Origin of the sequence: Pontibacter sp. 13R65, from assembly GCF_047525655.1 — a bacterium.
Classification (GTDB): domain Bacteria; phylum Bacteroidota; class Bacteroidia; order Cytophagales; family Hymenobacteraceae; genus Pontibacter.
Genome location: NZ_JBLIQL010000025.1, coordinates 1 through 57,257, shown reverse-complemented (window position 1 = coordinate 57,257; position 57,257 = coordinate 1). Strand labels below are relative to the sequence as shown.

The window sequence follows — 57,257 nt, the reverse complement described above, 5'->3', positions numbered from 1 at the left end:
GCGCAATAGCAATTCGGTCGTATTAGTGGCAGGCGGGAGGCATCTTAAAACAGACGCTTATTCCACAGCTGGCATTCTAGTAGGGCTGCTGCTGATTTACCTTACAAAACAAATGTGGCTCGATAGTGTAGTCGCAATCCTTTTTGGCGGTTTTATCTGTTATACGGGTCTCAAAATTACACGCTCCTCTGTGGCAGGCATTATGGATGAAGCCGACTACGAGCTTTTAAAGCGAATAGTAGAAGTGCTCAATGCTAACCGCCGCAATAATTGGATAGACATTCACAACCTACGGGTTATTAAATACGGTGCTAAATTGCATATAGACTGCCATTTAACGGTTCCGTGGTACCTGACAGTATTAGAGGCGCATGATGAGGTCGACGCGTTGTCTAAACTTGTACGCGAAAACATTGATCCTGGTATCGAGTTATTCATACATACCGACCCCTGTGTGGAACTGTCGTGCACAGTCTGCGAGAAACATAATTGCACCTCGCGTCGCGTGGATTTCAGGCAGCGTGTGGAATGGGAGTTTGATAAAGTTATTGCCGACAAAAAACACGGTCTGCAATAAATAGTTAAGTTATTTACGGTACTGTTTTTATGAAAATGTTCCCTCTGTTTGCCTTCGTCTTTAGCCTCCTTACAAGCTGTACAGAGGCTGGCACCGAAACACATGTACAAGAAGTCTCTGTGCAATCAGTTCAGGATATGCCAGTGGACACAGCAAACTTAAAAATAGCCACGTTTGCCGGTGGTTGCTTCTGGTGCACAGAAGGTTATTTTGAGCAACTTAAGGGCATAAAGCATGTTGTTTCTGGTTATACTGGAGGAACTACACCCAACCCCACCTATGAGCAGGTAAGCAAAGGCAATTCTGGTTATGCCGAGGCCGTACAGATATTCTATGACCCAAAGGTGCTTACATATCAGGAGTTGTTGGAAGTCTTTTTTGCCACCCACGATCCTACCTCACTAAACCGCCAAGGACCCGATGTTGGAGAGCAGTACAGATCGGCTGTTTTTTACCACAATTCTGAGCAAAAGCAGCAGACAGAGCGTTATATAAACCAGCTTAACTTAAAAGGAACCTACTCTCGTAAGATTGTAACGCAGGTGGAGCCCTTTACGACCTTTTATCTAGCAGAAGATTACCACCAGGATTTTTACAAGCGCAATCCAGATAATCCCTATATCAGGTCGGTGATGCAGCCTAAAATGAAAAAACTGGAGAAAAATTTCCAGGAGAAGCTAAAGTAGAAGAGAGGGGCTTTTCAATAGGTGTAAATATCCATTTAGCAAAAGTATGCGTAGTTAGTGGCAACAATTAAACTAACTAAAACTATGGATTTTATTGTAAACCTACTTGTAAGCGCCGGTGTGATTCTGCTACTGGCCTATTTATTGCCCAGCGTGCACGTTAAAAGTTTTCTAACGGCACTGTGGGTGGCTTTCCTGATTGGCTTGTTCAATGCTACACTTGGCTGGATTATAGGTGGCATCCTGAACCTGGTTACCTTCTTTTTGCTTAATGCCCTGGTAAGCCTGCTGGTAACCGCCCTCATGATTAAACTGGTAGATAAGCTGGTTAAAAATTTTAAAGTGGATGGTTTTTTACCAGCCTTAATCATTGCCTTAGTAACGGCCATTGCTCTTGCTTTAGTAGGCTACATGAGAGGCAGCGGCGATGTAAATGAGAGAGCTTTTCTGCAGCAGCCACAACAGACAGAACTTCTCGTGGCACAGCGATAACAAAAATTCAACTTCTTCTAAACCAGATAGCCTGAACGAAGCACGTACAGGCTTTTTGGTTTTCTGTGGCAGCATGCTGTTTATTTTTAATTTAATGAGTCTAAAAATGCATTTTAATTAGCAGAATTTCTCAGCTTAACAAATAAGAAATAGAGCAACTAGAAGTAAAAGAAAACCTGGTGCTTGATGCTTTCTCACATGCACTTTTACTAAGACGCTAAAAGCGCAATACCACCACTACGTCTGATTGAGGTAACAGAAGAGACATACATCATTTTAATGCTTACCTTTGTGGTTCATCTTTTATAACTTATGTCATTCGCATCACTTGGCCTTTCAGCGCCACTTATACAAGCCATAGAAGCTCACCAGTACACGCAGCCATCGCCGATACAGGAAAGTGCCATACCTGCTGTGCTGGCAGGGAAAGACTTGCTGGGCGTTGCCCAAACAGGTTCAGGAAAAACAGCAGCCTTTGTGTTGCCCATGCTGCAGCTACTACAATCTAAAAAAGCTGCCAAAGGCCGGGCTGTGAAAATGCTGGTGCTGGTGCCAACCCGCGAACTGGCCATGCAGATACAGGATGTATTGCGCGGCTTTGGTTCCAGACTCCCGAGGCAAGTGCGGTCATTGGCGGTTTATGGTGGAGTGTCGATTAATCCGCAGATGATGCGCCTGAATGGCACCGATGTGCTGGTGGCAACACCTGGCAGGCTCCTCGATCTTATTGAACATAATGCAGTGCAGCTATCGGATGTGGAGATGCTGGTGCTCGATGAGGCCGACAAGATGCTTAACCTGGGCTTTCAGGAAGAAATGAACAGGATATTTGGGTTGCTACCGAGACTGCGTCAAACGCTTTTATTTTCAGCCACCGTGAGTGGGGAAGTAGAGGCCTTGGTAGCCAACCAGCTGAAGGAGCCGGTTACAGTGCGCATAGAGGAAGAAACCTCTGTACCTGAATTAATTAACCAAGTGGCTTATGCCGTAGAGGCAGCCCGAAAAGGCCCATTTTTGCGTTACCTGCTAAAACAAGAAGACATGCAGCAGGTGCTTGTGTTTGCTTCTTCTATCAGAACAGCTGATAATGTGGTAGGCAAATTAATTAAGCACGGTATTCAGGCAGCGGCATTACACGGTGATAAGAGCCAGGGAGCCAGAAACGATGCCCTGATTAAATTTAAAGCAGGAAAATTAAGGGTGTTGGTTGCAACGGACCTTGCTTCGAGAGGCATAGACATTAAATTTCTGCCCCACGTTATAAATTACGAACTGCCACGTTCACCAAAAGATTATGTGCATCGAATAGGCAGAACCGGGCGAGCGGCTGCACCAGGTAAGGCTATAACTTTTGTTGCCCCGGAAGATGCCCACCATTTCAAAATAATTCAGAAAAAGATGGGAAAGCAGGTAGAAATAATAGCGACCGACACTATCGATCTGCACGGGTTATAATAATAGGTTGCTGGAAGAGAAATGGCAGGAGTTTATATAGCTGATTTTACATCAGTATAAATCCTTAAAGAGTTGTAAAGCTGTATTTTAATTGTATTAGTACCTGATTACATTGCTAAGTCCAGCTATTGCGCGGTAGTGTTCGTATTTTAAGTCAACAGGAAACAAAGTCACTCTAACTGCGAAGGGTTTGTTTAATATGTGGCAATAGTTATGTATTTTTTTAGTGGTTTTAGTGGTTTCTGCTTCTCAGTACAAGCCATCATAGTATAAGCCCTACCCGATTGGGTGTTGAAGGTAGTGGACTTAACTGTTTTGGTTTATAAGGGAATCTAAAATTTGCTCTGCAAGGGCAAGGTTTAGATTCCCTTTTTTATTCTCCTCTTTACCGAAAATAAGCCGCGTAACCGAGCTGATCGCTAACGCAGCTCAAACAGCTGACCAACTAATTTCACCTCATTGTGTTAAGTCTCCCTCAAATCAAGAACAGGCGTTTGTCCTCCGGAAGGGCATTTTCATTAGAATAATTGCAGGTAAGGGTACTACAGGGCCTGTTGCAGGGCAGTGGGCTAAGGCGCAGATAGGGACGGAGTATGGGTAAAGGAGCAAAAAAAGATGATGCGAATTTAAATGCATCCTTTAGTAGGTTCTTAAGCAGTAGAAAAACGCAATAGAAATAAAAAAAATTGTACTTTATTTAGATATATGCTGGAATTTTTTCTTTCACCAAATCAAGTGCTTCATCCAAGTTTTCTTTGATGGTCATCACCTTCTCAAGACCTAAAATTTCGAGCACGTTTTTAACTTTTGGTTGTAGCCCGTGCAGTAGAAGCAAGATTCCTTTTTGCATGCACACATGGTAAATCGAAAGCAGAACACCAATACCTGCTGAAGATACATAAGACAATTCCTGGCAATCAATCAAAATAGCATGCACTCCTGATATATCCAGACGCTGGAACCCGTAGTCGGCTTTTAAACAAGTTCTAGCGTCGAGTTCTCCTTCAATATTGATAAGAAGAACATTACCCATTTCTGTATATGTTATATCAAATGTTTTCATGGCTCTAAAGGTTTAGGTTATGTCTTGTACAATTCATTTGGTCAGTTTCTTTTGTTTCACTACAATCCAATGTACTAGGTGGGGCAGTGGTCGCAGAGTAATCTGTATCAACCATTTAAGCTAAAGGCTCTAAACAAATATAGCTAAAATTATGAATTATAGGAACGATTTTGTACTGTATTTAATGACTTAAATACTGATTTTCCATACAAATAATGATTTATTAATATAATTTTAATAATAAAATATATAACCTTAATTTAAAGCCTTTATATAGCCTTAAAATAGAAATGATGTAAATATATAAGGCAAAAGCAGGAGGGAGGGCCAGCTTGAGTTAAGGATGGAAATAAGGAGTAAGGGCCAAAAAGATAGGATAATTAGGAATTAAATAATCTTCATTAATGGCCTGTAGGTCAGGTTTTAAGGGGGTAACCTTGTTCTTCTGAATCAAAAATAAATTAAAAAAAATAATTTTTGTAAACATTAGCGCTCCCTAATACGTTTTCATAGGAAATTGTATAATTAAAATCTAAATAAAATTATGGAAGCAAAAGATTTGAAGAATAAAGCAGACAACTTTAATCCTGAGCATAAAGAAGGACCTGTAGCATCTGCTATTGAAAAGTATACATCTAAGTTACCATCTGATTTGTTCTTATGGGCAGCGCTGGGATCCATGGCGGTTTCTGCTACTCTTAAAATCATGAAGAAAGATGAAGAAGCTTTGTTTGTAGGGCAATGGCCAGCACCTTTTCTGCTGTTAGGGCTTTACAACAAGATTGTAAAAGAAGCAGGATTCGAGAACGACAAGTAATTCTGTTTCGTAAAATAAAACAAAAGAGGGAGCGGCAACGCTCCCTCTTTTGTTTTATCGTTTATAGTGTTTTAATCAAGAACCCTTTACAAAAAATTCGAATAAAGTACTCCGGAAGGCCGCTTTCATTAGCAGAATTTCCTTCTCTAGCCTTAAACAATCCTTCTCTGCCTCTGTACCATCAGTCAACTAAATAGCTGTAGTGACATTAATATCAACTAAACAAAATAAAAAGTTTCTGGTTGGGTAAAGCTAAGCAGATGTGCAAAGGCAACATCAGGTATTTAGAAGACGACGAGCAAAAATTGTTATTGTTATTCGCTGTATTTCCGATTGCTGTCAACTTAGTTGTTTTCAGTTCATTTTTAGATACCGATACAACATAAATAGGAGCGTCAAACTCAAATCATTGTCACTGTTCAATACAAAAATGGAGACTACTCTATTTAACATAAAGTATATTATATGTGACACTTATTTGATTCGATTTAATCGTAAATTATAAGTCTTATAATTTATATTATGTTAAATAGAGTTTGTGATAACCTGTGTATCTACCTATTTATTTGGTTGCTGTACTCCTAATTGATTTCAACTATAAAACAGATGTTCTTTAGTTGGTGCTTCTGCTCTTCCGATCTATTCGCCTGCTTCGCAGTAATATAAAAGCCTCCTGACCATTTTTGATGATGTACTGCTCTCTTACTATATTCCTGACTATTCATTTAGCCTTTCTTCCCTATATCTTTCTTAGTCACTAGAAACTCCGTTTATAGCTTCTTCCTGCTTTAAAGGATGTAATCTTGTTTTCCAAAAAAAAAGAGACTGCCCCTTTCGAAGCAGTCTCTTTTTTTATAGTTAATTTTAACTAAAACTAGTTACCAAGCATTTTGCTCATGCGCTCAGCATCTGCTTTGCGGTTCAGTCGGGTGTAAACGCGGAACAGGTTCTGCATAGTGCTTACATCGTCTGGCTGTGCTTTATGGGCAGACTCAAAATAAGGCAGAGATGCTTCGAAATGCTTCTTTGCTTGAGCCTCCAACGATTTTCCTTGTTTTTGGTAAGCAGCATAATCCAGTTTAGCAGCTTTGTTTACAAACTCGCTGGCTTTGTTATACTCCATAACTCCCAGGTTATAGTAAGCATCAAAGTTATTCGGATCTAGTTCTACTGCCTTTTTGTAATTTTTAGCGGCACCTTCCAGGTCCTTCTTGCGCTCCTGCACGTTGCCAAGCACAGCGTAAAGGCTGGCATTGTTAGGATCTGCGGCAATAGCTTTCTCCAGCTTTTCAGTAGCTTCGTCGCCTTTACCGGCAGCCAGGAAGTACTTTAATTCTTCCTGCATCAGGTACACGCTGTTAGGATTTGCAGCAAGACCTTCAGCAAGCGCTTTCAGAATATCTTCTTCTTTAGCCTCCGTTGCCTGCATCAGCTGAATTTTTGCCTTGTACACAGCCTCTGTTTTATGACCTATTGCTAAAAGCTGGTCGTAATATTTAATGGCTGATTTGTAATCTTCTTTACCAGTAGCGGCGTAGGCAGAATACATTAAAGAAGTAGTATCTGTAGGGTTGATTTTAGAAGCCATTTCGTACTTGGTAATTGCTTCATCCCACTTCTGCTCGTTATGGAAAGCCACCGCCTGATTTAGCACCTGGCCATACAGCAGGTCCAAACGCTCAGGCACTTGTTTGGTGTACTCTCCGTTGTTGCCTTCTAATTGCTTTACCTTGTTAAAGGCTTCCAGCACCAGGTTTGTCGTTTCGTCGCTTACTTGTTTGCTATAGATCGGGCTAGACATCATATCCTGGTAAATAACTCCACGATAGAACCAGGCTTTCGGGCTTTCGCTGGTTTTCTTATGCACAATCGCTTTGTCTATGTCAGCCTGTGCTTTGTCCAGAAGTCCGTTTTTATGATTCAGTACAGCACTGTTTACGGCTGAATTTTGAGCTGTAGCAACCTGTAAACTTGCGGCTGCTAACACTGTCAAAAGTACCTTTTTCATACTTAATAGATTAGTTTGTGTTTGATTGAGGAAATGCTTCTTAATTAAATAAAATTCCCTGTAATTATAAATTATACTTCTTCTGTAGGTTCTATGGCATCAGAGTTATCTGTCGAATTTTCCTCCGGGTCATTTACCGGATCAATCATGTCTTCAGGCTGAAGCGAATCTTCTGGCTTAAGTTCTGATTCCAGGAGCACGATTTCCTCCTCATTTTCCATCTCTACTTTTGCTACCGAAGAAATTCTGTCGCCCTCATTAAGCTTGATAAGGCGAACACCCTGCGTGGCACGGCCAATTACTCGGATATCGGCGACGCGCAACCTTATAGTGATACCTGAACGGTTGATAATCATTAAGTCGTCACCGTCTACTACTCCCTTAATGGCTACCAACTTCCCGGTTTTTTCGGTTACGTTCAGCGTTTTTACACCTTTTCCACCACGGTTCGTAATGCGGTATTCATCTAGTTTCGAGCGTTTTCCGAATCCGCTTTCAGAAACAACCAGTAATTCAGTCAATTCATTCTCTACACAAACCATACCAACCACTTTGTCGTCTGGTCCGGCCAGTGTTACGCCACGCACACCAGCAGCGTTACGTCCCATTAGCCTTACCTGGCTTTCGTTAAAGCGAATGGCTCTACCGGAACCAAGTGCTATTACTACCTCACTGTTACCAGTGGTCAGTTGCACATCCAGCAGCCTGTCGCCATCATTGATAGTGATAGCGTTGATACCATTTGTCCTTGGGCGGGAATAAGCTTCGAGAATTGTCTTTTTGATAGTGCCCTGTTCGGTACAGAAAATCAGGTTGTGGTTAAGAACAAAATCCTGATTTTTAAGATCATGTACATTGATTACGGCACGTACTTTATCTTCTTTCTCTATGTTTATGATATTCTGGATAGCGCGGCCTTTGGTTGTTTTGCCTCCTTCCGGAATTTCATACACTTTCAGCCAGAATACCTTACCAAATTCTGTGAAGAACAGCATATGGTGGTGTGTGCTGGCAATAAACAAGTGTTCGGTAAAATCACTTTCCTTGGAAGCAGCCACTCCCCTGGAACCAATACCACCCCGGCTCTGGCTACGGTACTCATTCAGTGAAGTTCTTTTGATATAGCCTTCGTGGGAGATTGTGATGACCATGTTCTCTTCGGGAATCATGTCCTCGTAAGAAAGATCTCCCATAGAAGCTTCTATGGTGGTACGGCGTGCGTCTCCATAGCGGTCCCTGATGTCAATCAGTTCATCTTTGATGATCTGCATCCGCAGGCCTTCATCGTTCAGGATGGCTGTCAGATAATCAATCAGTTTCATGATTTCTTCATACTCCTGCACAATTTTGTCGCGCTCCAGGCCAGTCAGGCGTTGCAGACGCATGTCCAGAATAGCCCTTGCCTGCAGTTCTGACAAGTTAAAACGCTCCATTAACCCATTACGAGCTATTTCAGGGTCGCGCGAAGAACGAATCAGGGTGATTACTTCATCTAGATTATCTAAGGCAATTAACAAGCCTTCCAGAATGTGGGCACGTTTCTTTGCCTCATCCAGTTCGTACTGAGTTCTGCGGATAACAACCTCGTGGCGGTGCTCTACAAAATATTTGATCAGGTCTTTCAGGTTCAGCGTCATGGGGCGACCTCCTACGAGGGCCACATTGTTTACACCGAAAGAAGACTGCAGTTGCGTGTATTTGTAGAGGTTGTTAAGTACAACATTGGGTATAGCATCTCGCTTCAGATCATATACTACACGCAAACCGTCACGGTCCGACTCATCCCGAAGGTCTGAAATGCCTTCGATTTTCTTTTCATTAATGAGCGCAGCCGTTTTCTCGATCATGGAAGCCTTGTTTACCATGTACGGAATCTCCGTCACAATTATCTGCTCCTTGCCTGTAGCTGTTGTTTCGAAAATTGCTTTTCCGCGCATCAACACTCTACCACGACCGGTTTCGAAAGCTGCTTTTACACCATCGTAACCATAAATAATTCCACCAGTTGGGAAATCAGGCGCCGTGATGAAGTTCATGAGCTCCGCGATGGTAATATCGCGATTGTCGATGTAGGCCATAATCCCGTTCACCACCTCTGTAAGGTTGTGTGGGGCCATGTTAGTGGCCATACCAACAGCAATACCAGATGTTCCGTTAACCAGCAGGTTAGGAAACTTAGCCGGCATCACCGATGGCTCCTTCAGGGAATCGTCGAAGTTTGGTACAAAATCGACTGTGTTCTTATCCAGGTCGTTCAGGAGCTCATCTGCAATTCGCTTCAGGCGTGCTTCTGTATAACGCATGGCCGCAGGAGAGTCACCATCTATAGAGCCGTAGTTTCCCTGCCCGTCAACGAGCGGGTACCGCAGCGACCATTCCTGGGCCATCCGCACCATGGTTTCGTACACGGAAGAGTCGCCGTGCGGGTGGTATTTACCCAACACCTCTCCTACTATCCTGGCAGATTTTTTATAGGATTTGTTATAAGATACCCCCAGTTCAGACATGCCGTACAACACACGGCGGTGCACCGGCTTTAGTCCGTCTCTGACATCGGGTAAGGCTCTGGAAATGATAACAGACATTGAATAGTCGATGTATGCTCCACGCATCTCATCTTCAATGTTTATCGGTATAATTCGTTCGCCTTCGATCATGCTCAACGTCTAAAATATTAAAGTAAATGGATTAAATTTAGCAAATGCAATTTATGCAAAAAAGCCTATATTACGTACACGCTTATTTTTTATTCTTCGCTTTATTGTTAGGCGCATCGGCTTTTTTCTTCTCCCCTTTCATTTTAGGAAGCTTCTCCCCCATCTTAGGGTTCTGTTTTTTATAAAAAGGCTGGCCTCTGAATTGATGCTCTCCGTGCGGGTGAACCATACGTACCTGGCAGGAAGAAATTGGACACATAGGCTTGCACGAAATAGTGAAAATGGCTGCTAAAAATGCGCAGCAAAAAAATAACAAGCGGGGTGAAATCATCTAGTAAAAAGTTGAATAAAAACGTCAGGAATTTTACCAGCCGCTTTCTTGCATAACGCTACAAAAGTAAACATTTTGACGCAAATTACCCACTTTTTGCGGCCTTAGTTTTATGGTTTTGGTTCTGTTTAGAGTGGGTGAAAGCCGTTTATGGTAAAGCCGCCATCTACTGCCAGGCACTGCCCCGTAATATAAGCCGCAGCAGGCATGCACAGAAAGGCTACAGCTGCCGCTACATCTTCCGGCTTCCCGATTTTCTGCAGTGGTGTTCTGCTGATCACTGCATCATAAAAAGTAGGATTTTGCAGTACTGTCTGGGCCAGCGGAGTGCTGATGTACCAGGGAGCCACGGCATTTACCCGTATACCTGCCGGAGCCCATTCTGCCGCAAGATTGCGGGTTAGCTGTACCATAGCAGCTTTGGTCATGCCATACACTGCGCCTGTACGCACATGCGTAAGGCCGGCTACGGAAGTAACTTGTATTATACTGCCCTGTTCTGCCGCCTGCAGGAATGGATAAAAACGTCTGCTTAGCTCAAAAGCAGAACGCAGGTTTGTGTTCAGAATGTAATCATACTCTTCGGTGCTGTAGTCGGTGGTGGGCTTGCGTATGTTCGTGCCCACATTGTTAACCAATATGTCCAATTCTCCCCAAAGCTCCTGTACGTGCTGCACGAGTAAATCTCTGCCTGACTCTGTGCTGACATCAGCTGCCTGAATAAAAAGATTTTCAGGATGGGTTTGTTGCAGAGCAACCAGATCTGCTTCTTTTCGCGCTACTGCAAGTACTTGTGCACCCAAATCCAAAAATTCCTGCACTATGGCCGCTCCAATTCCTTTGGTTCCGCCGGTTACTATGGCTTTTTTGCCGAGTAATGTCCACCTGGTCTGTTTCATTGTTTGATCAATAGATTTAGTTTATTCAGGTACTTAGGAAACTGCTCATTATCTAACGAATTATTCTAATGAAAATGGCCTTCAAGAGGCTTTTTAACAAATAAAAGATTAAGATCAGTAGATACAAGGTTTTAAGAATCAGTTTTAAACAACAAATTAATCAGTAATCAATTTTGCCTCTGAACATGCAGAAATTAAGAATTAAAAGAAATTCTCCTAATGAAATTTCCCTTCCGGAGACTTTTTAAAGGATTGAAGGCTTAGGGCTACTTCTCCCCCATGACCCGGCTGGCAAACGAGCTCAGGTAAGCTTTATCGACCTTAGGTCGGTAATTTTGTTCTTTGAACTGAAGCTTTTTATTCTCGTCGAACCACAGCAAGTATTTAAACACATACTCTCCTCCGCCCGTGCGCCAGCCGTCGAACTGCCCGAAACGAAGATCGTTAATCGCAACGCCTTCCGTTGTTTTTTCAAGGGTATAATATCCTTTTGTTATGTCTAGCAGGCGGTCCAGCTTTGGGTTTCCCAGGTAAGGCTGGAGTAATGCTTCCTGCCGCGGCTCAAAGGCAAACTGCACCTCCTTGTCCGGGTCTAGCAACGAGTAAAAGCCTGTATAGAAACCGTCTTCTCCGGCGGCCGTTACCGTCCAGAGCAACGTGTTGAGCGGGGTTGGCTTGCTGATGTAAGAGTCGTATTGGATGCCTTGCTTCGCCATGGACTGCTCAAATACCTGGTTCGCGTATCCTTTGGCTATAAAAGAAAAAAGGATATAAGCTGAGCTTATTGCCAAGCCTAAGTAATTTAGTTTTTGCCTGGTAGGGCTGGAACGGCTGTAGAAGGCCGCCGCCGCCACTAAAACCAGGAACGGCACGGTGTAAAACGGGTCCACAACAAAGATATTGTAAAAGGCAACGCCATAGTTGCTGAACGGCCAGAACAACTGGGTGCCCCAGGTGGTAAAGCTGTCGAGAATGGCATGTGTGGTGAAGCCCAGGAAAAAAAGAAGGGTCCAGTCGCGGAAGGTGGCCGACTGGTGTTTGTAGAGCCGGCGCAGCAGCCAGCCGAACACGGGCGACAATAAGAAAGCAAAAAGAAAGGAATGGGTAAAGGAGCGATGGAAGCTTAGCTGTTCTACCGTGTCGAGCCACGGGTTGGCCAAAACATCCAAGTCTGGAATAGTGCCGGCCACAGCGCCCCAAAACAAGGCCTTGTTTCCTATTTTGTGGCCACAAACAGCTTCGCCTACTGAAGCTCCTAAAACAATCTGCGTAAGTGAATCCATAAGGTAAGAAAAAGCCTTTACAGACTCGGACGTTGTGCAAGGTCTGTAAAGGCTGCTTGTGCCATGGTTAGGCCCGTTTCTGCAACATCAGCAAAGGCCTAACCATAAGGTTGATTTAATGAATCAGTTTCATGCGCTTAAATTCTTTCGTTCTGTCGAAAAGGTAGCGGTAAGTATGATACGTTTTATACACGCGTCCGCCGCATTGCACGGCCACGTTCATCATCTTTGGGTTGAAGTCTCCTATCCAGTTCATTTCCATTACCTGGTACGGGATAGAAGGATTATTTTGTACGACTTTAGAAGCTGCTACAACCATGGCTGTTTCAACGCCTTTCCGCTGATGCTCCGGAGAAACGCCGAACACTACACCAAACATGGCTTTACAGGCCCCGCGCCAGCGGTGGAAGGCAAATTTAACTTTACCCCACAGGTCTAGCTTGCCATTTACGTACTTAAACAGCTGGTTCAGTTCCGGCAGCATAATCATAAAACTAACTGGCTCCCCTTTGTAGTAGCCAAACCATACAATTCGTTCATCCAGCACTGGCTTCATCTGGTTCATGGCACCTAGGGCTTGTGCTTCTGTCATGCCTTTTACACCTTCGTGCTTGGTCCAGGCTTTGTTGTAAACAGTCCTGAAATCTTCTGCATATTTCTTGAGCTCGCTTTTGTTCATGTGCCTGAAACTGTAGTCAGGGTTAGCAAGAATTTGCTGCGCTTTGCGGTAAATGCCTTCCTCCAGCTTCTCTTCTACCACTCGGTAGTACACATACTGTTTAAAAAATACCTGAAAGCCATAGTTTTCTATGAGCTGCTGGTAGTACGGGAAATTGTAGTTCATGCCATACGTTGGCGGGTTGAATCCATCTACCTGCATGCCCCACCACTTGTCGCGGTCACCGAAGTTTATAGGGCCGTCCATGGCTTCCATGCCTCTTGCCTGTAACCAGTCGCGGCAGGCGTCGAAGAGCATATTAGCAGCTTTTTGGTTGTTTATACAATCAAAAAAGCCCATGCCTCCAGTGGGCTGCTCGTAGGTGTTTGCTGTTCTTTTGTTTATAAAAGCAGCAATTCGGCCAATGTACTTCCCTTGCTCGTCCTTTAGTAGCCACCTAATTGCCTCACTGTTCCGAAGCAATTTATTTTTCTTCGGATCAAAAACATTGTTGATGTCCTTATCCAAAGGGCGAATGTAATGAGGGTCGTTTTTGTAGAGTTGCACCTGTACCATCAGGAAATCCTGGGCCAGTTTTGGAGTCGTAACTTCTATTAATTGCATAGCAAGACTAAGTATGAATAAGTCAAAATAAAGGATAAAAGCTGATAAGTAAAAGAATTGACGCTTCTGGTGCAAAAATCAGCGACAGAAAATGGCAAGGGCAGTATACGCGCAACTTCTAAATGGCTTCTGAGGAGATAGGTAAAACAGCAAAAAGCAGCAGTGCGGTTCGGAACCAGGCCGAAAAACAGGATGAGTCGATCTAAAATGCAACAAAAAAGCCTTCAGAGAAATCTGAAGGCTTTTTTGTTGGAGGAGAGCCCCCAGTCGGAATCGAACCAACGACCTACTGATTACAAGTCAGTTGCTCTACCAGCTGAGCTATGGAGGCTTACTCTTTTTGTGTGCTCTAGCGTTCTAAAGCGATGCAAAGGTAGAAATTGATTTTTAAAATGCAAATACCTTCTGCCGAAAATATATAGTTTTTTAGAATATTTCTTTAGCGAAACCTTCCTAAACTCAAAAAAGGCTTAGCAGCCAGAGCGTTAGGAGAACGTTCACGCCATGTATTTTAAGCTGCTTTTATTGTTGAAAAAAATATAAGGACAGCACTTTTAGTTTTTTGGCTAAGTTATAAAACAATAATTACTTTAAATATTGATAAAATTAAAAATTGTGATTATCTTCCATATATAAAACTTAACGAGTACCATCGGTCTGGCTATACTCCCTTTATACAGACCTGCGCTTCTGCTGCTTGCTGTTTCTAAACAGTTTAGCTAATCTGTAGTACCCTCTCTAGCGCTCTAGTTCACTTTCTTCCAAAATTCTATTGCTCCTTTCTTGTTACTCATAAGCACCCCTTCCTTGCTGCTGCCTTATTTCATGGCCTCACTTTCTAGTGCATTTCTATGCTGTACTTTTTGAAATTCAATACTAAACTCCAACCAAATGATATACCGAATAACTAGAAAATTTATTGCATTGGCTCTGTTGGCTCCTTTCATGTTTATAATTGGGTGTAAGGACGATGATGATGATGCGAATGTTGCCGGCACATTTTATGGACCTGAAGTATCTGTTGGGCAAGGAAACGCTAAAGCATGGGTAACTACGGACGGTGCAGGTACTCCAACAGCCGTGGGAGTTACTCTTTCAGAAGCTGCCGTTAATGCCTCCAACCTGGGTAATGCTATGCGTATGTACATGCTGCATTTGCCAAGCCAAGCCAATAAAACCCTTTATGACCACGTCATGCTCGACTGGAACCCACAGGGGCATGAACCTGCAGGTTTATACGATCAGCCACACTTCGACCTGCATTTTTACATGGTGCCGGAAGCTACGGTTTCTGCCATCCAAGGCAGCATGGGCATGGATGTGGAGCCGGATGCGCAATATGTGCCTGAAAATTACATCCTGACACCTGGCATTGTGCCGGGAATGGGCGCCCATTGGATAAATGTAACAGACCAGAACAACTCACCTGGTAACTTTGCCAAAAATTTTATTTATGGTTCTTATAATGGCAAATTTATTTTCCATGAGCCTATGTTCACCCTCGATTACCTGAGTACTTTACCAGCAAAGGGCTCAGAAACCATGAGCATTCCTCAGCCTGCCGCCTACCAGCAGTCTGGCCTTTATCCCCAAAAATACCGCTTCAGTTACAACAGTAGCTCCAAAGAGTATTCTATTATCCTGGAAGATTTTATTCAGAAATGAGTTGTTGGTGTGATAGCCACCTATTTTTAACCCTAAGGCGAAAAAGCATGAAAACAGCTCTGGAAGACCATTTTCATTAGAATAATTCTGAAATTAGCGCAGAACGTGGCCAACAAAAAAGCCTTCAGATTTCTCTGAAGGCTTTTTTGTTGGAGGAGAGCCCCCAGTCGGAATCGAACCAACGACCTACTGATTACAAGTCAGTTGCTCTACCAGCTGAGCTATGGAGGCTTTACTCTTTTTGTGTGCTCTAGCGTTCTAAAGCGATGCAAAGGTAGGTGCTCCTTTTAAATTTGCAAACTACAAGCAACACTTTTTCTGCTTAGGCAGAGTAAGTTTTTGGAAATCAGGGATAAAAAATTTATCCCCTGAATGCCTGCTGTTGTCGGTATAGCAGATCTATACGCTTTTGCGCCTCCTCTATACGGGCCTCATACTCTTCGCGGAGCTTATCGGCATTTTTGGAACGGGCAAAAAACTCAATATTAGTACGCAGTGTCTGAATATCGTTTTGCAGCTGGGCTATTTCGCGACGAATGGATTGCTCGCGCTGTTGTAGCTTATGACCGGCGTCTGGCGTGTGCTTCAGCCTGTCGACCTGCAGCCTTACCAACAGATCGTTTCTTTCTTCGTAAGATAGCTGCGGCACCCGCTCCAGGAAATCTGCCATAAGCGCCAGGAATCTCTCTTCTACTTTTGGATTGCTGCGCTTGCCTTTGTCTAAGGCACTCCACTGTGCCACCAGGTCTTCATACTCCTCTATAGAGGTCGTGGCAGTAGGAGCTGCAAGCTTGGCGGCAATGGTGTCGCAAAGCTCCATCTTTTCGGAGGCCATTTTATCGAGTTCTGCGCCGCGCTGCTGCTCATGTGCCTGCTTGCGGTCAAAAAACTCGTTGCAGGCACTTCGGAAGCGCTGCCAGATTTTGTCTGAATATTTGTCTGGCACACGGCCTACAGTCTTCCATTTTTTCTGCAACTGAATCAGCTTCTCCTTGGTGGAGTTCCAGTCGGTGCTGTCTTTCAGGCTTTCAGCTTCTTCGCAAAGTTCCGTTTTGATGCGAAGGTTTTGCATCTTCTGGTCATCCAGGGTTTTAAAGAACTGGTTTTTATGCTGGAAAAATGCCTTGTAGTTGCCCCAGAACGTTTTGTTTACTTCTTCGGCATATTCTTTTGGTACTAATCCGGCAGCATCCCACTCCTCTTTCAGCTTCTGAATCTCGTCTGTTTTATCGCGCCATTCGTTTATACGATCAGTATTAAAGCCCTGAAATGTCATGAGGCGCTCTAGCAGCGCGCGCTTGGTCGCCAGGTTCTCCATCTCCTTCGTCTTCCGGTCTTCCTGGTATGCACGGCGGTGTTCGTGTACTTTTTCTGAGGCAACTATAAAGCGGTCCCACACCACATCGCGTTGGTCGTTTGGCACAGGGCCAATATTCTTCCACTCTTCGTGCAGGTGGCGTAGCTCCTGCAGCGCTTTGTTGATCGACGGTTCATGCTCCAGGGCTTCTGCACGCTCAATGAGTTGGAGTTTGGCATCCAGGTTCCGTTTTCGGTCCAGCTCCTTTAGCTCATAAAATATGCTGCGGTTGTTGTAAAAAATATCGAGCAAGGCATGGTAAGAATCCCAAAGCACCTGCGCCTCTCCTGCCGGTACTGGTCCTATAGTTTTCCATTCCTGTTGAAGTTTCTTAAGTTCTTCGCCGCTGTTTTTGGTTTCGGCAGACTCTACCAACTCACGTAGTTTGTTGAGCAGTTCACGCTTGCGTTCCAGGTTTTTTACGCGCTGCTCTTCTGATTGCTGGCGCTCCTGGAAGCGGGTTTCTCTAAATGAAGTCAGCAGTTTTTCCAGATCCTGGTGCTCTTGCGGCGCATGGTATTCAAAATCTTCTTCGCTACCGTCTTCTCTTTTGAATTGCTCCAGCGCTTCGCCTTTTTGCTCCTGAAACCTAAGGTCGTAATGGCGGTAAAGCTCGTTTATGGTTTTATACTTTTTGCGCGCATCCGGGCTTTTTAGCAGAGATGCTAATTGCTGTCGAAGTTCCTCCTGCGATAGCTGGCTATAGTCTGCCGCTTCCACCTCTTCCTCATGTTCCTCCTCCTCATGGTGAGTGTCTGTTATAGAGGTGCCTGGTGCAGTATTTTCTGCTGGAGCCTGTGCTACAGGGCTGGCTGCAACGGGGGCAGGTACTCCTTCTTCCTGTACTGTTTCCTGTGCTGAGGCAATAGCCTCTTCTTGTTCAGTAATGGATGCCGTTTCTTCTTCTGTTGTAAGATCGGGCTGTATTTCGGGTTGTGCCTCTTTTGGAACGTTGGTTTGCTCCTGTGCCTCTGCTGCAGGTGCACCAACCGGCTCCTGCTGGTGCTCCTCAGCCGAAGGAGTCTGCTGTTCTTCTTTGGCGTTTAGCTCGGCCAGGCGCTTCTCCAGAATTTCCTGTGGTGTGTCGGCTTTTCCTTCAAGTTTATTAGTAGTATCCAGGTTCTCAGGCTTTTCAGCACCGGCAGTGTCCATATTTTTATTTTCAGTTGTCATGTCAGCAAGTTTAAGTGTAACGATATCTCGTTAGTTTAGGCGTGGATCAATCGGGTAGTTGGAAAGCACTTTATATTTGCCTCCCATTTGGCGCAAAAGCTCGTGCCAAAGACTACCTGACTCAAAATTAAACAATTTATTCACAGCATTGTTATTTACTATCCAAACATTTTTATTAATTTCTTCCTGAAGCTGCCCAGCAGTCCAACCAGAGTAACCCAAAAAGAACCGAATATCAGCTGTTGCTACTGTTCCAGCGCTTATTCTGGCCTTAAGTGCTTCAAAATCACCGCCCCAGTATACATTTTCACCTAATTTAATGGCTTCAGGCAGATCAGGCAGCCGATGTACATAATGTAGTGTATTATACTGTACAGGCCCACCTATACCCAGCTCTATATCAAACGAACTTTCAAAGACATCTAATACATCTGAAAGCATCAGGTTAGACATTTTGTTGAGCACTAAGCCAAAGGTGCCCTCCTGCTCTTCATGATTACATAGCAAGATCACCGACCGTTCAAAATTAGGGTCACCCAAAAACGGTTCAGATATCAAAACGCTTCCGGCTTGGAGCACTATCTCACTCTTTTCTTCCATCAGATGCTGTTTATATATGCTAATAAGTGATAGTAACAAATAACCAACTGCTTACTTAATAATAACAACTTATAGTTTCTTACGCAAAGAAAGCGATATAGTAACAGATATGGGCAATTACCCTCCAGATACTTAATTTTAAAATATTAAACTTAAGCTATATTTAAAGTAAAGCCTGCCGAAGAGGCTATTTTTATTGTTTTCAGCCAGTCTATTTTTTGCTACTTTTGATAAAAACACGCTTTCCTATGGCTTTATCTCATAACATCGCAGACATTCGCATAAACTACTCCAAGAAGGAGTTAACAGAAGATGTTGTTTCAAAGGATCCGCTCCAGCAGTTTAGCACATGGCTGCAGGAAGCAATTGAGGCAGAGGTGCTGGAGCCGACAGCTTTTGTACTCTCAACGGTAGATAATAGAAACCGCCCCTCCTCCCGAGTCCTTCTTCTGAAAGACGTTTCAGAGAACGGCTTCACGTTCTTCACGAATTATGAGAGCAGAAAAGGTCGTTGCATAGAAGAAAACCCGTTTGTAGCCCTTACTTTCTTTTGGCCGGAGCTGGAGCGGCAGGTACGCATTGAGGGGCAGGTGCGCAAAGTAGATACTGGGTTTTCTGATGATTATTTTCATAGCCGCCCAAGAGGAAGCCAGATCGGAGCCTGGGCTTCTCCCCAGAGCCGCGAAATCAGCAGTCGGTCGGTATTAGAAGACGCAGGCAAGCGATACGAGATAGAGTTTGCCGATAAGGAGCTGGTGCCCCGCCCACCGCACTGGGGAGGCTACAGTCTCAGCCCCGACTACATCGAATTCTGGCAGGGCCGCCCTAACCGCCTGCACGACCGCATTGTTTTTGAAAAGCAGGAAACCACCTGGCTTACCAAGCGTTTAGCACCTTGATGCTGATGCTGATGCTGGTTTGTTCGGTAGCAGACACCATTAACTCAAACTGCTTCGGAGCTTCACATGAGGCTGGAGCATCCAGGACAGTAGCAGAGAATACAGGCACCTAAAAAGTTTTTCTGAAGTAGTTATCAAAACGAATTACTTCGAAACCAAATAACCACCAACACGAAGAATGGCAGAAATACTCCCGCTGAGGCCATGGCGCTACAACGACCAGCTGCACCTGAACATAGATGATCTTACCTCGCCCTTGTTTGATGTGGTATCGTTAAAACAACGGCAGAACCTTTACCGCAACAGCTTTAATAGCATTCACCTTTCTGTGCCTCAGGGCGAGCAGCCTGCACAGGATGCCGCGCGTTTACTTCAAACCTGGAAAGAGCAGCAGGTGCTGTTGCAGGACCCATTGCCCGGCATCTATGTGTACTACCAGTACTTCAGGTTACCGGGCAGCAGCAAGGAGTATTGCCGCAAAGGTTTTATCTGCCATATCAAAGCCTACGACTGGAGTGAGCAGGTTTTGTTGCGCCACGAAGGTACTATACCAAGCTCTGTAAACGATCGCATAGATCTACTGGAGCACACGCAACTAAATAGCAGCCCCACCCACGGCCTCTACACCGATCCTACCTTTGTGCTGGAAACTTATATGGATGAAGCCATAAATGCTCCTCTGTACGAAACAGAAGATTACCAGGGCGTAAGAGATGTGCTGGCTGTAATTCAGGACAGGAGCATCATGAAGTTATTTATAGATACGCTGCAGCCATTGCAGATTCTGCTGGCCGATGGCCACCACCGCTACGAAGGTTCCCTGGCCTATAGAAAAAAAAGGAGTAGCCAAAACAGCAACCATACTGGCAAGGAAGGATATAACTACCACCTCATGTACCTGACCAACACCGAGGCCGACGATTTACGCATTTTACCAACTCACCGGGTGCTGCAGGATATGCCGCTATCCGACGAAGCATTTTTGGAGCAGTTGCGGCAGTACTTTACCGTTACTCCCAAAGCAGATCCTTACGAACTGAACGAAGTAATAACTGGTAAGCCTTGGGCTTTTGGCCTTTATCTTTCAGGAGAGTCATATAAACTGCGCCTGAAACCGGAAGTGCTCCCACTAATAAACTGGGATATGCCGCAGGAGGTGAAGGAACTGGACTTAACGGTAATGCACTTCTTCATTTTTGAAAAAATTTTAGGCATCGGCCGCGAGGCGCAACGAACACACGAGGGACTGCAGTACGTCCGCAACTTTACCGCTTGTATTAGCCAGGTTGAGGCAGGAACTGCAAGGCTGGCGCTCATCACCAACGAAGTCACCATAGAACAGGTGAAAAAAGTTTGCTACAGTGGCGCCATGATGCCGCAGAAATCGACGTTTTTTTACCCCAAAGTTATTAGTGGATTTTTATTTAGCTCTATCAAAGAAGATGAATTTGTTACAGCCACTGCTGCTTGCCTCTAACTCGCCCCGAAGAAAAGAACTGCTTACTGGTTTAGGGCTGGCCTACACCGTAAAAGTGAAGGAAGTAAACGAAGATTTTCCGGACCACCTCTCTCCTTCTGAAGTGGCCGAATTTTTAGCCTCCCATAAAGCAGAAGCCTATGCCCAGGATATCAGCAGCGAAGTGCTCCTTACTGCCGATACTATTGTATCGGCAGGGGGAAAAATTTTAAACAAGCCAGCTACCTACGCGGAGGCTTTTGAAATGCTGCGACTGCTCTCTGGCACGAGCCATCAGGTCATCACCGGTGTTTGCCTGCTCTCCAAAACCTTTAAGCACGTTTTTCACGATACCACCAATGTCTATTTTAAATCATTGACTGATGCAGAGATAGATTACTACCTGCAGGAGTACCAGCCTTACGACAAAGCAGGCGCGTACGGTATTCAGGAGTGGATCGGGATGATTGGAATTGAGCGCATAGAAGGTTCCTATTTTAACGTAGTTGGCCTGCCTGTGCAAATGCTCTACACCAAGCTGGTAGAACTAAAGGTAATTGCATAAGCGATAGATTGGAATTTGTAGTACTTTTGCAAACTGGTTTAGCCATTATCAGGCAAAGCCGGTGCAGGTAAGGTCCCATTAACAAGAGACAGAGCAACAGTGCAGTCTTCTAAAGTTAAGTTGCTGCAGATTTCCTTATTCTTCTAATAAAAACAGCCTTCCGGAGGTATTTTTGGAAGAAATGACCTTAGGGATGCACTGTTTTGGAGCACCTTCGATTACTTTTTAATTCACAGAATTCCAATTCAATTACATGTCGATCATTAAATTATATTTAGCAAACGGTAAAGAGCATTCACTTAAACGGTTTCACCCTTGGGTGTTTTCCGGTGCTATAAAGAAAATAGAAGGAGAACCCAAAGAAGGAGATGTGGTGGAGGTATATTCCAGCAAGCGCGAATTTTTGGGAATGGGCCATTATGCGCCGGGCTCCATTGCCGTTCGCATTATTTCTTTTGAGCAGGTGGAGCCGGACCTTGCCTTCTGGAAAAACAAAGTGCAGCAGGCGTACGATTTCCGCAACAGGCTCGGCATGATCGACAACCCGCACACCGATGTATACCGCCTTTTGTATGCAGAAGGCGACAATGTGCCAGGGCTGATTGTAGATGTATACAAAGATACTGCTGTTTTACAGGCTCACTCCCTGGGTATGCACCAGGCACGCCACCTCATTGCCCAGGCCTTACAAGAAGTGTACGGCGATAAGTTAAAAGCAATTTACGATAAGAGTGCAGAATCGCTTCCGCAAAAGGCGCAGACAGGAGCACAAAACGGTTATTTGTTTGGTGAGTCTTCGGCCGGTACCGTGGTAAACGAAAACGATCACCAGTTTTTTGTGGATTGGGAAAGTGGCCAGAAAACCGGCTTTTTTATAGATCAGAGGGAAAACCGCAGCCTGTTGGCCCATTACGTCAAAGGGAAATCGGTGCTGAATACTTTCTGTTACACTGGCGGCTTTTCTGTGTATGCGCTTAATGCCGGTGCCAGCGAAGTACACTCGGTCGATAGCTCCAAAAAAGCCATTGAACTAACTGAACGCAACGCGGCCCTAAGCCAGGCACCTGACCGCCACGAAGCCTTTGCCATAGACACATTTGAGTTCTTGAAAGGCAAAGAAGACCGATACGATGTTATTATTCTGGACCCTCCTGCATTTGCCAAGAGCCAGAATGTACGCCATAATGCCCTAATGGGGTACAAACGCCTTAATGCCGAAGCTATGCGCAAAATAAAACCAGGTGGCATTTTATTCACCTTCTCCTGCTCGCAAGTGGTAGATAAGTATTTATTTAACAACACTGTAATGGCAGCTGCTATAGAGGCCGGGCGCACTATCAAAATCATGCACCACCTCTCGCAGCCAGCCGATCATCCGATATCTATTTTCCACCCCGAAGGCGAATACCTGAAAGGCTTAGTCCTTTTTGTGGAATAGAACTTAAAAACCTCTGGAAGGGCTCATTAATTCTGCTAATGAAAATGGACTTCCAGAGGGCTTTTTAGGTAATATGACAATAGGGCTTTCGTACTTAAAACTGATTGTTTTTTTGAGCGGCTTCCTGTGTTTTCTTTGTTAAGGGCGACATAGATATTGGGGATTCGCTCTGAAAGCCTTTGGCCCTGCTTTTGCCGATGCCTCCTTCGTCGGGTAACAGGCCATTGATGGCGGCAAAGATCTGCGACATGAGCTCCGGTGAAAAGTCGTGCAGGAAGGCTCCTATTTTGGCAGGAAGTGTGGTAATAATCTCAGCATCTCCATGGCGCAAGGCATCCAGTATTTTTTCTGCTGTCGCTTCTACACTCATAGAAGAAAGCGTGTTAGAATCCATTATTTTGAAGAGAGCATACTCCTTTTTGTGCTGACCTTTTACAACGGCATGGCGCGGACTGCCAGAACGCATCAAACCGGGAGTGGCAGTGGTAACGGTTATATTAAACTTCTTCAGTTCTGCACGCAAGCCTTCTGATAGTCCAACTAAGGCAAATTTGCCGGCGCTGTAAGGTACCAGGTGCGGTACACTTATTTTACCGCCAATCGACGACACATTTAGTATGCGTCCGCCTCCCCGCTCCTTCATGCTATCTACCACTGCCAGCGTAGTGTAGAGCGGACCCCAAAAATGGGTGTTTATAGATTCTTCGTAATCCTGAACGGTCATTTCTCCAACAGGACCAGCATGTATTACACCAGCGTTGTTTATCAATACATCTACAGGGCCGAAGCTGTTCTGCACCTGGGCCACCATTTTCTCCACCTCTGCCCTGTCTGTTACGTCGCAGGTTATCACCAATACCTCGGCTCCTTTTTCTTCCAGTTCCTGCCGAGCGTTTTCCAGCTGCTGCTCGTTACGGGAACATAGCACCAGTCGGGCTCCTTCTGCAGCCAGCTGCCGGGCCATCACCAAACCTAGGCCACGGGCCCCGCCGGTTATCAATACTACCTTGTTCTTGAAGTCGTAGGCGTTTAGTGCCCTGTTAATTGCCCTGATGGCTACCAGAGCTCCAGCGCCTGCAGCCAGCCACCAAAGTTTCTTTTTCTGCTTCTTATTCATCTTTAAGGAATAGTTTGGTTATTGGCAGGCACAAAAAAACCTGCACCCATCCGTAAACTTACGGCAGATGCAGGTTCGAGTTAATCACAAATTCAGGTTCTTTACTTGCCTCCGTAGTTCTTCTTCGAAAAAATATTGTTTTTCAGAAAAGGCGTGTATAGCAGTTTTACAGCGGCAATGCCATAATGGTCTTTGTTGTTCGGATTTCCCAGTCGTGGTCCTATATTGTCTAAGTAGTCGGTAGTGGTAACGTGGTATACAAGTTCCGGCGCAATACTAAACTCATCGTTGAGTCTGAAACGTAAGCCTCCACCGAAGGAGAACACAGGAGCAAAAGCAGGATAATCCCGCTCGTTATCGTATGTTACCTGAGAGTCGTTTAAGCCTCTGTTGCCAGGGTAGGAAGTGGCTGTGTAGTAAATAAAACCTGCTCCAACTTTTACAAAAGGCACTACAAACCGCTTGTGGGAAGAGCGGTAATTGCCGGAGCCGCTATAGCTGTCTAACAGGTTCAGGACCATCATTGCCGATACTTCTACCACCTCCGACTGAAACGCAACATTAAGCCTTTGGCTGGGGTCTTTCTCTACAGCTCCTAACCGGAAATAGTCGAGCTCACCGCTTATACCAAGGTACGGGCTCATTTTGTAAAGCGTTCCAATGCTGAAATTAGGCTTAAAATCGTTACAATCCCAGGAGCCGCAGATATCGCTTTTAATGGCAGCCACACCTGTACCCATCTGAACGACGAAACCTCTTTCAGGCACATTGCTCATGCCTCTTCTTTTGTAATAGCCCGATTGGCCAAAACCTTGTTCGGGAAAATAGCTGAGCGAAAAAATCAATAATATTATAAGGTAGAATTTTTTGTTCATATGCTTAACAGTCTATGTCGGCTTGTTTTACAAGCCATGGCCAACACTGCTTTTATTAAGTTAAGAATTAGACTAACGTTTGTCAGGAAATTGCGTGACTAAGGTAACAGTTTTGAAACTTTATAGTCCTATCAGCACCTTATGCTTTTCTACGTTTAATCTTATAGAACAGATGAAAATCTGGTTATTTTGATATTAGAATATTCAAAATATCATATAAATTAAAATAATCAGCTGGTTCGCAAAATACCTGAAACTGGAGCAGACTCTTATAATTTGAAAATTAAATTTATAACCGTTTGTTTATGAAGAGTTTAAATTAATCTGTGTAGTTAGAGGCGGGTTTGTAGCTTTGATCGAACAGCTGGAGGAAGTTTAGGACGAGTGTGGTGGCATCAGCATAAAATGGCCGGTTTATTTGAGCGAAGGTATCGGTAGCTTTATGGTAATGCGGATGGTCCTCTACACCAAAATACACAAACGGAATCTGGCGCTTGTAAAACTGGTAATGATCCGATTGATTCGTCCAGTCATGTTGCCCCTGCTCTGGCTGGTCGTGGCCCAACATGAGTTTAGCATTTGCAAGTGGCTCTACCTGCTGCAGGTAGGGAGCCAGCCACGGGTTATGATAGGTTCCACTTGCATACAGTTCGCCTTTATTATTTATGCTGAGCATGTCGAGGTTTACATTAAGCAGGATCTTAGAAAGCGCAACAGGTGGGTTATTTAAAAAAGCAGAAGCTCCTTGTAGCCCTAGTTCCTCTCCGTCTAATGCGGCAAAGATAAGTGTATGCTCCGGTTTTTGCCTTTGAAAGTAGGCGGCGACAGCTAAGAGCGCGCTTACCCCGGAAGCATTGTCATCGGCACCGTTAAATATGTTGCCGTTGCGCTGGCCTAAGTGATCGTAGTGGGCTGTTACAACAATGGCCTTATCCGTTTTGCCCGGGATATAACCAATTATGTTAGCTGCCTGCTCTACTACCTCCTGCTTGTGCTGCAACCTGAAGTGCTGCCGATAAGAATTTCCGAAAGGCTTGAGTCCAATACTTTTAAAGCGGCTTTCCAAATACTGCTGCGCCTTCCGGTTTCCAATAGTTCCGCTTCTTCGCCCTTCCATGGAGTCGGCTGAAAGAGCCTGGATGTCCTGGAACAGCTGTATGGTATCCAGGTCTATTCGCTGTGCCAAGCCAGGCAAAAAGCACAACAGCAAAAAAGGTAAAATAAGGACTTTCATAGAGGAGGTAGTGGTTTACCCAAAACGGATTTAGTTTTCAATTATTCTAATTAATTCACCCTTCCGGAGCTAATGTGGAGGTTTCAAGCTAAGGGTATTATTTGGAGTGATGTACAAAAAGAGAGGCAGCGGCTATCTGTTGCCGCTGCCTCATTCTATTAATTTCTGCCAAAGTTTTATTTATTTACTTCAGATTCTATGTGTTCTCAGTTACGCCTCCAAAGGAAGAGCCATCGCTGCAAATAAATTGCTTCAGGAGCTTAGTCCTTTATATTGATAAAGGCAGGAAGTTCGAAGGGACCTACAGAGGTTTGAATAGTCGGCTTGATCTGCAACGTTATTTTCGGCTTATCTGCTGCATCGGCCTGAGCGAACAGAGTAGCCAGCCGCATAAGGTGTGAAATGCTGGGGCGGCCGTTCTCCGTGGTAAGCGTAACAGGGGAGTTTAACGAAATGGTGTTAAGCCCGTTGTGCAACTCGACTGGCTCGTTCACTATACCCTGGGCGGTGTTAGTGCCGTTTACCAGCACCTGCCATTTAAGTTGCGTTACCGTCATGGAGCGTTCCTGAGTTCCTTCCGGCAGTTTCACATCAAGTGCCAATTTAGAAGAAGCCGCCAGCTTATTTTCGGAAACAGCTGAAAAAAGAATGGCTGCATCGCTGAAAGAGAAATCTTCCGGACGCTTTTTACTTAAAAGGTCGATGCCGTTCAAATGTATTTCATTAATGCCTACTAAATTATACTTTGCCTCCCGAAAGGCATCTACATCTTTTTTTGTGCTGCAGGAAAAGCCCAGCAGCACCAGGACCATAAATAGTGAAAACTGAAAGAAAGATCTCTTCAACATTGCTGAGTTAAGTTTTTTAACGCTTCTCGACTTTACCAGAACCTGATATATTGGTGGTTACAGTCGGGTTGCCTTTGTAATAAATTTTGCCACTACCACTAATGTCTGCCTCCAATATGGTATTAACAGAAACCTCTGCTTCACCAGAGCCCGAAATTTTTACAAGAGATCTATCGGTAGCGAGGCCATAAGTATGTGCCTTCCCTGAACCTGAGATGGATACATCCTGCTGTTCTGCTATTCCGTTTATCTCTGCATCTCCTGAGCCGGAAATCTGCGTAATGGCGTGATCTGCGGTAAAGTTAGCTTTTATTTTGCCTGATCCATTAATCAAGGTCTTAAATTCGTCTACATCAAACCTATTCTGCAAATTTATCTCCCCGGAACCGTTTACTTCGGCGTGTGTCAATGTCGGAACAGTAATATACACCTCTATGGTTTCGTGCTTACGGAAGCAGCTTTCAGTTTCTACATCCCAAATGCCGTTTGAGATGTCGCGGTTGAGGTCATCAAGGACATTGGGCTCAGCCCTTACCTCTACCCGCTGCCGATTTCCTTTACTGATGTACACTTTGGAGCTGCCATTCACTTTTACTCCCTTGAGGTTAGCCAGCTCAAAGGTTCTGGTTTCAATACTGCCTTCGCCTTTTTTGCATCTGGCCTCGTCTCCGCAGGCGCTCAGTAGCCCAAGTGCCAGCAGGCACAGGTAGCCGTTAATTGAGAAAAAATTGGGTTTCATAGTTTTATGTGGTTTATATATTGATGTTCAGGCTAATCTACCGGCAATATGTTCAGCTCTCCTGTTCTTCAATATCTAAACCTGATCTAAACCAATTGCCCTTTATTGTTAATGGCTTTTAGGTTCTCAGCAAACTCAGGTATCCTACTTTCTGCCCTTTCTGATTGACCAGGATGCCATTCTCTGTTACAAATACTGCATGCAAAAACTCGCTTTCTAAATAAAAAGGGTAGCTCCTGCTGTTGGTGCGTGCCATTTTGCCAATAACTTTGGTGCCATTTTCCGTAACATGCACCAGGTTCATGCGGGTAGTAAGGTAAATCTGCTCGCGAGGAGCAGCACTGAAATTCACCTTCCTCAGGACATCTTTGCTTAAGAGTACTCCTGTTGTATGAGAAGAGGCTTTTGCTACAGGCTGCGGCTGGCGTTGCACACTTACCTGTGGTTGCGTCGTTATTTCCGGCTCAGCAGAGGCAACGGTTTGGTCTTTATCAAGGCCTTTGCTGCTGGCTATTATTTGAGAATCGGCAGTGCGCCAGCCCTTACTGATTGCTGCCAAGCGATAACTTCTGCCAGGGTGTGTAGAGGAGTTGCGTTCTTCTGATAGAAGACTCATGGCAGCCTGCGCTTCTTCCAGGCTGGCTCCCATCTTTCGAAGCACAAAACCAGAGAACTCATCTGCTTCCAGCTCGTCGGCATGGTTACTTCCTTTGCCGGTAAGGGTGTGGCCATTCAGGTGGTGACCTATTTCATGGGCTAATATGCTTACACCTGCCCAGTCGGTGCGCACCGCGTTGTTGATGGATGCAAGAAAACGCTCATTGTAAAGAATATAACGTTTGCCTCCGTAAACTACAGCGGCGGCATTTTCAATGTTAGCGGCACGTACCTCGAAGCGGGGCTTTAAACCTATTACTTCGTTAATCTCAGCAATAATATCACGAGGGCCCACTGCTGCAACAGAGCTGGCGGCAGGCGCAACTGTAAAGGCACTTGCAGCAGAGGCAGCACCTAAAGTCAGTCCTATCAGTAGCGTAAATATTTTAAAGTATTTCATGTCCAGATCGTTATTAGCCTACAGATGCCTTACATAACGTAAAGGCGCTATATGTTGGTATAAGATTAGTAGCAAGTACTTTGCCAAAATTGTTTACTTCTGTTAGGAGCTGGTAGTAGGTATAGGTGGTGCAACAGGATCTTGCAGGAGCGGCACTCTTGTTTCGAATGTATAGCGTCGGCCATGGCCATTTCGAACTAGTAAATTTTATGTTTATTTTTGCGGCAAAACCATTTGTGGATGCTGATCTTTTTTGTCCTGCTTTACCTGCTGTTTAACCTTGGTGTTGGGTTCTGGGCTTCGCGCCGTGTACACAATACAAAAGACTTTTTGCTGGCCGGCCGCCAACTTCCATTCTATATTTCTACGACTGTAGTGTTTGCCACCTGGTTCGGCTCCGAAACATTGCTTGGGGCCTCTTCTGAATTTGCGCAGCACGGCTTATTAGGAGTTATTGAAGATCCGTTTGGGGCGGCTCTTTGCCTGTTGCTTGTCGGACTTTTTTTTGCTAAAAAGCTGTATCGACTCAACTTGCTCACCATGGGCGATTATTACCGCATTCGGTACAACAAGGCAACAGAGCGAGTAGCTGCCATTTTTATGGCCCTTTCTTACTTTGGCTGGGTTGCCGCGCAAATGGTGGCATTGGGAATAGTCATGAACCAGGTTTTTGGAATTTCCACCAGCCTAGGTGTGGTGTGTGGAAGCTTGATGGTGGTGATTTACACCTATTTAGGCGGTATGTGGTCTGTCTCGATCACCGATTTTATCCAAACGGTCATGATTATTCTGGGGCTGATTTTTATTACCTACAGCCTTACCCGCGAGGCAGATCTGCAAGAAGTAACAGCAGCCTTGCCTGGAGATTTTTTCAGGATGACTCCTCCAACACGAAATTTGAGCACCTGGCTCAACTACTTTGCCCTCTGGATCACCATCGGCCTTGGATCTATTCCGCAGCAGGATGTTTTTCAGCGGGTTATGTCGGCTAAGTCGGAGCGAGTGGCGGTGTTATCTTCTATCAGTGCCGGGTTTCTGTACCTTTCCGTTGCCTTTATGCCCTTGCTGCTGGCGCTCTATGCACGTTTGCTTCACCCTGATCTGATGCAGGAAGATGCCCAGTTGCTGGTGCCGGGGCTAGTGTTGCGCTCTACATCCCTCTGGGTAAAGGTGTTATTTTTCGGGGCGCTAATTTCAGCCATTATTAGTACAGCCAGTGGGGCTATTCTGGCACCCGCCTCGGTCATAAGCGAGAATCTGTTGCGGCCACTTCTTCGGAATCCCTCTGACGCTAAACTGCTGCAACTCTCCCGTGGGTGCGTACTGTTAGTAGCCGCCGTATCTATGACAATGGCACTGCTGCGGACTAATATTTATGAACTGGTGAGCGAATCATCAGCACTCAGTCTGGTTTCGTTGTTTGTGCCGCTGGTGGCAGGGCTCTACTGGAAGCGCTCAACTTCTGCTGGAGCCATGTTATCCATGTTGTTGGGGATGAGCATATGGCTGCTTTGCCTTTACCTGAACACTTCCATAAATCCCATGCTATTTGGGTTGGCAGGAAGTGTAGCAGGGATGTTGCTAGGGCAATGGCTTCCGGATAATGTTGCTCCTAGAGAAGCTTTACAACAAAATTCAGTTTCTCTTTAAATGTTGGGCAAATGCCAGAGATTATGCTGGTATAGTTACTCTTTTGCCTGTGCGAGCAGCTTCATAAATGGCTTCCATGATTTTAACATCTCGCAGCCCCATTTCACCTGGTACCTTGGTAGGCTTGTTTTCTAAAATGCTTTGCGAAATGCCATCCATCTGCAGGGCCTGCTCAAACACCTGCGGATAATCCATTTTGCCTTCGCTGGTTTCTCCTTCTTTGCCGTCGTAGGCATAGGCAGGGCTTACGCGCCACCACCCGTTTTCTGCTTCTCCAGCTAACAGGTTGGCTTCGGTGCTATAGCTTGTGTTGGAGTTCGCTATTACGCCATCAGGAAATTCCAGTTGCCAGCTAATAGACTCTTCTACATCCTTAAAATATTCCGGATTTGTGACCTTGCCGAATTGTGCTGTAACTGCCACAGGATCCCTCCCCATGGTGTAGCATGCCCCCTGCACGCAATAAATGCCCACATCCATGAGTGGACCTCCGCCAGATAGTTTTCTATCTAAGCGCCAGACATCAGGGCTATCTTTTGTCATGTCCTGGCTATTGTCTGCTTTTATGCTTTTAACCTTACCGAATACCTGCTTTTGCCCAAGCTCCATCACTCGTTGGTTATATGGCTCAAAGTGGAGGCGGTACCCAATCGCTAAGGTCACATTGTTCTCCCGGCAGGCATCGAGCATCCGCTGGCAATCTTCTACAGTGGTAGCCATGGGCTTTTCGCATATAACATGTTTTCCTGCTTTTGCTGCCCTTATGGTATACTCGGCGTGCATGCTGTTTGGCAGCACCACATACACTACATCGATGTCAGGGTTGTCTTTTATTTGATCGAAGTTCTGATAATTGTAAACGTTCTTATCTGCGATGTTGTAAGCTTTTTGCCACTCCGCCACTTTAGATGGTGTGCCGGTTACAATGCCGGCCAGGTAGCAATGTTTTGTTTCTTTTAGCGCAGGCGCCAGCTGCTCCTTGCTGTACTGGCCAAGGCCAACCAAAGCAATGCCCAATTTTCTCGTGTTGGCCTGTTCCTGCTGGTCCTGGTCAGCTGTACCGGCTTGCTCATTGCCTCCCCCCTCCGATTGGCAGGAGCTCAGATTGAGCAAGGGTATGCCTAAGGCTGTTGTTCCCAATGCTAAAGAAAAACGTTTAATGAAGTTTCGGCGGTTGGGTATAGGTTTTTGATTCATAGCAAACAGTTTGGTAGAAAATGATTGGGGTTTAACAAATAATTCAGGTAACAATCTTAAAACTCAATGTTTATTACTTCTCTTCATGTCACCTGCTATTCCTTTGCCCTGGGCCCAACTAAGGTTATGGATTAGGTGGTGCACTGGGTTTAGAGACAGATATAAACTGAGGAGATTCTATATTGCCAAGTGGTGTTTTAATGGTCGGCTTAATTTGAAAGGTAATGGCCTGCCTGATGTCTCCTCCACTGCTGATCAGGTTAATTACTCTAGAAAGCCCTTCGTAATTTGGCAGGCCATTTACCTCGGATAACTGCACTTGCGTTTTTACAGGAATTTGGTTTTCGCCATCATGCAGAACCATCGTCTCGTGCACAGTCCCAGTAAAGGCTTCTTCCCCATCTACCAGCACCAACCATTTCATCTGAGTCACGGTCAGGCGCTGCTCTCCTGTGGCCTCACGTAGGGAAACTTGAAGTAGCAGAGTCGCCTCCAGCGGCAGGTTGTTTGCCGACACCGCAGCCAATAGTGCATCTCGCTCTTCTGCACTTAAACGTTGTCCGCTTTCTGCCCGCTCCTGCAGGTCGATGTTGTTGAGCCGAGCTTGCTCCACACCAAGCAGGCGGTAATCTGCCTCTGTAAAGGCTTTAATATCCTGCGTCTGCTGACACTGTGAAAAGCATAAACACAGGTTTATAAGCAGCAGGGGCTGCAGAACTAACCTGGCTATAATAGGAGACATTACTTTCATGTATGGAAAATCTACAACAAAATAAATTTCCTTCTATAATTCTAATTTACTGGCTCAGCAAAAGGGTAATAGAATCTGGTAAACTTCATGAAACAACCTGAGTCTGAGAATGAAAGGATTGCCTCTGGAAGACCTTTTCCATTAGAGAAATTTGAGGAAAGCCTTTGGCATTAACCAACGCTTCTTTTATTAGCTACAGTTACAGACGTAGCTACTGTACTTTAATTTCACCTGTTTCCATTAAACGCTTAAACCGCCTAATGTCTTTGAGGATCATTTCCTTCAGCATGGGATTGAGCAGTTTAGCAGCCATGCCTCCCATGGCTCCTGCTGGCGGCCGATAAGAAATTGAAGCTTGCACAATGGTCTCCCCACTTGAAGGGGCATCTGAAAACCTGACTTCACCGGCATTGTCTATATCGGCAGCAGGAAGAGATCGCCAGGCAATTAGCTCATTTTCTCGTTCTGCTATAATATCTGCACCCCAAGAAATGGAGCCGATGCCACCAGGAATGCGGGCATTCCAATGGGAGCGTTTGGGGCCTAATTGCTGCACGCTCTCGAGGTGCTCCATAAACTTGGGCAGGTTGTCGAGTTGCCGCCAGAATTGGTATACCTCCGCCCGTGGCTTGTTGATAGTAACAGTACTGGTTATATCTATAGAAATATCTTCGTCTGTGGCTGTGTCTCGGCCTATAGCTGAGTTTACGGGGCAATGGCCAGTTGCGCTCCGGTACAACAACGCTCCGCCGGCTGCAGCCAAAACTAACCCAACGGCATTCGGTTTACGCAGACCATAGAAGGTCAGCAGCGCGCCACCCACTGCAGAAGCAATTCGCTCCGATTTCCCCACGTTGATGTGGCTGGAACCATTAGCTGGCGGATTGATATGTGTTGTTTGCAGAAGTTCTGAGGAGTATTTGTTGAAAGTATCCATACCGTTTTCTTTTTTCATGGATACGAGCTATAGCAACTGTATTGTTACTGTTTTATATTATTTCTCTTTTATTATAGTTTCATATGCCACCTATAACTTCTGGATTTTTTATAAAACAAGCACAAGTATAATTTGACTAACCCTTAATAAAGGATAGGTTTATTAAGGGCACAATATCCTTATCTCTTAAATGCTCTAAAGAAACCTATCGGGCTAAATTCTGTTTTCAATTCTTCTAATAAAAATGACCTTCCAGAGGAGAATTCTCTGAATTTTAGCCGATGCTCCCATAGGGCCAAATCCTAGCTTAGTTTTAAAAGATAAGGCTGCTTGCCCTCCTGCTCAGAAGTGCTAGACTTAAAATAGAAAAGCCGACCCAGTATTATGGAGCGGCTTTTCCTGATTTAAGATTGTAAGTGATTTACTATCTCATTTAAACTTGCCTTTCAGCATGGCCAGCTTTGCCTGGAAGTCGTTCAGTTCTTCAACTTTTTCTTTTTTGGCACCTCCCTTGGCTGCACCTCCTCTGGCACTTCCGCCTCCTGTTGGTCTGGCTGCATTCGGGTCGCCTTTCATAGAGAGGGAAATACGCTTGCGCGGCACATCTACCTCCATCACCGTCACTTCTACTTTCTGCCCTACCTTTACCACATCATGCGGATTGGTTACAAAGCGATCAGAAAGATGGCTCACGTGTACCAGCCCGTCCTGGTGCACACCTACATCAACAAAGGCACCAAAGGCCGTGATGTTGGTCACAATGCCAGGCAGTTTCATGCCTTCGCGCAGATCTTTGATTTCGTTTACACCTTCTGTAAAACTAAAAGCTTCGAAAGTCTGACGTGGGTCGCGGCCCGGTTTAGCCAATTCGCTAATGATGTCCTGTAAAGTAGGCAACCCTACTGCCTCCGTCACATATTTTTTAAGGTCAATCTGCTTGCGCAATTCCTCACGCTGCATCAGGTCTCTTACCGTTACACCCAGATCTTTTGCCATCTGCTCCACAATGGGGTAGCTTTCCGGGTGCACTGCTGAGGCATCGAGTGGGTTTTCTGCATCTTGTAGGCGTAGGAACCCTGCCGCCTGCTCAAAAGCTTTATCGCCCAGGCGAGGCACTTTCTTTAGTTCCGCACGGGTTCTGAAAGGGCCGTTCTGGTTACGGTACTCCACGATGTTTTGAGCCAGTGCAGGTCCCAAACCAGATACATAGGTGAGCAATTGCTTGCTGGCAGTGTTTACTTCTACACCTACGGCGTTTACACAACTCATCACCACATCATCCAGGGAGTGTTTTAAGGCAGACTGGTCCACATCGTGCTGATACTGACCCACGCCAATAGACTTAGGATCAATTTTCACCAGTTCGGCCAGCGGGTCCATGAGGCGACGACCTATAGAAACTGCGCCACGCACAGTTATGTCCTGATCCGGGAATTCGTTACGGGCTACTTCCGAAGCAGAATAGATAGATGCACCACTTTCATTCACCATGAGCACCTGTACGGTTGCGGGTAGGTTAAGGCCTCGCACAAAGGATTCTGTTTCGCGGCTTGCGGTGCCGTTACCAATGGCTACTGCCTCTACTTCGTAGCGGGTAACCAGGTATTTAACCGATTGGGCTGCCTCCTGTGCTTTCTGCTGACCTGTGTGCGGATAAACGGTTTCGTTATGCAGCAGTTTACCCTGCTTGTCGAGCACCACCAGTTTACAGCCTGTTCTGAACCCAGGGTCGAGGGCCAATACAGTTTTTTGGCCAAGTGGCGACGTTAGGAGTAACTGACGCAGGTTATCGGCAAATACTTTGATGGCTTCTTCGTCTGCACGCTTTTTGGAGCTAAGACGCACCTCTGTCTCCATGCTAAGTTTAAGAAGGCGTTTGTAGCAATCTTTGGCAGCCAAGCGAACTTGCTCAGAAGCAGGACCATGGCCTTTCACAAACATGTCTTCCAGTTTCGCTAAGGCTTCTTCTTCTTCTGGCTGCGCGCTCAGCATGAGCACCATTTCGGTTTCGCCGCGGCGCATGGCTAATATACGATGCGAAGGAGCTTTCTCAATTGGTTCTTCCCACTCGAAATAGTCTTTGTATTTCTGGCCTTCCTCTTCCTTACCCATCATCACACGGCTTTTAAACACGCCCTTCTTCTCGAAAAGCTGGCGCATGGTAGCACGTGCCTCCACGTTCTCGTTCATCCATTCCGCCATTATGTCTCGGGCTCCGGCAAGTGCTTCTTCCGCATCCTTCACCTCTTTTTCTTCCGAAACATACTGAGCAGCCTCAGCGGCAATATCAAAAGCCTCCTGCTCGAACAGGCGCTGTGCCAGCGGCTCCAGCCCTTTTTCGCGGGCAATGGTGGCGCGTGTCCGGCGCTTTGGCTTGTAAGGAAGGTAAAGGTCTTCCAGCGCGGTCATGGTCTCGGCAGCCATGAGCTGTGCTTCCAGTTCCGGTGTTAGCTTTTCCTGATCTCTGATAGATTTCAGAATGCTTTCACGGCGCTTGTCAAGCTCACGAAGCTGCTCCAGGCGGTCGCGTATAGCAGCAACAGCCACCTCATCTAAGGAGCCTGTTGCCTCTTTGCGATAACGTGAAATAAAAGGTACGGTCGCCCCCTCATCCAACAGTTCTGCCGTAGCCTGCACCTGCTTTATTGTCAGGCTCAGCTCTTTGGCCACTTTTAACAAATGGTCTAAATTCGGTTCCATATTCTAAATTGATGAAAAATCTTTACTCTCTGTTCCTGATGCCCAAAGCAGAAAGGCTCTGGCCAGGTAAAGTTAAATGCAGAATATGAAGAGGCGACTATATGGAGGGAAGGCAGAAGGGGCCGTTGCAGCTTTTGCTCTGGCTCTTTTACTGATAACTCCTCCGGGCTGCCGCCTACAAATCCTGATTCAATTCGTCAAATTTAGAATATATTGCCTTAACCAAAAACTTGCTTTTTCTGTTTTTGCTTAAAAGGCCATTAGAGCAGCTTTTAAATTTAATTTATGCCCTGTACTCAAAAGCAGCCAAAGAGGCTAAGTTCCTGACTGCCTTTGTCGTGGCCGCGATTGAGCCACCTGTGCTGCTGAGCGATATTCATATAGTTGGCGCGCATGCTGAAGAGAGCTGGTTGAGATGGTGAAAGTATTATGAAAAATTTCTTCTTTGCCTTCCTGGCAGGAGTAATTTTCATACACCTGAAACTGAAGTCCGTCTGGCAGAGGATTGGGTGCTTTAAAGGAAAAAGTGGCGCACCCGTGACCGAAGGCTTCTTTCAACACGAAATGATGACCAGCCTCATCGAAACATCCGGTTAGGTAGGCAGTAGTTTCGAATTCGGTACCTATAAAAATGAAGTATACCTTCCAGTCATTTACTGTTTCATAAAGTTGCACATCTCTTATGGCGAACGACTCCTTCTCCAATTTGGAATTCTTATTTTTTCGTAGGTTATCGTAAAAGGAAGTGGCAATGTTATGCGCTACAGTGGCTGGAATACTGCTGGCGCTTGTACTGACATGCGAAGAGAGCATGTCTTTGTTTATGTTGCGGTTGTAAATAGTATAAGCTAATTTTTCTCTAAAAAGCAGATAATCCTCTTCAGTAGAAATAGCATGTGCCGGTGTAAAGGGTATCGAAACATAGGGTGCTGTATCAAGAGGTGAAGATGTACTTACAAATAGGGCTGATTTTTTTCCGGGGAGTTGATGCTGTACTGCCTCCTTGTTATCGCTGCAGCTGCTGTTAATCAGGGCCAATAGCAAGAAGCTAGGTGGCAGGGCGGCTGCTAGCTTAAGAGGCAGATGTAACAGGTAATGACCAAAAGATATAAGCATAAGCCAGCAGGAATTAAGTGATTCTTTTTGCTGCTAAGGAGCAAGCTAAACGAACAGAGGCCATTACACTAGTACCTGCTTCCTTCCGGCGCCTTTCTACGTTAGTATTGAGTTGGAGCGGTTTAGCATTTGGCAGCAAATAGATCAAAACAAACTACAAGCAATACCTTAGTGCAATATTTCTGTTTTAATTATAACATTAAAAGTACGAAGATTTCTGAATAATCAAATACATTATTATGTTTATTTAAAATAGAATAAAAACAATGCTGCTATTTGATAGGCTTATCTATTATTCTGATACCTATAATAGCATACTCTTTTATAATACGAAATAAGGTATCTTCCTATAGAAGAATGGTTTATAAAATATTTGGTATATTTTAATTGAGCTATTTGTACCAGCTGTACCTAGATATTGACAAATTTTTAAAATGAACTTAATATTTTACTGGATTTAAATTTTAAGCGCTTCTAATACATTAGTTTCTGTCAAAATTGTTTTTACACATGGATAAGGCTGCAAAAAATATTTCGGCTTGAGCTGCTATTATGGCAACAAAACAGCCCCTGTTTCACGTATTACACCCATAGGATATTCCTCTATAAATTTCTGGAAAAGTAAAGCAGCGGCTGTAAGCAACTTACAACCTCTATTGAATCTTTTTCTAGACAGCATAAGCCAAAGGATAGTGAATTTCAGTAAATTAAAATACTGAAGTCGAAAATTATTAATATGTTGATTATTAGTAATTTAAGATTTCGTAAAAATATTTATAATTATTTTTTGTTTTATTTTATCTTTTTTTACATTTGTATTCTATAACATCTATATATAGCTTAGGTTAAGTTATAAAGCGTTGTAAGTGTTTAACAGCCTTGCAACCAGATATTGAGCCAGTTGCCTCAGGGACACCCGTAGATGCATTAAATTATTTTATATAAATTTTTTAGAGAACAAACCGAATATGCAGACTGCAGAAAAACCTTTAAACGTTGTGGAGACGGTACTGAAAGTTTCCAGGAATCAGACGTTAAGCGCTGAGCCGATTATCAGCTACCTTAATGAAATGAAGCCTAGTGAACTCATGGACCATTTAAAATTGGTATTGGAGTATGCATCTTGTGGCGTTGTGCACCGGGAGTCTGGAAAAACAGATGAACACATTGGAGAAACTATGCGGTTCGTTCACGGTTTGCGTAATGCCATCAAAAAAGCTACCGGAGAAGTAAAATAAAATTCTACAGACATATCAGGCGAAGTAGCTTCACATGCTGGTTCGCCTGATTATTTATGCCTATTCCTTAACCTATACAACAAACACCGCTGTCACCCTACCTTTTACCAGGTTTTTCTCAGATACCTGCTTTCCAGTTTTTAAAGTTAGGATTACTTTTGATCCAATTATTCCAATAAGAGCCGCTTCGTGAGGCAAAAACGGCTTTATTTTCCTCAGGCTGCAACCATGCTATGCCATTGCCTCTAACTGGTGCAAGTGCAAAAAGTATTGTAAATTCGCATCATTACTTGCGGCACCTGTTGCGCCCTGGTAATGCAGAAGAGACTAACATACCTTGAGCCAGCCCATCCGTAAAATTATTCATGTAGACATGGACGCATTCTTTGCGTCGGTGGAGCAGCGGGATAACCCGGAGCTGAGGGGAAAGCCCGTAGCAGTGGGAGGTTCCAGAGCGCGTGGCGTGGTGGCAGCGGCAAGTTATGAAGCCCGTCGGTTCGGAGTATTTTCAGCTATGGCCTCCCGGATCGCTATTCAAAAGTGTCCGCAGCTCATCTTCGTAAAGCCTCGTTTTGAAGTTTATAGTGCCGTGTCGCGGCAGATACGGGAGATTTTTCATGCCTATACCGATCTGGTAGAACCGTTGTCGCTGGACGAAGCCTACCTTGATGTGACCGAAAATAAGGTAGGCATGCCATCTGCCAGTATTATTGCCAAAGAAATTAAAGCCCGTATTTTAGAAGAAACAAAGCTTACGGCCTCAGCCGGTGTTTCTTATAACAAGTTCCTGGCTAAAATTGCCTCTGATATGAACAAACCAGACGGTTTTACGCTCATAACGCCAGATAAGGCAGAGGATTTGGTGGCTAGTCTGGCCATCGAAAAGTTTCATGGCATAGGAAAGGTGACTGCAGCCAAAATGCAGGCTATGGGAATAGCAACGGGAGGTAACCTTCGGGAGCGGACCGAGCACGAGCTGGTGCAGCGTTTTGGTAAAGTAGGCCGTTATTATTTCCGGATTGCCAGGGCCCAGGACGAACGACTGGTGCAGCCACACAGAGTGCGCAAATCGATTGGCTCTGAGCGGACATTTGATACAGACCTGGCCGAGGAGGAAGAAATGCTGGAGCGTCTGCAGTTTCTGGCCCAGGAGGTGGCACAGGACATGGCACGGCTACAGGCAACTGCCAAAACCGTTACGCTGAAACTTAAATATTTTGATTTCACCATCCAAACCCGAAGTAAAACGCTGGTACAATACCTGAGTGCGTCCGATGCCATTTTTACCGTTGCCCGCGACCTGCTCCGCACGCCGCAATTGCCTGCCTATCCGGTAAGGTTGCTCGGTATCTCTGTTTCTAATCTGCTGTACCAGCACGAGCTGACCTCCAACTACCAACTTACCTTCGACTTTTAGCCTATATTTTAACCAACCTTGGCCCATTTCATAACAAAAACCCTCCTGAAGGGTTATTTCATTAGAATATTTTAAATATTAGAAGATGTATATTTTTTAATAAAATCATTTCTTTTGACAGTCCGCTTATAAACTTTTGATATATTGATTCGTTAGAGCCATGTGGCTTTATAAAAAAGAGTCGGTACATCGGCAGTAAGTGTTGTCATCGTCTCCACTTGATAGTTAAAATTATAACACCTCCCCTACCCTTGCGCTGCTGCTGCGTTTTGTGGTGCAATGGTAGGTAAAACATCCTTTTAACAGACGGATTAGTTCTTCTTCATGAATTCAATGAAAAATATAAAATTACTGCCTTACCGGGTTCTGTATATGCTGGTTTGCTTTTACTTGATTTCCTGCTCCGGCGATAAAAAAAATGCTTCAGAAATCTCCATCCCCAAAGAGCCGCCCAAATATTCTGAAAGGGGCTATACAACCTCAAAAGCTTACCCTGCTACCTTTGCCGAAGAGAGTTTTGACGCCTGGCAACGAGAAATTCCACAGGTGCGGAAAGTAAATATTACTTCATCGGCAGACGGCAAGGCAGAGCCAGCCTTATTCTATGATTCCGGGTCTCAGAAGAGCAAGCCCTTGCTGGTGGTGCTGCACAGTTGGAGTAGCGAGTATCTGCAGGAAGTAAGCATTCCGTATGCCGAGTGGGCAAAGGAAAAGGATTGGGTGTTTATTCATCCTAACTACAGGGGAGCCTTTAATAACCCGGAAGCCACTGCCTCCGATCTGGCCGTGCAGGATATTGTGGACGCGGTTAACTTTGCTAAAGAAAATGCAGCTATAGACCCATCTCGTGTGTATCTGGTAGGTTCATCTGGCGGCGCTATGACGGCACTGGTGGTGGCGGGGCGCTTTCCAGAAATATGGGCCGGCGTGGTTGCCTGGGTTCCGATTCTTGATCTTGCCGATTGGCACAAGTTTAATTTGTACTACCCCGACCGGGTATATAACCAGCAATTGGAGGCTTCTTGCGGGGGAGCACCCGAACCTGGAAGCGAAGTAATGAAAGAGTACAAGCGCCGCAGCCCCATTACTTACCTTGAAAATGCTTCCAACATCCCTGTTTTTCTGGCACATGGTATAAAAGATGTTTTAGTGCCAGCCAGCCACTCCATGCGCGCCTTTAACATGCTTGCTGCTCCTGCCGATACCATAACGCAAAAGCAAATGAAGCACATCGACCAGGAAAAAGAGTTGCCAGAAGACCTGGAAGGAACGAACCAGGATCCGTATTTCTCTCCTACAGACCCGGCCGTGGTTTTTAATAGGGAGTCGGCCAACGTAAAATTGGTGCTTTTTGAGGGGGTGCACGATATGGCCTACAACCCTACCCTGCTTTGGCTAAACGATCAGCAGCGGCAGTAAAATAAAAATCCAAACCTTGTTGGTTACTCAATTTTAAGAATTGGAGATGGCTACTTCAGATCCGGAATATTTAGTTAAAAATACTTGCTATCAATTAAATAAAAGAGATAACCCAGGGGCAAACATACGGCCAGAGCCTGTATAGGCGAATAGTTTTGTGCGGCCAGACCAAAATAAAGGATTTGCACCAGAAATATATGATAAGAGGCTTTGCCAATGGCTGCTGTCAATAAAAGCCCGCGATTGGCAGATACCACAGGAAAAATTCTAAATAACAGCACGACCAGCAGGGCAGCATACCCAAAAGCCAGGACGCACTGTGCCTGCCACTCCTTACGCACCAGCGTGAAATCAGATAACTGGTACTGAATATGGTATAAAAAACAAACGCTGGCCAAGGCGAGTATTAAGAGCAAGAACCAAATCTTTGGCTTTGTAGGTTCAGATACTACCTGCGACAGCGCCAGCCCGAAAGCCACGGCAGAGAAGTATCGGATGAAAGCCGCACTGTACAAATAGTCGTACTCCTTGCTAAAGGTGAGCCCCTCGCACAAAAGCAGGAACCCAACTTCGAGCACCACTAGCAACACAATTGTTACCCCAGGCTTGCGTTTATAAAAGTACCCGATAAGAGGAAGTAAAAGCAAAGACTGCCAGACCAGCGTTACAAAGTAATTTCCTGGTCCGGTTACCGGAAACATACCTAACAAATTTAACCATTTATAAGTAACAGGATTTTTTCCTGTGATGCTGTGCCAGATAAAGCCAACTCCTATAGAAACCAGGTACATAAGCAGGACAGGCATCAGCAAGCGTTTTATTCTTTTCCGGAATCCTTTGGAGAGATAAAGTTGTAAAAGTGGTGTTTGCGTGCCAGCTGGTGATAACCCAAGGTTCAGGCCCATCAAAATCATGAATAGCGGTACCGCCTGCCAAATATGAAAGATAGCAAACGTTTGCAGCAGCGCCTCATACTCCAGAGCGTGTAGCAAAATTACCGAAACCGTAGCAAGCCCTTTTATCACATCGATCTGCTGATACCGCATTCTTTTGTGTGAGACAAGGGGAGCTTCCAACGGACTGGCAGACGACATAAGTATAGATGGTGTGATGAAGTGTTAGCAGATATCGTTTTTTCTTGATACTGTTCAGCGCTAAAATTAGTTGAAATTGATTAGAAATGCCCTCTCCCTGTTTTTTGTAATAGAGGCTCCGGAAGATGAATTTCATTAGTAGAATGGAGGAGGCAATCCAGGCATTATTACTGAAAGATGAAACTGCCGTGAACATGCACTATCTGGCGGAACAGCCTGCAACAGCTTTAGGCGCCCATCACGGCTGAAAAACGTGAAATTTAAGCTTGAATCTTAATTTTAATATACCTATGCAAAATGGGAACTCTGAAAGATGGTGGCAGAATAATAAAATAATTATAGTACCTTTGCAGTCCATAAGACTTACCCTAACTTATGGCTTCTACAACAAAGTATGTTTTCGTTACTGGCGGTGTTACTTCCTCTCTTGGTAAAGGTATCATCTCCGCCTCTCTTGCCAAATTATTACAGGCAAGAGGCTACTCTGTAACTATTCAAAAATTCGACCCTTACATCAATATCGATCCAGGCACCATGAACCCTTATGAACATGGGGAGTGCTACGTGACCGAAGACGGTGCTGAGACAGACCTCGACCTGGGGCATTATGAGCGCTTCCTTAATGTGCCTACCTCCCAATCGAATAACGTGACCACCGGCCGTATTTACAACCATGTGATTACGCAGGAGCGCCAAGGTGCCTTTCTGGGTAAGACGGTACAGGTAGTTCCGCATATCACAGATGAGATTAAGCGCCGTATGTTGCTGTTGGGGCAATCTGGCGAGTACGATATCGTGATTACAGAAATTGGAGGTTGTATCGGCGACATTGAATCGTTGCCGTTTGTAGAGGCTGTGCGGCAGTTGCGTTGGGAACTTGGCGCCAACGATTCGGTAGTGATTCACCTGACGCTGGTACCTTACCTGAAAGCCGCAGGCGAACTGAAAACCAAGCCAACCCAGCACTCTGTAAAAGCGCTATCTGAGGCAGGTGTGCAGCCCGATATTTTGGTTTGTCGCTCTGAACACCCTATACCGGCAGAAATGCGCAAAAAAATAGCTCTATTTTGCAACGTAAAAACAAATTCTGTTATTGAATCGCTGGATGCAGAGTCTATTTACGATGTGCCCCTGCTGATGCGCAAAGAGAAGCTCGACGAAAGGGTAATCAATAAACTGAAGCTTAGCAAGAATGCTGATCCGGAACTAGACAGCTGGAAAGAGTTCTTAGGAAGGCTTAAAAATCCGACTGCAGAAGTAAACCTGGCTCTGGTAGGTAAATATGTTGAGCTGCCTGATGCCTACAAATCAATAATTGAAGCCTTTATACACGCTGGCGCACAGAATGAGTGCAAGGTACATGTAAAATGGATTCAATCAGAGCATATAAACGACGAGAATGTGGGCACCATGCTGCAAGGCATGGATGGAGTATTGGTAGCTCCTGGCTTTGGAGAACGTGGTTTCCATGGCAAACTGGAAACTATCCGGTTTGTGCGCGAAAATAATATTCCTTTCCTGGGCATTTGCCTGGGTATGCAATGTGCCGCAGTAGAGTTTGCCCGCAATGTGCTGGGCTTGGCTGGAGCCGCTTCTACTGAAATGGATGCGAACACGCCACACCCTATTATCGACATGATGGCCGGACAAAAGGAAATTACCCAAAAGGGCGGCACCATGCGCCTTGGTGCCTATACTTGTGAACTAAAAAAGGGTTCAAAGGCTTATTCAATATATGGGAAGTCAAAAATTTCGGAGCGCCACCGCCATCGTTACGAGTTCAATAACAACTACTTAACTCAGTTTCAGGAAGCCGGTATGCTTGCTTCTGGTAAAAATCCGGAAACCGGACTGGTAGAGATTTTTGAGTTACAGAATCATCCGTGGTTTGTGGCGGCCCAATTCCACCCGGAACTGAAGAGCACGGTACTTAGCCCGCACCCGCTCTTTGTTAAGTTTATAAAGGCTGCTATGAACTATTCCAAAACCAACTAAGCAAATTAACCTCACAATTCAATACACATTAAATGGATAGAAATCAAGCTATTGGCTTTGCCCTGATTGCCGTATTGCTGCTGGCTTACTCCTTCTTTTTCTCCGGACAGAAGGACGAAGCCGTTACACAGCAGCAGACAACAGAGCAAGTTGCCAATGTAGAAACACAAGGTACTGCACCAGCAGTTGTAGAAGACGACTCTTTGGCGCAGGTAAGAAGAGCTTCGGCTTTGGGAGCATTTGGTGCCGCTGCAAATGGCGAAGAAACCACCTCCACCCTCGAGAACCAGTACGTGCGCATTACCTTTAACACCAAAGGTGGACAGGTAAACGAAGTTGTTCTAAAGGACTACAAAACGTACAATGGCGAGCCGCTCATTCTCTTCGATAAGGAAAGCAGCCAGACAGATGTGCAGTTCGCAACGAACGATGGCAAAACCATAAAACTATCCGACCTGTTTTTTGCACCATCTCAAATTACAAGTGGCAGCTTAAATGAGGTACCTACGCAAACTATTACCTTTCGGGCACAGCTGGGCGAAGGGCAATACATTGACCAGGTGTACACGCTGTTCGACAACAGTTTTCAGCTTGGCTACAAGCTAGATTTTAAAGGCCTGAATAACCTGGTAAGCGGCAACACCATGACCTTTACCTGGAGCGACCGACTCAAGCAGTTGGAGCGTGACCTGAAACAGAACAGAGCCAAATCTACCATTAATTTTTATACCATAGATGGCGGGTTCGACTATGTTTCTATAGGAGAAGGCACTGAAACAGAAGCAGCAGACGAGCCTGTAAAATGGGTGGCGAACAAGCAAAACTTTTTTACCGCAGGCATTATTGCAAGCAACAGCTTTGCAGGTGCCCGTATGGAATCCAATACGAACCCCAACGATACCTTAGTAGTTAAAACGCTTACTTCGCAATTGCTGATTCCTACCCAGGATGTGCTTAATGGCAAAGGAGACTTTACCTTCTACTTCGGCCCTAACGATTACAAAATTCTGAAGCACATGGCCGATGATTTTGACAAAAACCTGGATTTAGGCTGGGGCATTTTCTCTTATGTAAACAAATGGCTTATAATTCCGGCCTTTGACTTCCTGGAGAACTATATCGCCAGCTACGGTATCATTATCATGCTGCTGGTGCTTTACATTAAAACGATCCTGTTCCCGCTTACCTATAAGTCTTACCTCTCCATGGCAAAGATGAAGGTTTTGAAGCCGGAAATAGATGCCATTAAGGAGCGCAACGATGGCGATATGCAGAAGACGCAGATGGAGACCATGAAGCTCTACCAGGAAATGGGTGTTAACCCGATGAGCGGTTGTGTGCCTATGCTCTTGCAGATCCCGATTCTGTTTGCCATGTTCAACTTCTTCCCGAATTCAATTGAACTCAGACAGGAGCCATTTTTATGGGCTAACGACCTTTCTACGTACGATGTGTTTGCCATGCTTCCGTTTACCATTCCTTTCTATGGCAACCACGTAAGTATGTTCACGCTCCTGATGACGGCCTCTACTATTTTGTATACTTGGTCTAACAACCAGATGAACACTATGCAGGGCCCGATGAAGTTTTACAGCTATTTAATGCCGGTTATCTTTATGTTTGTATTGAACTCTTTCCCGGCAGGTCTTAGCTTCTATTACTTCGTCTCAAACATCGTAACCTTTGGTCAGCAGGCGGTAATTCGCCAGTTTGTAGACGAAAAGAAAGTTAGAGCCAAACTGGAAGTAAACAAAGAGAAGAACAAAGACAAAAAAGGCGGTACTTCTTTTGCCCAGCGTATGCAGGAAGCCATGCGGGTGGCAGCTGAAAAAGAAGCTGAAAAACGCAACAAGAAAACCAAGAAATAGACCAACAAGGTCATTCGTTAAAAAGCCTCTCCTGCAACAGGAGAGGCTTTTCTTGTTTCCCAGGTCCTCCTTTCCCACATGTTTGGCTGGTGCTCATAGCAGACACCCTTCCCAAAATGGACCATTCCTGACAATATTTGCCTATGCTTCCATTTTCTGCCGCCTGGCACAAAGATGACAGGTGCTACGTATGCTGTAGATATAACTTGGACTAATGAACACAAAATTATTACACCTATTGCAGGTACCGCTGTTTTTCAATACGCTTATGAGTTGCCAGCCTCAGCAAAAAGAGGAAAAGTCGTTGGCATCTACACATCCGGCCTTAGAGGAGCAACTACAGCATGACTCTATCAAAACACCTGTTACCTCGAATGAGAATCCGGACTTATACCAGCGTTACCGACTCTCTATGGAAGAAGCAACTGCAAAAAATAATTACAGCATTTCGGATATATACCGGGGTAAACTTGCTGCACCTGACCTCAGCAGTCAAACCGACGCCCAACAAGTAAAAGAAGGACTGAAAGCCGGTGTGAACTTTGCCGGTAAGTACACAATAGTAACAGTGGCATGTGGCGAGGCGTGCCAGCACCATATTGTTATAGATCGTGAAAGCGGAAAGGTTCTGGAGAAACTGCAGAGTCGCCTTGGTGCCAGCTACAGTGCCAATAGCAGGCTTTTGGTGCTCAACCCGCCCGATTCAACTATTAATTACCAGGATTGCCGCTACTGCTCTCCAGAGGCCTACGTGCTGAAAGAGGATAAGCTCACAAAGTTAGCTTCTATCCCAGACTAACATCTGCCAGGCAGAGCCGTAAAGTAATTTCATCTTATTTACATTTAAATAGCTGTGTTACAGCCTACAAATATGGGACTTAAGGATCTAATTAATAAAGCCAAAAAAGAAGTGAAGGTGCTTCAGGGCGAAGAATCAAAAGATAAACTATTCTCTAATGAAAACGAATTTCCGGACACAGCAACTGCCAAAGAGGCTTTTGAAAGAGCCAAGAAAAAGCTTTTTGATGTAAATCTGTGGTCAGATCTGGAAGGCATCAATTCTACGTTCGAGCTGTATGACGACCACGGCCGACGGACTACAGAACCGATGCCAAAGGTAGGCTATTATGTCAGGATCATTCTTCCTGGCACAGACATAGAGAATTGGGTAAATATATCGGATGTGCAGGTGCAGGAGAACATGGCCCAATTTACAGTACATCCTTCTGAAAAACCTGCCCCTCTTACAACTGAAGATGAGGTGGTACAGCATTTTTTTACGAAAGAAGCCAGCAGCATCTTCAGGGTAGTACGCGAGGGAAATGTGCTTAAGGGTTTCGAAATCGGCAAAAACGAAATCATCAATAACCAGGGTGAGGAAGCGGGCGACCGTAAAATGCTCAATACTATGATTGCTGAGGGCGGTTGGGCTGGCTTTCAGGATCTGCAATGGGAAAAGCTAACCCGTTATCTGGTGCATTTGGAGGAAGCGGACCATTAACCACAAAGGCCTCTTTTTACCTATGGAAGACCTTTTTTATGAAAATAATTAGTTCGTAACCAAACAAATCCAACTTCTACAGCTTATACAAGCAACAACCATAAAACTATGATATCAAAAAGTAAACGACTGGAGGGGCAGGTGGCCCTGGTAACCGGATCTAGCTCAGGTATAGGGCAAGGCATAGCCGTTGCTCTGGCAAAAGACGGTGCCAATGTAGTAATTAACTTTCATTCTGATGAAGAAGGGGCAGCAGATACGCTGAAGGAGATAGAGAAAACCGGTGGTAAAGCCATTGTAGTAAAGGCAGATGTTTCGAAGGAGAAGGATGTGGAGATGCTTTTCGAGCAGGCTAAAAAGGAATTCGGCAGACTGGATATATTGGTCAACAATGCCGGCGTGCAAGCCGATGCGAGCCTTCTTGAAATGACTATGGACCAGTGGGAGAAAGTGATTGGTATAAACTTAACCGGTCCGTTCTTATGTGCCCGTGCCGCCGCAAAAGAGTTTGTGGCGCAAGGCGTGCAGGAAAATACATCAAGGGCAGCAGGTAAAATTATTTTTATCAGCTCTGTTCATGACATTATTCCTTGGGGCGGCCGTGTAAACTACACCACCTCAAAAGGGGGCGTTATGATGATGATGAAGACACTGGCACAGGAGCTGGCCTCCCATAAAATCAGGGTAAATAGTATTTCGCCAGGTGCTATCAAAACCGATATAAACAAGCAGGACTGGAGCACGGAAGAAGGCAAAAAGCAAATGCTTTCGCAGATTCCGTATGGCCGCATTGGTGAGCCTGAAGACATCGCGAAAGTAGCTGCCTGGCTTGCTTCCGATGAGGCTGATTATGTAACGGGTGCTACCATTTATGTAGACGGTGGCATGGTGTTGTACCCTTCGTTTAGTGAATAAAGCTTCATTTTCTTAATTTCAAAAAAGGCTCCGGAAGGCAAATTTCATTTGAATAATTTGCCTTCCGGAGCCTTTTTATAAAATTAACGATAAGGCTACCTTACGCAACCATAGCTACAATTAAGTAGTTGGTGCTTTGAGTTTTTCTTTAGCGGCCATTAAAACAGGTGCAAGCACTAAGGCTATAGAGCCAGCCGCAATCAAAATGACTAACACATTTGAGACGTAATTTGTAACAATTTCCTGTTGCATTCCTGCCCAAAAAATAATGCCTGTTATACCACTTATCAAGAGCCAATACTGCACAGGATTTTGAGCCTTTAGCTGTTCCTTTTGTAGAGGAAGTAGCATAACAGCCGCCATAACAGCAATTCCTCCGAGAACTGAAAAACCAAGCTGCAGCACGTAATATAGGGGCAAACTCCACCTACCCAGCTCTATGTGGGTAAGCAGGTAGGGCAGCTGTTTCACAAAGTACCCATTTTTGTGCGTAAAGCCATCCCACAAAATGTGCAGGGCAACTCCAAGCAGTATCGATACCACTACCACCACTACATGATTCCTGAAATAGGCGGTCCAGTTAAATTGCTGAAAACAGGAAAGTCTTAGCCGCATAAAATCGGGCAGGTTGGCTAATAAAGACGGCCGTACTAGCAGATGATAGGTAAAGCAAAGCAACAAGGCTAGTGGCAGGTTAAACCAGAAAACTCCTGCCAAGGTATGGCTATAAGATGTTTCTGCCTTCATTTTCAGAAACATTTCAAAATCTGGCACAATGCTGCCCACAATCAGCCCCGTCATGGACCGACGGTTTGGGCTTAGCGCATGCAGCGGAAGAATAATAGCTGGGTGAGAAAAAGTAAAAGGCATGAGGCCGTACGCCAGATTTTATGCTGTAAGATTCTAAAAGATGCTTTCACTTCGGAAGCAAAAGATGGGTGACTCCGGGTTTAAAGTAGATTGTTCTTAAACCCCAATATCCTCGTTCCAAAGGTCAGGTTTCTCTTTAATGAACTGTTGCATGAGTTCATAGCAGGCAGGATCGTCCACTACCTCCACCTCCAGCCCTCTGGAGCGGAGCAAATCTTCTTCTCCTTTAAACGTTTTGTTTTCGCCGATTACTACTTTCGGAATACCATACAGAAGCATGGTGCCGGAGCACATGGAGCAAGGAGAAAGCGTGGTGTAGATGGTGCATTCTTTGTACACAGTAGCCGGTAGCCTGCCTGCGTTTTCGAGGGCGTCCATTTCACCATGCAAAATAGCACTTCCCTGCTGCACCCGCTTGTTATGCCCGCGGCCAATTATTTTCCCTTTGTGCACCAAAACAGAACCAATAGGGATACCACCTTCCTGATATCCGAGCTTCGCCTCTTCCAGGGCTGCTAGCAAAAATTCATCTCTCTCTTCCATATTATTCTGTAGTACCATTTATTGTTGCTGCTTTACAACAATTATTCTAATGAAAACGGCATTCCGTGGCCAAAAACAAACTATGAGTGCTCAGGGTAAGTTCAGCCTGGTAGCAGACACTGCTACTGTCGCTGCAAAAACTTTTACCAATCTATTGCCGCGACAGTAGCTATACCTTTTCGAAATCGAAATCGATGCTTTTGGGGAGCTCCGCAAATTTTAAGATAAGGTCATCTGGTAGCACCGTGAGTTTTCTTTTCTCTACATCGAACCAGGCACCGTCTACGTTTACAACAGCCGCTTTAACGCCATCGCCTCTGTAAATAATATGCCTGATTGACCAGCGGGAACCATCGTTGCGACTTTTGGTAAGCTCCAGCGTAACCCGTATTTTCTCGTTTAGTCCTACCTCCCGCAGGTAAATAAGTTCTTCTCTAAAAAGTACCGGCCCTACCCGTAGATCCTGAAATGTTTTATAGTCTAAACCCAGGCTGTCTAAAACGGCAATACGGGCTTGTGCTGCAAAATCTGCATAGGCTGAGTGGCGCATATGTAAGTTCGGATCAAGGTGCGACCACATCACCTGTGCTTCGTAGGAGTTATTCATAAAAGATTTTATAAGGTAATTAACTTAGCTTATTGCTCCTCCCTTTCTAATTAAATCCAACACCTCGTAGCAGTATTTCATTCTGGATGTTAAACAAAGAGTTCATGAACCTCTGGTTCCTACTCTGGGCGTTAACTGTAGGTAAATTTAAAAATATGCTGCTTAAAGTAAAGCAATAAAAGTTAAGTTTAAGGATTAAAAACTTTATTTTTAAAAATTAACTTTGGTGTGCACTTCCAGAATGTTAATTGCTCCTAAAAAACGTGCAGACTGGCACCTAAGTTTAGGTAAAAGAACTAAAAGTAAGGCGAACGTTTTGGTCCAGGAATTAAACTATAGCTACTTTACCAGAGCCTGTCGCTCTGAAATACAATTTGTTAGGTTATAAAAAGGTGCAGTTTAAGTACTTGAAAAACATAACTCTTGACCTCGTGCTAGTATGCCTTTATGAACTGCTCGTAAGCTTCATTAGCCTGTGCATTACTCTGGTTCTCTCCAGAAACGATATGCAGCCGGTACCTGAACGTAACGGAACTTCCGGCTGCTAACCAAAAGTTTAGTTCTTCTTTGCCATCACTCAGTACCTTCTGCCCTAAGGGGTTTGCACTAAACAACCCATAGCCACGCGCCATCCAATAGGTTGGGAAACCTGTGTTTTTCGGGTGATCCATAATCGTGAGTGATACAGGCTGATCCTGTATTGTTCCTCTTAAAGAAACCCATTCGGCTCTTGTTCCCCATACCTCCTCTCCTTCTATATTTTGGCTGCTGTAGTACTTACCGGTGATGGAAGGATCGGGCACTTTAGAAAGATCAACCTCTTTGCCACTGACATCGGCATATTTAGCTGGGTTTGCCTGCGGATGTTCTAGTTCGCGTGCAACACGAATAGCAAAAAAGCCTTCCTTGTTGTCGGTTAAATAAACAGCCTCTTTTTGCGCGGTAAGGGTGGTAATCCGGTCTATGAAACGAGTATTTCCTTCTGCTCCAAAAATAAAGCGTGTGTCTTCGCGGAGCAGCACCAGGCTGTCAGGGCGCAGCCAGTTTAGACTTACCTGTAGCTCTGCCTGCTTATCGCCGGATTTAATATCCGTTACCTGGTGGTGGCGTATGGTGCCGTAGCGGTGCTTGTTTTCCGGTTTAATGGCATTAGAGTTATTCCAGAAGTCCAATCCGTTTACATCGCCATAATTAAGCCACATGCCTACCTGGTGTGGATGATCTGTACGCTCCCCTGCTCTTGGCTCATAAGGCCAGCCTCTGGTTACAGGACTTCCATTTGCGGCATATACCGGGTAAAGCACTGGTTTAAACAAGTCCTTGGGGAAGCGATAAGAGGTAAAAAGCTTTCCGTCTATCATTACATCTACCCGTTGCTCCCTTGCTATTTCCTGGATTGTTATGCGTTTGTTCTCCTCCGACTGCCGGGTTGGCTGCTGTCGGGTGCAGGCAAACGTAATGCCCAAACTAAGAAAGCTCCAGGAGACGAACCGTTTCATACGTAAGCCGGGTTGCTGTATCATGTTCCGTTTTAGTTAGTGAAGATCTGTTGGTTTAAAGTTAATAATTTAAACATTTTAACCTAACACCTGTAAGGGTGGTGCAAGATAAATGGAGAAGATAAACTAAATATAGAGCAGCAGCATGTATGGTTTACAGGTGAATTAAGAAAAGCAGAAAAATAAAAAGTGCCCTGAGGCTGCGCAATGGCCTATTTTTGAAAATAGTATAGAAAAAATATAAATTAGATGAACAAATTCTTACCTTTATGCGTCTTGAGTATATAACAAATAACAAAATGAACAAAGGAACAGTAAAATTCTTTAATGACTCGAAAGGGTTCGGGTTTATCAAAGAAGAAAATTCAAATCAGGAGTACTTCGTGCATGTATCTGGCCTGGTAAACGAAATCAGAGAAAATGACGAAGTTACTTTCGACTTACAAGAAGGAAGAAAAGGACTAAACGCAGTTAACGTTAAACTGGCTTAGTTTTAACTATAAAGTCATTTCCAGAAAAGCCTTACACCTAACCGTGTAAGGCTTTTACTTTTTTAGGCTGGTTCCAACTACCAGTTAATCTGTGAAGGAATTTAAATTCCTTACTCCCATTTTTTCTCTCCGCCTCAAGTAACTTAAGCCTTTCATAAATTCTTCTAATAAAATTGGCCTTCCAGAGGCGTATTGCTTCTAAACTTTAAAGGTATGGGGTGTATGCTAGGTTTGTAGTTGATTTACAGCTAATTAAGCTTCTGGAGTTTTTATATGTTACGCCGCTTTGCACCTGCTTTAGCGCCTTTACGGCAGCATGGGCCTGGCTGTGGGGAAATTATCCGTTCAACTTATATGAGGTATGCGCGTATAGTCAAACGCAATCTTACCTTTTATAACCTAATAAAAAATTTAAAGCTATGAGTAAATTAAAGAACTTGGACGAGCTGTTGCAACACGAACTGAAAGATTTATATAGCGCTGAAAAGCAGTTATTGGAGGCACTGCCGAAGATGGCTGAAAAAGCGTCGGATCCGAAATTGAAGCAGGCGTTCGAGAGCCATTTAGAAGAAACAAAAGTTCAGAAAGAGCGCATCGAAAAAGTATGCGATCTGCTGGGCATTAGCCCTGGCAGAATGAAATGCAAGGCAATGGAAGGCCTGATTGAAGAAGGCGAAGACATGATTGACGAGAAAGCCACTCCAGAAGTTAAAGATGCTGGATTGATTGCCTCAGCTCAACGAATAGAGCATTATGAGATTTCTGGATATGGTACGGCTGCTCACTTTGCCGAATTCTTAGGCCATACAGAGGCCGCCGAACTGTTGAACCAGACTTTAAAAGAAGAGCAGACTGCAGATACAAAGTTGAACAAACTCGCAAAGAGCTCAATCAATAAGAAAGCAACTCAAGAGTAAGTTGTCTTAAAAAAAAGAAAATCCCGATTGGTACCAACCATCGGGATTTTTTTTTTCGTTGCATTGGTAATGGCAGCCTTATCCTAAATCAAACAGCAAGCAGGACAAAGCAGGATGCTGCCCAATTACCTCAATTGGAAGTAAAATGTGATGTTAAAGAAGCTTAAGCAAAGCGTTTTAAGCAGAGTTAGGTAAAGTAGTAATTAAGATTTGCTAACGATGATATATGTTAAAGCGGAAAGAACAAGATCGTGTTTGGTCCTCATGTTGGACAGCACGTATTCCATTACAAAATAATCAATGAGCTCCTGGTTAAAATCTTCTATTAAAAGCGAATATTTAAATTTGATTATATCAACATAGCATAGCTCATCTTTCTGCATCAGATAATTACAGATGTTATAGTAAAGCTCCTGCGACTGGGTTTCTTCCAGGTCCATTTGCAAAACATCACTAATAGCTTGTTTAGCACTCTTGCTTTCCATTTTGTCGAATCAAAGTTTAAAAAATTGTTAATTTCCTATTAATACGTGAATGGGAGTATCAGTTTACTTAAATCAGGCCTATGTTATGTAAAAACTGGTAAAGTAAGCTTTTTTACAAGTTAGAAGTTGCCGCAGCTGTTGGATTACCGCCTACACACACTCCTGGAGGCACAGTACAGTTTTTACTTAAGTATTAATACGGAAATTGCTGATTTAAGGTGCAGGTGTTGCCAACTACTTACCTTTTATGATGATACCTTGTCCGATAACGTAAAGAATAGGAAAATGCAAATTAACCTTAAGCGAGGAGCCAAGGTTGTGCATGGGCAAATGTTGTTGGAGTAAAAGACGAATGGTGTTGGGTAGTACTTTTCTGCCTCTAGCGAACAAATGGCTGAATCCTATAAAGATTTGCTGTAATCAATCAACCTATTATAGCTTTAGCTTCTATGTCTGCGTCGGCCGTTTTGAATGAGTAGCCAGCCGCCCAGCAACAGCAGCACAGATAGAATTAAAAAGCCATAGTTCCAGGCGGAGGGGTTGGTGCTTATCTCCCGCACATTATGGAGCTTCAGCACATGATGGTCTATGATTCCTTCTGCCACGTTAAATAAGCCCCAGCCAAACAACAAGCTGCCTCCAAAAATTCTGTTAGATAAAACAATTTGCCGGTTGTAAAACTGACGCCACAGTAACAGAATGCCGGCTGCAGTGGTAAGCCAGGTAAAGGCATGAAAAATGCCATCCCAGAACATATTCACTTCTTTGTTAAGCACTGTAGTAGGTGGTATTTTAGCTGTTAGCATTTGGTGCCATTGCAGAATCTGGTGCAGTACAATGCCATCTACAAAACCACCCATTCCTATACCTATGAGCGTGGCAGCTGCAATAAGTGGCCCTGCCTTGGTTTCAGTTGTTGTTTGTCGTAAACTCATACAGCCCCTTATTTTAGTTTATGTATTTTGATTACTAAAGCCCAGACAAACAGGAAAGGCAAAGCCATCCATAAAAGTAATTTCAAGAAGCTTGCATCGAATAGAGCTTTTTGTAATGGGCGGTTACAGGTTGTGCAGGCAAAAACCTCTACTCCTGTTGCCAGTAAGAACAAAAGAATCAAAAATGACATGAGTAGCTGTTTTTTCATAGCATGAGCTTGTCTCAGTATAATAGCCTAAATGAGAGTTTAAAGATTTGGAGGAAGATGCCAGTTAAACTGTTTTTTCAACTGGATCAGCTCAAGTCACCTTATTTTTCTGACGTATAAGGGCCCGATCGAACTTCTCTGTCAGCTCTATTTGCCGGGCTTTGGCTTTTTGGAGAGTGGAGATCTTTTCCAGCAGAATAAATCGCCCAGAGCTGAGGCTAAGGCCAATCCCATAGTTACGGTCCGATTGCTGAAGTATGAGAAGTCCCTTTACTTCATGAAAGAAAAACTCCTCCTGTGCCCTAAAAAGCTTTCCAAGGCCATAACCTATCGCTAATTTGCCTTCCTTCTCCTTTAGCCTTAAGCCAAAATACACATCCGACAGTAGCCATAAAAGTACCCCCAAAATGGTAAAGCAGGCCCACAAGAGATAATCTCTTTCACTAAAAGACCGGGCTGCTGGTAAAATGGACGTTACGCTGAGCCATTTTGCTGCAATGGGATAATTTTTTCTGATTTTCAGGATCATATTCAGAGATTTATTGAAATACTCTCATCCAATAATTCCAGTAGCGCTTAAATCAAAGTATTTTTTTGATAAGCCGCCTAAGGCTGTTGTGAATCCAGATTATACTAAACCAGTAAAACCTGTTTAGCCTGCATCAGGCAATCGGGAGCAGGAAGGTTAAAGCAAATTTGCCTGAGTACTTCTAACACCTCAAAGGGCAGTAGCTGCACTCAGACAAGCTTTTATACTTTAAGTACTGAAACTATCTATTTACAGTTTCAAAAGATATATTTAATAGGCAAACTTACTTTAAGCTGTTACCACAAAGCGTGTACTTGTGGTTTAATGTACTGATCATAAATCTGTTGCACCCCCTGCATTTGTTCCTGACTTAAAGACGGCAGCTGCGCCGCATTTATATTAGAAACCACCTGTTCCGGACGCGAAGCACCCGGAATCACTGTGCTTACCTCAGGAAACATTAGCACCCAACGCAAGGCCCAGGCCGCCAGAGGCTCCTGCCCCGGAAAAAGCTTTTTAAGGGCTTCCACAGCTTCGAGGCCCAAATCGAAATCAACACCCGAGAATGTCTCTCCTTTATCAAATGCTTCACCATTGCGGTTGAAGTGCCGATGATCTTCGGGGCCAAAGCTGGTCGACTTGCTCATCTTTCCGGTTAAAAGTCCACTTGCCAGTGGCACCCTTACAATAAGGCCCAGATTATTTTTTTTAGCTTTACTAAAAAGCTCCTGTGCCGGCTTCAGGCGAAACATGTTGAAAATAACCTGAATGGTGGTAACATTGGCGTACTGCATGGCCTTCCGTGCTTCCTCCACCAGCTCTACGCTTACACCCAAGTGTTGTATTTTCCCCTGCTCCTTTAGCCGGTCAAACGTCTCAAAAATTTCGGGACGGCTATATACCTCTGTTGGCGGGCAGTGCAGCTGGATCAGGTCCAGTGTGTCAAGCTTCATGTTACGCAGGCTTGCCTCTACAAAGGCCGTTAAACTCTCAGGTGTGTAGCCTTGTGCTATGTGCGGCTGAATCTGACGCCCGCATTTTGTGGCGATATAAACCTTCTCGCTCCGGCTTTTTACAACTTTGGCTACAGCTGCCTCGCTGAGGCCGTCGCTATATACATCGGCTGTATCTATAAAATTAACGCCAGCATCTATGGCTTGGTTGATAATGCGTGCTGCATTCTCTTCGCTGAAAGGATCTCCCCAACGACCTCCCACCTGCCAGGTCCCTAAAGCTATTTCCGAAACGTTAAAATTTGTTTTTCCTAGTTTTCTGTATTGCATGCGCTTGTTTAAAATTAATGTCGAAATAAAGAGTGTATGTATTCTGACTTAAAGCAATTATTGTTCAAGCCAATCTAAGGGCTTTTGCACCCAAAGGTTTATCTTAAATACAATGGCTGCAGAAGGTCATTTCTATTTAAATAATTTAACAGCTAAAACGGCAGTGTAACAGAAATTCTGAGGCATGGTGTAGTGATAAGAGCAACAGTTTGCTTTATCCTGCTGTATTTATCTTTTTCTTCAGCCTGTCTATCATACCTGCACCAGATCAATTCTTTTGTTCTGTTTTGAATCAATTATTCTAATAAAATATGCCTTCAGGAGGTCTTAGAGTACCTTTAGGGATCAGGCATTTATACTGCTATCTATGCTTCCGGTACCACTTAATTTATAGGTTGTGGTCTAGAATGTATGATAGTTTCTATAGAAGAAAGTTAGTTTCATTGCATTTTCGTGATTTAGTTGTTTTTTAGAAAAACAGGCTGTTCTGCGTACTGCTCTTCTGTTTCTTGTTCTCA

Annotated in this window: 51 protein-coding genes and 2 tRNA genes (1 of these 53 running past the window's edge); 21 read left to right on the top strand and 32 right to left on the bottom strand. The window is 44.6% G+C overall.

The genetic code is table 11. The annotated features are described in order from the left end of the window. The 4 genes from ACMA1I_RS20475 to ACMA1I_RS20460 form a co-directional block, all read left to right on the top strand. Positions 1-577, top strand: the 3' portion of a protein-coding gene (locus ACMA1I_RS20475; protein WP_337070339.1) for a cation diffusion facilitator family transporter. 413 nt of this gene lie to the left of the window's left edge; only the last 577 of its 990 coding nucleotides appear in the window; the start codon falls outside the window, past its left edge; its stop codon occupies positions 575-577. 29 nt (positions 578-606) lie between these two features. Further along, a complete protein-coding gene (gene msrA / locus ACMA1I_RS20470) occupies positions 607-1,263 on the top strand; it encodes a peptide-methionine (S)-S-oxide reductase MsrA (RefSeq protein WP_337070338.1) in 657 nt (218 codons plus the stop codon). Positions 1,264-1,347: 84 nt separating this feature from the next. Beyond that, positions 1,348-1,755: a phage holin family protein gene (locus ACMA1I_RS20465; protein ID WP_337070337.1), complete on the top strand. Its 408-nt coding sequence runs from the start codon at positions 1,348-1,350 to the stop codon at positions 1,753-1,755. A 312-nt stretch (positions 1,756-2,067) separates the two neighbouring features. Further along, positions 2,068-3,210, top strand: a complete 1,143-nt coding sequence (locus ACMA1I_RS20460; protein ID WP_337070336.1) for a DEAD/DEAH box helicase — start codon at positions 2,068-2,070, stop codon at positions 3,208-3,210. Positions 3,211-3,907: 697 nt separating this feature from the next. Here ACMA1I_RS20460 and ACMA1I_RS20455 read toward each other — a convergent pair. Further along, positions 3,908-4,273, bottom strand: coding sequence for an STAS domain-containing protein (locus ACMA1I_RS20455; RefSeq protein WP_337070335.1), 366 nt, complete (start codon positions 4,271-4,273; stop codon positions 3,908-3,910). Between the two features lie 544 nt (positions 4,274-4,817). Between ACMA1I_RS20455 and ACMA1I_RS20450 the strand changes: the two genes are divergently transcribed. After that, the gene (locus ACMA1I_RS20450; protein WP_337070334.1) at positions 4,818-5,090 is read left to right on the top strand and encodes a hypothetical protein; all 273 of its coding nucleotides are present in this window, start codon (positions 4,818-4,820) and stop codon (positions 5,088-5,090) included. An 874-nt stretch (positions 5,091-5,964) separates the two neighbouring features. Here the strand turns inward: ACMA1I_RS20450 and ACMA1I_RS20445 are convergent. The 7 genes from ACMA1I_RS20445 to ACMA1I_RS20415 form a co-directional block, all read right to left on the bottom strand. Continuing rightward, positions 5,965-7,098 (bottom strand): tetratricopeptide repeat protein, encoded by a 1,134-nt coding sequence (locus tag ACMA1I_RS20445; protein WP_337070333.1) that lies wholly within the window; start codon positions 7,096-7,098, stop codon positions 5,965-5,967. Between the two features lie 71 nt (positions 7,099-7,169). Further along, a complete protein-coding gene (gyrA, locus tag ACMA1I_RS20440) occupies positions 7,170-9,755 on the bottom strand; it encodes a DNA gyrase subunit A (protein ID WP_337070351.1) in 2,586 nt (861 codons plus the stop codon). A gap of 82 nt (positions 9,756-9,837) precedes the next feature. After that, positions 9,838-10,014 carry a hypothetical protein gene (locus ACMA1I_RS20435; RefSeq protein ID WP_337070332.1) on the bottom strand — a complete coding sequence of 59 codons (177 nt, stop codon included), beginning with the start codon at positions 10,012-10,014 and terminating at the stop codon, positions 9,838-9,840. A 200-nt stretch (positions 10,015-10,214) separates the two neighbouring features. Then, the gene (locus tag ACMA1I_RS20430) at positions 10,215-10,985 is read right to left on the bottom strand and encodes an SDR family oxidoreductase (RefSeq protein ID WP_337070331.1); all 771 of its coding nucleotides are present in this window, start codon (positions 10,983-10,985) and stop codon (positions 10,215-10,217) included. 266 nt (positions 10,986-11,251) lie between these two features. Beyond that, positions 11,252-12,268, bottom strand: coding sequence for a metal-dependent hydrolase (locus ACMA1I_RS20425; protein WP_337070330.1), 1,017 nt, complete (start codon positions 12,266-12,268; stop codon positions 11,252-11,254). 115 nt (positions 12,269-12,383) lie between these two features. Next, positions 12,384-13,550 carry a hypothetical protein gene (locus ACMA1I_RS20420; RefSeq protein WP_337070329.1) on the bottom strand — a complete coding sequence of 389 codons (1,167 nt, stop codon included), beginning with the start codon at positions 13,548-13,550 and terminating at the stop codon, positions 12,384-12,386. A 258-nt stretch (positions 13,551-13,808) separates the two neighbouring features. After that, a tRNA-Thr gene (locus ACMA1I_RS20415) sits at positions 13,809-13,881 on the bottom strand. Between the two features lie 560 nt (positions 13,882-14,441). On the opposite strand from ACMA1I_RS20415, the gene ACMA1I_RS20410 reads away from it, so the two are divergent. After that, positions 14,442-15,215 (top strand): DUF5602 domain-containing protein, encoded by a 774-nt coding sequence (locus ACMA1I_RS20410; RefSeq protein WP_337070328.1) that lies wholly within the window; start codon positions 14,442-14,444, stop codon positions 15,213-15,215. Positions 15,216-15,373: 158 nt separating this feature from the next. On the opposite strand, the gene ACMA1I_RS20405 is transcribed toward ACMA1I_RS20410, so the two are convergent. The 3 genes from ACMA1I_RS20405 to ACMA1I_RS20395 all read right to left on the bottom strand — a co-directional run bounded on the left by ACMA1I_RS20405 (position 15,374) and on the right by ACMA1I_RS20395 (position 18,345). Then, positions 15,374-15,446: transfer RNA gene (locus tag ACMA1I_RS20405), tRNA-Thr, on the bottom strand. A gap of 130 nt (positions 15,447-15,576) precedes the next feature. Next, positions 15,577-17,745, bottom strand: a complete 2,169-nt coding sequence (locus ACMA1I_RS20400; RefSeq protein ID WP_337070327.1) for a DUF349 domain-containing protein — start codon at positions 17,743-17,745, stop codon at positions 15,577-15,579. Positions 17,746-17,775: 30 nt separating this feature from the next. Then, the gene (locus ACMA1I_RS20395; protein WP_337070326.1) at positions 17,776-18,345 is read right to left on the bottom strand and encodes a YqgE/AlgH family protein; all 570 of its coding nucleotides are present in this window, start codon (positions 18,343-18,345) and stop codon (positions 17,776-17,778) included. Positions 18,346-18,593: 248 nt separating this feature from the next. Between ACMA1I_RS20395 and pdxH the strand changes: the two genes are divergently transcribed. From pdxH to ACMA1I_RS20375, 4 genes are all read left to right on the top strand, one after another. Further along, positions 18,594-19,244: a pyridoxamine 5'-phosphate oxidase gene (pdxH, locus tag ACMA1I_RS20390; RefSeq protein ID WP_337070325.1), complete on the top strand. Its 651-nt coding sequence runs from the start codon at positions 18,594-18,596 to the stop codon at positions 19,242-19,244. Between the two features lie 178 nt (positions 19,245-19,422). Further along, positions 19,423-20,721, top strand: a complete 1,299-nt coding sequence (locus ACMA1I_RS20385; protein WP_337070324.1) for a DUF1015 domain-containing protein — start codon at positions 19,423-19,425, stop codon at positions 20,719-20,721. Next, positions 20,687-21,265 (top strand): Maf family nucleotide pyrophosphatase, encoded by a 579-nt coding sequence (locus ACMA1I_RS20380; RefSeq protein WP_337070323.1) that lies wholly within the window; start codon positions 20,687-20,689, stop codon positions 21,263-21,265. Before ACMA1I_RS20385 ends, ACMA1I_RS20380 begins: the two co-directional genes overlap by 35 nt. Before the next feature lie 253 nt (positions 21,266-21,518). Continuing rightward, on the top strand, positions 21,519-22,703 hold the full coding sequence (locus ACMA1I_RS20375; RefSeq protein WP_337070322.1) for a class I SAM-dependent rRNA methyltransferase: 1,185 nt from the start codon (positions 21,519-21,521) through the stop codon (positions 22,701-22,703). Positions 22,704-22,797: 94 nt separating this feature from the next. Here the strand turns inward: ACMA1I_RS20375 and ACMA1I_RS20370 are convergent, their stop codons facing one another. From ACMA1I_RS20370 to ACMA1I_RS20345, 6 genes are all read right to left on the bottom strand, one after another. Next, positions 22,798-23,820 carry an SDR family NAD(P)-dependent oxidoreductase gene (locus tag ACMA1I_RS20370; RefSeq protein WP_337070321.1) on the bottom strand — a complete coding sequence of 341 codons (1,023 nt, stop codon included), beginning with the start codon at positions 23,818-23,820 and terminating at the stop codon, positions 22,798-22,800. Between the two features lie 101 nt (positions 23,821-23,921). Then, on the bottom strand, positions 23,922-24,695 hold the full coding sequence (locus tag ACMA1I_RS20365; protein ID WP_337070320.1) for an outer membrane beta-barrel protein: 774 nt from the start codon (positions 24,693-24,695) through the stop codon (positions 23,922-23,924). Between the two features lie 319 nt (positions 24,696-25,014). Next, positions 25,015-25,929: a M28 family peptidase gene (locus ACMA1I_RS20360; RefSeq protein ID WP_337070319.1), complete on the bottom strand. Its 915-nt coding sequence runs from the start codon at positions 25,927-25,929 to the stop codon at positions 25,015-25,017. A 260-nt stretch (positions 25,930-26,189) separates the two neighbouring features. Then, positions 26,190-26,777: a hypothetical protein gene (locus ACMA1I_RS20355; RefSeq protein WP_337070318.1), complete on the bottom strand. Its 588-nt coding sequence runs from the start codon at positions 26,775-26,777 to the stop codon at positions 26,190-26,192. Between the two features lie 16 nt (positions 26,778-26,793). Continuing rightward, the gene (locus ACMA1I_RS20350; protein ID WP_337070317.1) at positions 26,794-27,516 is read right to left on the bottom strand and encodes a head GIN domain-containing protein; all 723 of its coding nucleotides are present in this window, start codon (positions 27,514-27,516) and stop codon (positions 26,794-26,796) included. Between the two features lie 118 nt (positions 27,517-27,634). Further along, positions 27,635-28,573 (bottom strand): membrane-binding protein, encoded by a 939-nt coding sequence (locus ACMA1I_RS20345; RefSeq protein ID WP_337070316.1) that lies wholly within the window; start codon positions 28,571-28,573, stop codon positions 27,635-27,637. Positions 28,574-28,813: 240 nt separating this feature from the next. Between ACMA1I_RS20345 and ACMA1I_RS20340 the strand changes: the two genes are divergently transcribed. Further along, positions 28,814-30,223 (top strand): sodium:solute symporter family protein, encoded by a 1,410-nt coding sequence (locus ACMA1I_RS20340; protein WP_337070315.1) that lies wholly within the window; start codon positions 28,814-28,816, stop codon positions 30,221-30,223. A 21-nt stretch (positions 30,224-30,244) separates the two neighbouring features. Here the strand turns inward: ACMA1I_RS20340 and ACMA1I_RS20335 are convergent, their stop codons facing one another. From ACMA1I_RS20335 to ACMA1I_RS20315, 5 genes are all read right to left on the bottom strand, one after another. After that, positions 30,245-31,420 carry a Gfo/Idh/MocA family oxidoreductase gene (locus ACMA1I_RS20335; RefSeq protein WP_337070314.1) on the bottom strand — a complete coding sequence of 392 codons (1,176 nt, stop codon included), beginning with the start codon at positions 31,418-31,420 and terminating at the stop codon, positions 30,245-30,247. Positions 31,421-31,544: 124 nt separating this feature from the next. Beyond that, a complete protein-coding gene (locus ACMA1I_RS20330) occupies positions 31,545-32,171 on the bottom strand; it encodes a hypothetical protein (RefSeq protein WP_337070313.1) in 627 nt (208 codons plus the stop codon). A 211-nt stretch (positions 32,172-32,382) separates the two neighbouring features. Further along, positions 32,383-33,126, bottom strand: a complete 744-nt coding sequence (locus tag ACMA1I_RS20325) for an SRPBCC family protein (protein WP_337070312.1) — start codon at positions 33,124-33,126, stop codon at positions 32,383-32,385. Between the two features lie 411 nt (positions 33,127-33,537). Beyond that, positions 33,538-35,808 (bottom strand): Tex family protein, encoded by a 2,271-nt coding sequence (locus ACMA1I_RS20320; RefSeq protein WP_337070311.1) that lies wholly within the window; start codon positions 35,806-35,808, stop codon positions 33,538-33,540. A gap of 315 nt (positions 35,809-36,123) precedes the next feature. Next, a complete protein-coding gene (locus ACMA1I_RS20315; RefSeq protein ID WP_337070310.1) occupies positions 36,124-36,924 on the bottom strand; it encodes a hypothetical protein in 801 nt (266 codons plus the stop codon). A gap of 968 nt (positions 36,925-37,892) precedes the next feature. On the opposite strand from ACMA1I_RS20315, the gene ACMA1I_RS20310 reads away from it, so the two are divergent. From ACMA1I_RS20310 to ACMA1I_RS20300, 3 genes are all read left to right on the top strand, one after another. Next, the gene (locus ACMA1I_RS20310) at positions 37,893-38,162 is read left to right on the top strand and encodes a hypothetical protein (protein ID WP_414703954.1); all 270 of its coding nucleotides are present in this window, start codon (positions 37,893-37,895) and stop codon (positions 38,160-38,162) included. 373 nt (positions 38,163-38,535) lie between these two features. Beyond that, entirely contained in the window at positions 38,536-39,579 is a 1,044-nt protein-coding gene (dinB, locus tag ACMA1I_RS20305) for a DNA polymerase IV (protein ID WP_414703955.1), read from the top strand. Between the two features lie 333 nt (positions 39,580-39,912). Continuing rightward, positions 39,913-40,998, top strand: a complete 1,086-nt coding sequence (locus ACMA1I_RS20300; protein ID WP_337070307.1) for an alpha/beta hydrolase family protein — start codon at positions 39,913-39,915, stop codon at positions 40,996-40,998. Positions 40,999-41,072: 74 nt separating this feature from the next. Here the strand turns inward: ACMA1I_RS20300 and ACMA1I_RS20295 are convergent, their stop codons facing one another. Next, positions 41,073-42,092 carry an acyltransferase gene (locus ACMA1I_RS20295; RefSeq protein ID WP_337070306.1) on the bottom strand — a complete coding sequence of 340 codons (1,020 nt, stop codon included), beginning with the start codon at positions 42,090-42,092 and terminating at the stop codon, positions 41,073-41,075. Between the two features lie 375 nt (positions 42,093-42,467). Here ACMA1I_RS20295 and ACMA1I_RS20290 point away from each other — a divergent pair, with 375 nt between their 5' ends. From ACMA1I_RS20290 to ACMA1I_RS20270, 5 genes are all read left to right on the top strand, one after another. Continuing rightward, positions 42,468-44,087 (top strand): CTP synthase, encoded by a 1,620-nt coding sequence (locus ACMA1I_RS20290; RefSeq protein ID WP_337070305.1) that lies wholly within the window; start codon positions 42,468-42,470, stop codon positions 44,085-44,087. Positions 44,088-44,119: 32 nt separating this feature from the next. Then, entirely contained in the window at positions 44,120-45,955 is a 1,836-nt protein-coding gene (gene yidC, locus ACMA1I_RS20285) for a membrane protein insertase YidC (protein WP_337070304.1), read from the top strand. Positions 45,956-46,169: 214 nt separating this feature from the next. Further along, entirely contained in the window at positions 46,170-46,754 is a 585-nt protein-coding gene (locus ACMA1I_RS20280; RefSeq protein ID WP_337070303.1) for a hypothetical protein, read from the top strand. 72 nt (positions 46,755-46,826) lie between these two features. Beyond that, positions 46,827-47,456, top strand: coding sequence for a hypothetical protein (locus ACMA1I_RS20275; protein ID WP_337070302.1), 630 nt, complete (start codon positions 46,827-46,829; stop codon positions 47,454-47,456). A 108-nt stretch (positions 47,457-47,564) separates the two neighbouring features. Next, complete coding sequence (locus ACMA1I_RS20270; RefSeq protein ID WP_337070301.1) at positions 47,565-48,371, top strand: SDR family oxidoreductase; 807 nt, start codon at positions 47,565-47,567, stop codon at positions 48,369-48,371. 120 nt (positions 48,372-48,491) lie between these two features. On the opposite strand, the gene ACMA1I_RS20265 is transcribed toward ACMA1I_RS20270, so the two are convergent. From ACMA1I_RS20265 to ACMA1I_RS20250, 4 genes are all read right to left on the bottom strand, one after another. Then, complete coding sequence (locus ACMA1I_RS20265; protein ID WP_337070300.1) at positions 48,492-49,241, bottom strand: DUF4184 family protein; 750 nt, start codon at positions 49,239-49,241, stop codon at positions 48,492-48,494. 96 nt (positions 49,242-49,337) lie between these two features. Continuing rightward, the gene (locus tag ACMA1I_RS20260) at positions 49,338-49,784 is read right to left on the bottom strand and encodes a nucleoside deaminase (protein WP_337070299.1); all 447 of its coding nucleotides are present in this window, start codon (positions 49,782-49,784) and stop codon (positions 49,338-49,340) included. A 169-nt stretch (positions 49,785-49,953) separates the two neighbouring features. After that, positions 49,954-50,391 (bottom strand): acyl-CoA thioesterase, encoded by a 438-nt coding sequence (locus ACMA1I_RS20255; protein ID WP_337070298.1) that lies wholly within the window; start codon positions 50,389-50,391, stop codon positions 49,954-49,956. 434 nt (positions 50,392-50,825) lie between these two features. Further along, positions 50,826-51,914 (bottom strand): PmoA family protein, encoded by a 1,089-nt coding sequence (locus ACMA1I_RS20250; RefSeq protein WP_337070297.1) that lies wholly within the window; start codon positions 51,912-51,914, stop codon positions 50,826-50,828. 275 nt (positions 51,915-52,189) lie between these two features. On the opposite strand from ACMA1I_RS20250, the gene ACMA1I_RS20245 reads away from it, so the two are divergent. Next, positions 52,190-52,381, top strand: coding sequence for a cold-shock protein (locus tag ACMA1I_RS20245; protein ID WP_147922806.1), 192 nt, complete (start codon positions 52,190-52,192; stop codon positions 52,379-52,381). A gap of 419 nt (positions 52,382-52,800) precedes the next feature. Then, positions 52,801-53,298 carry a ferritin-like domain-containing protein gene (locus ACMA1I_RS20240; RefSeq protein ID WP_337070296.1) on the top strand — a complete coding sequence of 166 codons (498 nt, stop codon included), beginning with the start codon at positions 52,801-52,803 and terminating at the stop codon, positions 53,296-53,298. A 203-nt stretch (positions 53,299-53,501) separates the two neighbouring features. Here ACMA1I_RS20240 and ACMA1I_RS20235 read toward each other — a convergent pair whose 3' ends face one another. From ACMA1I_RS20235 to ACMA1I_RS20215, 5 genes are all read right to left on the bottom strand, one after another. Beyond that, positions 53,502-53,783 carry a hypothetical protein gene (locus tag ACMA1I_RS20235; RefSeq protein ID WP_337070295.1) on the bottom strand — a complete coding sequence of 94 codons (282 nt, stop codon included), beginning with the start codon at positions 53,781-53,783 and terminating at the stop codon, positions 53,502-53,504. A 440-nt stretch (positions 53,784-54,223) separates the two neighbouring features. Then, positions 54,224-54,718: a DUF2243 domain-containing protein gene (locus ACMA1I_RS20230; RefSeq protein ID WP_337070294.1), complete on the bottom strand. Its 495-nt coding sequence runs from the start codon at positions 54,716-54,718 to the stop codon at positions 54,224-54,226. Positions 54,719-54,726: 8 nt separating this feature from the next. After that, on the bottom strand, positions 54,727-54,927 hold the full coding sequence (locus ACMA1I_RS20225; protein WP_337070293.1) for a hypothetical protein: 201 nt from the start codon (positions 54,925-54,927) through the stop codon (positions 54,727-54,729). A gap of 91 nt (positions 54,928-55,018) precedes the next feature. Beyond that, complete coding sequence (locus tag ACMA1I_RS20220; protein WP_337070292.1) at positions 55,019-55,456, bottom strand: hypothetical protein; 438 nt, start codon at positions 55,454-55,456, stop codon at positions 55,019-55,021. Between the two features lie 296 nt (positions 55,457-55,752). Further along, the gene (locus ACMA1I_RS20215; RefSeq protein WP_337070291.1) at positions 55,753-56,739 is read right to left on the bottom strand and encodes an aldo/keto reductase; all 987 of its coding nucleotides are present in this window, start codon (positions 56,737-56,739) and stop codon (positions 55,753-55,755) included. Between the last annotated feature and the right edge of the window lie 518 nt (positions 56,740-57,257).

What these genes read in the sequence shown, in the direction of transcription:
- msrA (WP_337070338.1), top strand. Translation starts at nt 607, where the DNA reads ATGAAAATGTTCCCTCTGTTTGCCTTCGTCTTTAGCCTCCTTACAAGC.
- ACMA1I_RS20465 (WP_337070337.1), top strand. Translation starts at nt 1,348, where the DNA reads ATGGATTTTATTGTAAACCTACTTGTAAGCGCCGGTGTGATTCTGCTA.
- ACMA1I_RS20460 (WP_337070336.1), top strand. Translation starts at nt 2,068, where the DNA reads ATGTCATTCGCATCACTTGGCCTTTCAGCGCCACTTATACAAGCCATA.
- ACMA1I_RS20455 (WP_337070335.1), bottom strand. Translation starts at nt 4,273, where the DNA reads ATGAAAACATTTGATATAACATATACAGAAATGGGTAATGTTCTTCTT.
- ACMA1I_RS20450 (WP_337070334.1), top strand. Translation starts at nt 4,818, where the DNA reads ATGGAAGCAAAAGATTTGAAGAATAAAGCAGACAACTTTAATCCTGAG.
- ACMA1I_RS20445 (WP_337070333.1), bottom strand. Translation starts at nt 7,098, where the DNA reads ATGAAAAAGGTACTTTTGACAGTGTTAGCAGCCGCAAGTTTACAGGTT.
- gyrA (WP_337070351.1), bottom strand. Translation starts at nt 9,755, where the DNA reads ATGATCGAAGGCGAACGAATTATACCGATAAACATTGAAGATGAGATG.
- ACMA1I_RS20435 (WP_337070332.1), bottom strand. Translation starts at nt 10,014, where the DNA reads ATGTGTCCAATTTCTTCCTGCCAGGTACGTATGGTTCACCCGCACGGA.
- ACMA1I_RS20430 (WP_337070331.1), bottom strand. Translation starts at nt 10,985, where the DNA reads ATGAAACAGACCAGGTGGACATTACTCGGCAAAAAAGCCATAGTAACC.
- ACMA1I_RS20425 (WP_337070330.1), bottom strand. Translation starts at nt 12,268, where the DNA reads ATGGATTCACTTACGCAGATTGTTTTAGGAGCTTCAGTAGGCGAAGCT.
- ACMA1I_RS20420 (WP_337070329.1), bottom strand. Translation starts at nt 13,550, where the DNA reads ATGCAATTAATAGAAGTTACGACTCCAAAACTGGCCCAGGATTTCCTG.
- ACMA1I_RS20410 (WP_337070328.1), top strand. Translation starts at nt 14,442, where the DNA reads ATGATATACCGAATAACTAGAAAATTTATTGCATTGGCTCTGTTGGCT.
- ACMA1I_RS20400 (WP_337070327.1), bottom strand. Translation starts at nt 17,745, where the DNA reads ATGACAACTGAAAATAAAAATATGGACACTGCCGGTGCTGAAAAGCCT.
- ACMA1I_RS20395 (WP_337070326.1), bottom strand. Translation starts at nt 18,345, where the DNA reads ATGGAAGAAAAGAGTGAGATAGTGCTCCAAGCCGGAAGCGTTTTGATA.
- pdxH (WP_337070325.1), top strand. Translation starts at nt 18,594, where the DNA reads ATGGCTTTATCTCATAACATCGCAGACATTCGCATAAACTACTCCAAG.
- ACMA1I_RS20385 (WP_337070324.1), top strand. Translation starts at nt 19,423, where the DNA reads ATGGCAGAAATACTCCCGCTGAGGCCATGGCGCTACAACGACCAGCTG.
- ACMA1I_RS20380 (WP_337070323.1), top strand. Translation starts at nt 20,687, where the DNA reads ATGAATTTGTTACAGCCACTGCTGCTTGCCTCTAACTCGCCCCGAAGA.
- ACMA1I_RS20375 (WP_337070322.1), top strand. Translation starts at nt 21,519, where the DNA reads ATGTCGATCATTAAATTATATTTAGCAAACGGTAAAGAGCATTCACTT.
- ACMA1I_RS20370 (WP_337070321.1), bottom strand. Translation starts at nt 23,820, where the DNA reads ATGAATAAGAAGCAGAAAAAGAAACTTTGGTGGCTGGCTGCAGGCGCT.
- ACMA1I_RS20365 (WP_337070320.1), bottom strand. Translation starts at nt 24,695, where the DNA reads ATGAACAAAAAATTCTACCTTATAATATTATTGATTTTTTCGCTCAGC.
- ACMA1I_RS20360 (WP_337070319.1), bottom strand. Translation starts at nt 25,929, where the DNA reads ATGAAAGTCCTTATTTTACCTTTTTTGCTGTTGTGCTTTTTGCCTGGC.
- ACMA1I_RS20355 (WP_337070318.1), bottom strand. Translation starts at nt 26,777, where the DNA reads ATGTTGAAGAGATCTTTCTTTCAGTTTTCACTATTTATGGTCCTGGTG.
- ACMA1I_RS20350 (WP_337070317.1), bottom strand. Translation starts at nt 27,516, where the DNA reads ATGAAACCCAATTTTTTCTCAATTAACGGCTACCTGTGCCTGCTGGCA.
- ACMA1I_RS20345 (WP_337070316.1), bottom strand. Translation starts at nt 28,573, where the DNA reads ATGAAATACTTTAAAATATTTACGCTACTGATAGGACTGACTTTAGGT.
- ACMA1I_RS20340 (WP_337070315.1), top strand. Translation starts at nt 28,814, where the DNA reads ATGCTGATCTTTTTTGTCCTGCTTTACCTGCTGTTTAACCTTGGTGTT.
- ACMA1I_RS20335 (WP_337070314.1), bottom strand. Translation starts at nt 31,420, where the DNA reads ATGAATCAAAAACCTATACCCAACCGCCGAAACTTCATTAAACGTTTT.
- ACMA1I_RS20330 (WP_337070313.1), bottom strand. Translation starts at nt 32,171, where the DNA reads ATGAAAGTAATGTCTCCTATTATAGCCAGGTTAGTTCTGCAGCCCCTG.
- ACMA1I_RS20325 (WP_337070312.1), bottom strand. Translation starts at nt 33,126, where the DNA reads ATGAAAAAAGAAAACGGTATGGATACTTTCAACAAATACTCCTCAGAA.
- ACMA1I_RS20320 (WP_337070311.1), bottom strand. Translation starts at nt 35,808, where the DNA reads ATGGAACCGAATTTAGACCATTTGTTAAAAGTGGCCAAAGAGCTGAGC.
- ACMA1I_RS20315 (WP_337070310.1), bottom strand. Translation starts at nt 36,924, where the DNA reads ATGCTTATATCTTTTGGTCATTACCTGTTACATCTGCCTCTTAAGCTA.
- ACMA1I_RS20310 (WP_414703954.1), top strand. Translation starts at nt 37,893, where the DNA reads ATGCAGACTGCAGAAAAACCTTTAAACGTTGTGGAGACGGTACTGAAA.
- dinB (WP_414703955.1), top strand. Translation starts at nt 38,536, where the DNA reads ATGGACGCATTCTTTGCGTCGGTGGAGCAGCGGGATAACCCGGAGCTG.
- ACMA1I_RS20300 (WP_337070307.1), top strand. Translation starts at nt 39,913, where the DNA reads ATGAAAAATATAAAATTACTGCCTTACCGGGTTCTGTATATGCTGGTT.
- ACMA1I_RS20295 (WP_337070306.1), bottom strand. Translation starts at nt 42,092, where the DNA reads ATGTCGTCTGCCAGTCCGTTGGAAGCTCCCCTTGTCTCACACAAAAGA.
- ACMA1I_RS20290 (WP_337070305.1), top strand. Translation starts at nt 42,468, where the DNA reads ATGGCTTCTACAACAAAGTATGTTTTCGTTACTGGCGGTGTTACTTCC.
- yidC (WP_337070304.1), top strand. Translation starts at nt 44,120, where the DNA reads ATGGATAGAAATCAAGCTATTGGCTTTGCCCTGATTGCCGTATTGCTG.
- ACMA1I_RS20280 (WP_337070303.1), top strand. Translation starts at nt 46,170, where the DNA reads ATGAACACAAAATTATTACACCTATTGCAGGTACCGCTGTTTTTCAAT.
- ACMA1I_RS20275 (WP_337070302.1), top strand. Translation starts at nt 46,827, where the DNA reads ATGGGACTTAAGGATCTAATTAATAAAGCCAAAAAAGAAGTGAAGGTG.
- ACMA1I_RS20270 (WP_337070301.1), top strand. Translation starts at nt 47,565, where the DNA reads ATGATATCAAAAAGTAAACGACTGGAGGGGCAGGTGGCCCTGGTAACC.
- ACMA1I_RS20265 (WP_337070300.1), bottom strand. Translation starts at nt 49,241, where the DNA reads ATGCCTTTTACTTTTTCTCACCCAGCTATTATTCTTCCGCTGCATGCG.
- ACMA1I_RS20260 (WP_337070299.1), bottom strand. Translation starts at nt 49,784, where the DNA reads ATGGAAGAGAGAGATGAATTTTTGCTAGCAGCCCTGGAAGAGGCGAAG.
- ACMA1I_RS20255 (WP_337070298.1), bottom strand. Translation starts at nt 50,391, where the DNA reads ATGAATAACTCCTACGAAGCACAGGTGATGTGGTCGCACCTTGATCCG.
- ACMA1I_RS20250 (WP_337070297.1), bottom strand. Translation starts at nt 51,914, where the DNA reads ATGATACAGCAACCCGGCTTACGTATGAAACGGTTCGTCTCCTGGAGC.
- ACMA1I_RS20245 (WP_147922806.1), top strand. Translation starts at nt 52,190, where the DNA reads ATGAACAAAGGAACAGTAAAATTCTTTAATGACTCGAAAGGGTTCGGG.
- ACMA1I_RS20240 (WP_337070296.1), top strand. Translation starts at nt 52,801, where the DNA reads ATGAGTAAATTAAAGAACTTGGACGAGCTGTTGCAACACGAACTGAAA.
- ACMA1I_RS20235 (WP_337070295.1), bottom strand. Translation starts at nt 53,783, where the DNA reads ATGGAAAGCAAGAGTGCTAAACAAGCTATTAGTGATGTTTTGCAAATG.
- ACMA1I_RS20230 (WP_337070294.1), bottom strand. Translation starts at nt 54,718, where the DNA reads ATGAGTTTACGACAAACAACAACTGAAACCAAGGCAGGGCCACTTATT.
- ACMA1I_RS20225 (WP_337070293.1), bottom strand. Translation starts at nt 54,927, where the DNA reads ATGAAAAAACAGCTACTCATGTCATTTTTGATTCTTTTGTTCTTACTG.
- ACMA1I_RS20220 (WP_337070292.1), bottom strand. Translation starts at nt 55,456, where the DNA reads ATGATCCTGAAAATCAGAAAAAATTATCCCATTGCAGCAAAATGGCTC.
- ACMA1I_RS20215 (WP_337070291.1), bottom strand. Translation starts at nt 56,739, where the DNA reads ATGCAATACAGAAAACTAGGAAAAACAAATTTTAACGTTTCGGAAATA.